The organism is Acidipila rosea, assembly GCF_004339725.1.
GTDB classification, from domain to species: domain Bacteria; phylum Acidobacteriota; class Terriglobia; order Terriglobales; family Acidobacteriaceae; genus Acidipila; species Acidipila rosea.
The window spans coordinates 172,420-230,090 of the sequence record NZ_SMGK01000002.1 but is presented as its reverse complement, the minus strand read 5'-3'; the positions used below and the strand labels follow the sequence as shown (position 1 = coordinate 230,090).

Genomic DNA, 57,671 nt, shown 5'->3' with positions numbered 1-57,671 from the left:
AGGAAACTCCATACGCGGCCCTTCGTCGCATAACGATCTGGTGGGTATTCGCCCCACGATCGGGCTCACGAGCAGAGCAGGCATCATCCCGCTCTTCAGTGGAAACGATGTCGGCGGCCCGATGGCGAGAACAGTTGCCGATGCTGCAGCGGTGTTGAGCGTGGTTGCCGGATACGATCCGCAGGATCCTATTACGGCGCTCTCTGAAGGAAAGGCACAGAAGGACTACACGAAGTTTCTGGATAAGAATGGCCTCAAGGGGGCGCGGATTGCGGTTTTCAGGCGATACATCGATACACCTACTGCCGATCCTGAAATAAAAGCGCTCACAGAAAAAGCTATTGCCGATTTGAAAGCGCAAGGCGCTGAAATCGTAGATCCGTTCAGTCTTCCGGACTATGACAAGTTGACGAAAGGTTTGTGGTGCGGTGATTTCCAGTCGGATCTTAATACCTATCTTGCGCAGCATGGACGGAATGCCACCTATCACACGCTCGCTGAAATCGTAGCCTCGGGCCTCTACTTGCCCTATATTCAGGACGAGATTGAAGGAGCAGTGAAGCCTCCGAAAAGCGCGGATGATCGGCGCGCCCCGTGTCCCGACGTCTATCATGATCCGCCAAAGATCGCATTTCGCGATGCGCTGCTCAAAGCCATGCAGGAGCAGCATATTGATGCGATCGTGTATCCGACATGGAGTAATCCACCGCGAAAGGTCGGGGACATGAAGAGCCCGGCAGGAGATAACAGCCAGGTTCTTTCGCCGCAGACCGGCTTCCCGGCTATCACCGTGCCTATGGGTTTCACTCACGGCACGCTGCCGGCAGGGCTCACCTTTCTAGGAAAGCAGTTCAGTGAGCCTATGCTCATCAAGTTCGCGTACGCATATGAGCAGGCGACGGGGCACCACAAACCCCCGGACGGCTTCGGTCCCGTTATGTAAACAGGCGCACTGAAGGTACACACAGCTGCAGCCAGCAAAACATCACGATCCAATAGAGGGTACATGGAGAATTCGCGCAGGAAGTTTCTAACCAACACATCCCTTGGCGTCCTGGCCGCCATGACAGGCTGCCACAAGGACACTGCAAAGACAGACAACGCATTGCCTGCCACCTCAGCTACTGCCCCTCCTGGTGCACCTTCAGCATTTGCCACCTCTCCTGCTGCAGGGCCTGAGGTTTCCGCCGCTACGTTTGCAGAGGCGGAGAAGCTGGTGCGAGTGGAGCTGACTGAAGCCGAGCGGGCAGAGGCTGCTGGCAGCTGGCGTGTGGCGATGGCCCCGCTCTATGAGCGACGGACAGGGCCCAGAAAAGTGGCGTTGGAGGAAACGCTCGCCCCTGCTTCCCGGTGGGATCCGCGGTTGCCGGGCCAGAAAGAGATCGACCTGCAGCAACGCTTCATGCGTAGCGCTCTTGCTGCAGTGCCGTTACCTGCGAAGGACGAGGACATTGCCTTTGCACCGGTAACGCAGCTCTCGCAGTGGATCGAGAAGCGGCAGCTCACTTCGGACAGGCTTACCCGCATCTACCTTGATCGGTTGGGGCGCTACAACTCCAAACTGCGGTGTGTCATCACGCTCACACGTGATCTGGCGCTCGCCCAGGCGAAGCAGGCGGATGCCGAGATTGCAGCGGGAAAATACCGCGGCCCACTGCATGGAATCCCCTGGGGAGCCAAGGACCTGCTCGATACTGCCGGTATCGCTACGACCTACGGAGCGGAGCCCTTCAGAAATCGCATTCCATCTGCGAACGCGGTGGTAGTGCAACGACTGCACGACGCAGGCGCCGTGCTGGTTGCCAAGCTCAGTATGGGCGCTCTGGCGCTGAACGACGTGTGGTTTGGCGGGCAGACGATGAACCCCTGGCTGCTCGAGGAGGGTTCCTCCGGCTCAAGCGCCGGACCAGGAGCGGCCACGGCTGCAGGGCTGGTAGGCTTTGCGATTGGCAGTGAAACCGGGGGCAGCATCGTAAGCCCGAGCATGCGCTGCGGTGTTGCCGGTCTGCGTCCCACCTACGGCCGCGTTGCGCGAACGGGCGCAATGACACTCTGCTGGTCACTCGACAAGCTGGGGCCGATGACGCGCGGGGTGGAGGATACGATGCTGGTTTTGAATGCAATCTCGGGGCCTGATACCGGAGATGTAGACAGCATTCCCAGCAAGCTCGACTATGACGCAAAGACGCCAGTGGAAGGGCTTCGCGTTGGCTATTTTCCAGCATGGATGCGCGAAGCGACAGACGTGGATCGCGCTGCACTCGAAGCTGTAAAGAAGATCGGTATGGTTCCTGTTGAGGTCTCCATTCCTGATTGGCCCTATGATGCTTTGAACATGATTCTTTTTTCAGAGGCGGCGGCGGCCTTTGAGGAGCTCACGCTCAGCGGTGGTGTGGACGAGTTGAAGATGCAGGTGCCGGATGCGTGGCCCAATATCTTCAGGCAGGCCAGGTTCCTTTCGGCAGTTGACTTCGTGCAGGCAGACCGGTTTCGGCGGAAAGTTGCGGTAGAGATGGCGCGGGTGCTTTCACAGGTCGATCTGCTGCTGGTGCCGTCACTTCGAGACGAAATGCTCACGATCACTAACTTCACCGGCCACCCATCTCTGACTCTCAGAGCAGGCTTTGTTGAAGTATCTGAAGCTCGCAGTGACTGGGCTCCCGACCCGCACCATCCGTTGCCGAAATTCAATCCTCCACGGCGTGTTCCGCATGGGGTCACGCTGATTGGAAGACTCTTTGACGAGGGTACGCTTGGGCGTGCGGGCCTCGCTATGGAACGCTCCTTCGCTGTAGACTCACAACGCCCGCCCGGATTTTAGCCTGGGCGCACGCAGCCTGCGCCGGGGCAGAGTGATCATTGCCCCAGCGCAACCTCCGGCCATCCGTTCTTCCATGAGATGGTGGAAATCTGCATGGCAGGCTTCCCAGTGTGCGCGTCATAGGCATGAAACACGATCAGGTCGCCGCCGTGAGGGTTATTGGCAATCGACTCGCCGCCGGGGCCGAGCCATTTTGCATTGGCAGTCAGCAAGGCTGATCCACCACCTTCCGTCATCGGCTTCCCGCTCTTATCGAGGTAGGGGCCCGTGATTCGCGATGCTCTTCCAACCATGGTGCGATAGGTGCTCCTGGTTCCGCGGCAGCAGAGATCCCAGGAGACGAAGAGGTAGTAGTACTTGCCGTGACGCGTGATGAACGGCGCCTCAACAGCCTCCCAATCTGGCGGTAGATTCGGTGGGGCAGGCGCTGCATCGGCGGGCTTGGCCCTCCTGGCGAGTGAGTAGAGGGTAGTGTCTTGTTTTGAGGGCATCCCCGCGGCATCAAGTCTCCGCATCTTGATGCCGCTCCAGAAGCTGCCGAACGTCAGCCATTCGTGGCCCGTCGCGTCCTTAATGAAGTTTGGATCGATGGCGTTGTAGTCATCCTCCAGCGTCGACTTCAGAACGAGACCGTGGTCTATCCATTTGTAGTCTGGACTGTGTGCATCGAGCGTCTTGTTCGTGGCTAGCGCAATTCCGGAAGTATTCTTTCCAAAGACAGAGTAGGCGTAGTAGAGACGATATTCCCCGTGCTCGTGAGATATGTCCGGTGCCCACAGGTCTTTGGTGTCGGGGCTGATTTGCCTGATCCATTGCGGAATCTGCTCGAAGACGTGCCCGCAGAGCGTCCAGGCATGCAGGTCCTTCGAGCAGCGCACCTGGAACTGGCCGCCATCTTTGGCTCGTCCTGTTGCGAAGACATACCAGGTGTCTCCAGCCTTGATCATGGACGGGTCGTGGGTGCCCCAGTAATCACCGCTGAGGGAGATAGCTTTCGGCTGCTGGCTGAAACACATACCCGACGACACTGCAATTATGAACACTGCCAGAGCCGTTATGAGCCGCTTCATCGATATAACTGTTCTTCGCATGCGAGATAATTTCATTTCTTCAAGAAAGCACTTATCGGAACTATTCCGATAAGTGCTTGATCGCTATGCTACCTGTTTGTCGGATAGCTATGAAGTTGCGGCCCAATCACGTTGGAGAACTTGTAGTTAGCAAGCCGGTCGTCATCGATTGTCCAGAACATGGCTCCTATCATCCCGGGGTAGCCGCCCGGCTTGAGCAGTTTGTAACTGGCGCCTGCAGGAGCCTTGCCGGTGATGATGTAATCCATTGCGTGGCTGACGACTGCAGGTGTTGCGTCTCCGGTTAAGAAGCCGACCGCGACCTTGTCAGCAGGCACCGGCGGGAAGAACTGCTTGGGATCGCCGCCAACATTGAAGCCATGGAGTACAAGCTCCGTCATCGCTGCATGGTAGTCAACGGAGCCAGCCTGATAAATCTCTCCATCAAGACCTTCAAGTGGTGGTGTGTTGTAGTCCTGCACATCAATGAAGGAAAGAATGTCACGAATTGCGTATGTTATCGGCAGGTACGATCCGAACTGACCGCCGTAGCTTGGGTATCCGGAAGGAATCTGCGTTCCTTCCGGAACCAGGCTGATCATGAAACCTGGCCCAAAATGATCGTGCAACTGTCGCAGCCCTGCTATCAGATTGACGATGGACGGTGTGGTCGGATGCGTGAAGTCCGTGTCACCGGCGGCGATGGTGAGAGATGGGCTTTCAAAGTCGATATCGATCCCGTCAAAGCCATACTCGCTCACAATGCTCGAGACTGAAGAGGTGAAGTTCGGGATGCTGCTCGCATGCGCGAGGGTGAAATATTCCCCACCGCCGCCGAGTGAGATCATGACCTTCTTTCCCTGTTTCCTCAGCAGCGCAATATCGGCTTTGAACTGTGCAGCGTCCAGTCCAGCGGGTAGCTGGAAGCGCAAAGTGCCTTCCGGCGCGTTCTTGACTGGCGAGGCGAAGGCGACAATGATGACATCCCATTGCGGTGAAATTTCATGGAGCGGAAAAGGCGCGCCGGCGGCTCCGTGGCCGGTCCAGTAGCCAATCAGCTTGTGGCCATTAGGCGCACCGGTTAAAGGGAGCGCTGCGGCTGTGGGCATGCCCGCAGAGGCGTCTGTCTGTCGGCCGCGTGCGGAGCAGGGCCTGGCTGGTTCGTTCAGCGCCTTTGCGTCTGGAAAGCTGTAAGTGCTTCCGAGCCCATCGCCGTTGCCCGTGTACCAGGGCAGCAGGGCGACGTTCTGCAGATGATAAGTCGCGTCGTCTGACTGTACGAGGTAGGCTTTCGATGCAGGGAAGTTGTTCTTGCGATTAGTATCCGTAGGTTCGAGCTGGAAGTATGTAGAGGCTACGCCCGTACCTCCGCAGCGCCCTTGGTCTCCCGGACGCATCGTGGCAGGACGCATCCAGCGTGGGAAGGCATTCCCTGGAAAGTGAACGCCCCGATTCTGCAGCGCCGGATCCAGAAGGGGATCGTGGAGCGGGTCGTTGATGAACTCCGCGAGTTGTTGCGTGAGCGGCTGCACGTCGCGATCCTCAACAATCCCGGGTGCATGCTTGAGATAGGAAGCGAGCACAAATGAGTTACCTGTAGAGGAATCGACACCATGTGCTCCCCATGAGCAGCAGACCGTTGCATCGTTGACCGCGTAATAGGTGGTGTTGTGGGTCATCGCGATGATAAGCTTGCCGTCCTGCTTCGGTACCTGCTGGAAGAGAGCTTTCTGCAGATAATTCACATCAACGACGGCGAAAGAGCTGCCATCTTTTCTCGAAGTAAGAACATAACCATAGCCGACGGGAATGGTGATAGTGACGGGCTTTACCTCCGGTTTGGCAAGCAACGTGTGCCATTCGCTGGCGGCGGGAAAGGTAGTGCGCAGCATCGCGTCGGCATACTGGGTTGTGCCGCCGGAGGTGAAGGCGAACCTGGAGAAGACGGGCGAGCGCAGCACGCTCTCTACATCTGGACCAGCACCCATCTGGTATGGTTTGCCGTCCAGCTTCTTCGCATCGAAAGAAAGCGTGATGGGAACGAGCACAGTGGGGATAGTGGTCGTGGCTCCCTTCGCAGGATCGCTGCCTACGAGAGTGTAGGACCTGTGACCCACGGAGTGCTCGAACGTAGGTACTGTGCCCTGCGCGCGCGCAATCTGCATTGTGAGGGCGAGGAAGAGGAGCTGGCAGAGGAACTTAAATCTCATATCTGGCTTCACGAACCTATAATACGGGTGATGGGTGGCGATGCCGAACGATCCTCTGCAACTCCCGCATAGCGGTAAGGTCAACAGCTCGTATCGCCGGGTCGGCGCGCCATTGACGCGAGTCAAAATACCATGTTTCGATGAAACTCAGTGACCCGCAAACCCTCGCTTCCTGTAGACACAATTCTTCCGGAGATTATCGCTTCGTTAAGACGTAGTCCTGCTCTTGTGATTGAAGCCGCACCTGGCGCGGGCAAAACGACTCGCGTGCCACCCGCTCTCATGGAGATCGTCAGTGGGGAAGTGGTCGTCCTGGAGCCGCGAAGGATCGCGGCGCGCCTTGCCGCGCGGCGAGTGGCTTGGGAATGCGGTGAAGAGGTTGGAGAGACAGTCGGCTACCAGGTTCGTTTTGAAGAAGTTGCCGGACCCCGCACCCGGTTGAAATTTGTCACCGAAGGCGTGTTGACGCGACGCCTGCTCTCCGATCCGTTGCTGAAGGGCGTCTCTGCTGTGGTGCTTGATGAGTTCCATGAGCGTCACCTTGACAGCGATCTTGCGCTCGCGCTTTTGAAGCGCCTGCAACGCCAGCGCTCCGACCTGCTCATCGTGGTCATGTCGGCCACGCTGGATGCCGCTCCCGTAGCGAGATACTTGGACGACTGCCCGGTTGTGCGGTCTGAGGGGAGATTATTCGAGCTATTCATCAAGCATCTCCCTTACTCGTCGAAGACTCTCGAAGCACAGGTGCGGGAAGCAGTGGAGTCGCTCCTCGACGAGAAACATGCAGGGGACATTCTGGTCTTTCTACCCGGAGCTGCCGAGATTCGTCGCGCCATGCGGGAGTGCGAGCCGACTGCGCGTCGGTCTGGTTTGCTCATGCTGCCGCTGCACGGCGATTTGCCGGCTATCGAGCAGGATCGCGCCGTCGCGCCCGCCTCTCAGAGGAAATTGATCCTGGCCACTAATGTTGCGGAGAGTTCTGTAACTGTGGAGGGGGTAACGGCAGTCATCGACAGCGGTCTCGCACGCATCGCAAGCTACTCTCCGTGGACCGGCTTGCCTACCCTCCACGTCGGGCGGGTGAGCAAGGCATCTGCGACGCAGAGAGCGGGGCGCGCAGGTCGTACTGGTCCCGGTCGCGTCCTGCGTCTCTATCCGGCCGAGGACTACCTGCATCGTCCGGACCACGACACACCGCAGATCATGCGCAGTGACCTCTCCCAGCTTTACCTCGCATTGCGAGCTATGAGGGTCGAGGATGCAGAATGCATCGACTGGCTCGATGCCCCGCCTGCGGTTGCGGTCAAAAGAGCTGAGTCATTGCTCGACCGGCTTGGCGCCACAGGAGCGATGGCGCAGCGACTGGCTCGATACCCGTTACCGCCGCGGGTGTCGCGCATCCTTGTCGAGTCCGCCGCGCGCGGCGTAGGAGAGCAGGGTTGTATCGCAGCGGCGCTGCTGGGGTCGGGCGCCAATGCGGGAAAGAACGACATCCTCGCCGCAATGGAGCTTCCTCCGGAGCCGCGCACGCGGCAGCATCTTGAGCAACTTCGCAGAATTGCGCGGCCGCCGCGGCAGGCGCGCCATGACGATGACGCACTGCTCATGTCGTTGCTTGCAGGCTTTCCGGATCGCGTCGCTCGTCGCCGTTCAGGAAGCCAGGTGCTGCTGTCCACAGGCGCGTCGGCGGAGATTGCGGGTGAGCCTCCGAGGTATGAATTCATGATCGCGGTCGATGCCGAGGACCGCAAGGATAAGCCGTTGCCGCTCATTCGCATGACCGCGCGCATTGAGCCGGAGTGGCTCATCGAGCTTTTTCCCGAGCATGTGCATGAGCAGTCCGGCGTTCTCTGGAATCGCACCTCCGAACGGGTAGAAGCGGTGAGTGCGCTGCGCTACGACGAACTGGTGATTCAGGAGACGCGAGGGGCGGCGCCCGATGCCGATGCGGCAGCTGAACTGCTGGCACAGAAGGCGCTCGAAGCTGGCATCGAACGTTTTGTGGATGCAGCAGAGCTGCAGGAATTCATGGCGCGCGTTGCCTTTGCGGGATCGGAGCCGCCGGATCTCGACCAGGCACTCCGCGAGTTGTGCTCAGGGCTGCGCAGCTTCGCTGAGCTAAGAAATGCCGCAAGCAGCTTTCTGCCCATGCTTGAACAGCGTGAGGGAGCGCGAAGGCTCAATGAAATTGCCCCTGTACGCATCCGCCTGCAGAATGGCCGCCAGACGAAGGTCCACTACGAGGGCGGCAAGCCGCCGTGGATAGCCTCTCGTCTACAGGACTTTTTCGGCATGCGGGATACACCACGGATTGGACCTGATCGAACACCTGTTGTGGTCCACCTGCTCGCTCCCAATCAGCGGCCGGTACAGACAACAACAGATCTGGCAGGGTTCTGGGAGCGGCTCTATCCGCAGGTGCGGCGAGAGTTGATGCGCCGTTACCCGAGGCATTCGTGGCCGGAACGTCCGTGAGGCACTCGCCGGTCGTGTGTAGATTGGTTCAAGAGAAAGGACAGATTCATGCCGCTACACCTGCTTTCAAGAGTAATGCTGACGGGGCTTGCGGGAACGCAGGGTCTTGCGTCACTGTTGATTGACCTGAACCGAACGCATGCTACCAATCCACGCTGGCCCGGGCATGCGCGGTTTCACGTCGTGTGGCAGGTGTTCAATCACGCACTCGGCGCAGTTCTGGCCCTGATGCTTCTCTGGTGGACCGGCGCGTTTATGAGCCAGCGCTTCTATCTGGCAACGGTCATCACGAGTCTGCCCATGATCGCTTTTCTAGTCGCACGTACTCTCCGAAGATTGTACGGCGGCACTCTGCACGACGAAAATGGAATCGCTCCGCTCCGCATTTATAGAAAGGGGCGAACGATTGAGTTCGACATGAACGGGGTTATGGTTAACGTTGCAGTGGTTTTGCTGCTGCTGGCAGTAGCTCTTTTTCACCAAGGCTTGTAGGAGTTGTATGGGCAGGAATGGAGCGCCCTTCCCCCTCCTGCAGGACCAGAATAGGGCGGGAGGGAATGCTGCGATTGAGAGCGGCGTCCAGTCGCTCCGAGGGCTCATTCAGTCCATCGTCCGCCAGAGGAAATGTGCCGAAGTGGATTGCAACTGCCGTAGATGCGCCCAGGACTTCATGGGCCGCAACTGCTTCCTCCGGAGTCATGTGGATAGGACCCATGAACCATTCCGGCTTGTAGGCCCCGATGGGAAGCAGCGCAAGCCTCATCGGTTCAAATCGCTCTTTGATCGCGCTGAAATGATCCCCGAAACCAGTGTCGCCCGCAAAGTAGATATTTCCTGTTGCATCCTCAACCACCCACCCGCACCATAGCGCCTTGTTTCGATCAAAGGGAGTGCGAGCAGAAAAATGCTGAGCGGGTACACAGTGAATGCGTAGACCTTCCCACGGTTGATGGCCCCACCAGTCAAGCTCATGAATGTGGCGCAAACCTGCCTGCCTGAGTAGCTTGCTGGTGCCGAGAGGGCAAAAGACTACAGGCTGGTTTCTTGCCGCGAGCTTTTTCAGCGTAGGTAGATCAAGATGGTCGTAATGATTATGGCTGATGAGTATGCAGTGAATCTCAGGAAGGTCTTCAAAGACGATGCCCGGGTGGCGATGCCGCCTCGGGCCAAGAAAAGAAACTGGGCTTACCCGTTTCGACCAGACCGGATCCGTGAGAAAGTTAATTCCCTTGGTCTGAAGGAGCACAGTAGAGTGGTTGACGAAGGTAGCGACCAACTCTTCACCTTCTACCTTGGCGGCAGGGCGGGGGCCCGGAGCTGAGTCTACGTACGGTGGCCAATAGCCGATCTTGCGCCGGATGATCCATTTCATGAAGTGGGAGAAGCGCTGCGGCTGCGTTCCGGGATTGAAGAATCGTCCGCGCCTGAAGTGGTCAGAAGAAGACGGAGTTTGCGTCATTTTGTACCCTTCATTACATATAGCCGAAAATGCAGGCTGGTTGGCTAGCTTTTCCCTCGCATGGCGACAACCCATTTTGCAATAGCTTCAATCTGCGCATCCGGCAGGTATTCATGCCCGGGCATGTTCGTTCCAGGCAGTCCAAACTTGATGATCGTGGCAATGCGCGCACGGAGTTGAGCAGAGCCTTCATTCGTAGGAATGTACAGCAGGTGATCGGTTGCCAGGTTCGGCGGCAGACGCGTAAAGCTCGCCGCCCATCTGGTCCGCGCTTCGCCTCCGGCTTCGTGACAGGTGGCGCAATGCTCCTTGAAAAGCTTGCTGCCATCGAGGCGATCTGCCCCAGCAATAGAGGCTGCCGAGGGCTGCCAATTATTCATTACGCCGCGCAAATGCTGCCCGCTTTGCGGGCTCTTGAGACTGCCCAGATAGGCAACCAGCGCATCTCCGCGGCCGCTTTTGAAGAGATAGGAATAGTTCGGCATCACCGATTCATAGCTGACGGCTCTCGGATCCATCAGGTGAATACGCAGCCACAGCGGTGAGCGTCGGCTGCCGACTTCGCTCAGGTCTGGCCCCTGGCGTCGGTTGCCGATCAACGGGGGCTTTTCTCTCCGAATGGCCTCGAGGTCACCCACCGGACCCCACATCTGGACGTCAGGAGAGTGAGGGCGAACATATTGGGAATGGCAATTGATGCAGCCCTCGGAGATGTAAACCCGACGGCCAGCCTGCACAGCTGTGACTCTGTTGACAGGTTTCCTGCTCGCGTCCTTCGGTGAAAGCACGTGCTGGATTCCGAAAGAAATCGCGACCACGGCAACGATAGCAACGGCCTCTCGCCGAAAGTGGTGAACCGCCCACCAAATCCATGGTAGGAAGAACAGAGTTGCGGCTGCCGCTATGAAAGCGGGTGGAACACGATGCAGGTTCTGCGCCATGCCGATGCCCATCGCCGAGCCGATCCATCCCGCAACAGCGTAGATCCAGCCGGCTCTGCGTACTCTCTCTCTGTCCGCAAAGCCCGGCATTAGAAAAGAGGGGTAAGCGACCAGAGCCACTGAATAGAGCGAAACCCCTGCGGGATAGAGGAAGGCCGCGGCGCCCGCGTGCGCGGGGTGCAGCAACAACAGGCAGGCTCCAGCCAGGGAAGCGAAGGCAATGGAGAGTGTAGCCGGCAGTCCACGCCACCTGAGCAGTCCTGCACTGGCTATAGCGGCTGCCAGGTGAATGCCTCCCGTGCGCCATAGATGGCCGGTACCCTCCCAGGTGCCGGCTTTGAGCGCGGGAGAGTTTTGAATGATGAAGAACGCCGCCGAATCAAACCAGACCAACGCTGTGAACCACACGAGGACAAGTGCGAAGGCGGGTGCGCCGCGTTGTCGAATAGCCGTGTTGCTGTGCGTAGAGGGCGTGACGGCAACGGGATTCGCGAAGAGGATACCCAGAAGAGCGGCGGAGGCGGCAGTGATCGCAATCGCCGCAGGCGTCGCTGTAAATAGAGGCGGATAGTTGCAGAGAAAGTAGCCAATGCCTGTACCCAGACCAACCTTGAGCAGTGGCTGTTTCACGCCAATCCATAAAGGCAGATTGGCCACGAGCGTCACGGTGAGCAGTCCGAGCGAAATGCCGATCAGGAACGAGACGGCGATACAGCTCGCGGAATTGAGGCGCAGGAGCGTGAGGGCGGCAGCTGCTCCGGCGCCGAACAACGCCGCCTGCAGACGGCGTCCTGAACTCTTTAAGAAGGGTAGAAACGGAGCCAGCAGGCTGGCAAGAATGCCTCCCGCCGCCATGGCGCCCATCACTGCTTTGAGATGAGTTCCTTCGAGGCCTAGTTCCTGCAGCCGCTTGAGAAATCCAAACTGCGCAAAGATAAGGAAATAGACATAAGTGATCGCAACGAGGGCGACCCCTCGCCACCCATCGAAGCGCCCTTTATGCAGCATCGTTGATGCTGTCGGCTTACTTTCCAAAGTTGAGCCAGCCTCTGCGAAGTCCGATCCACTGGATCATCGCAAATGTTCCATCAGTCAGGGCTACTCCGGCCCATGCACTTTCCAGTCTTCCGGTTGCGATCTCAGCCACGATGAAGAGCGCCACGAGTGTTCGGAAGAGAGCAGTGATGAACCACTGTGTCTGCCAGCGAGGAGCACTGCCCGCTCCGGCCGCGGCGGTCACCGCGACCCACAGATAAGTAAGCCCCACAGACAAAACAAATACGCCTATGTAGCTGACGAAGACGATGGGGTGCGGGATTACCTTGATGCCCATCAGTCCAAGTGTCCATGCCGGTGCGAGGAGAAGAAACAACCCAGTGCCGGCATCACAAAGACCAGCAGCATATTGATAAAGCACGATCCAGAATCGGCGATCTCGTCTCATACGCTGGCCGCCTCCCGCAGCGACCGCGTGGTGGATGAGGAGCGGTGTGAGCGAATTGTCGTTGTTCTCATGCGCATAGTAAGTCGTAGAAGCCAGTTGCAGGATGCTGCCGTCATTGCAACGCCAAGCACAAGGCGCAATCCATAAATCGCATTCCGCATCGCGCTGGGCACCATTGTGAAGGTGGGGTCATTTCCCTCGATCCATCCCGCGAGCAGCATGATGACGACATACGCAAAGGTAGCGCTCTGCCAGGCGAAGAAGGCCCATCGTGAATCGAATACATCGCCGTCGTCGCCCAGCAGCACTACCAGCAGCAGAATCAGAAGGCTCGTAACAAAGCCCGCCATTGCCATCAAGGAATGGCCCACCAGCCCATCCGTAAACTTGAGATGATCGAGCACGCCGGGAAGAAAAAGGCACCAGCCCGTCGGGATCAAAAGCGCCCACCAGGCCAACACAGCTATCCGCCACTGCCTTGTGTTTCTGTGCCAGCAGAAGCCGCTGTAGTACGCGGGGATGAGCGGCACCCAGACTAGCAGACTTCCCAGGCTGATGAACTGCGTCGGTCTGTGGTGGCTCACATCCCTGCGGCCGAGACCGAGGCAAAGCAGACACTCCAGCACAAAGAGAATCCACGCGGCCGTAATCCACTGCTTACCTCTTGGACCTCGCCTGGTGATGCCATAGGGCAGTAGAAAGAGAATGAGGACAATCACCAGCACAGACTCGAGCTGGCTCGCACCTGTTGGGCCGCCGCTGTCCGGGTTCACCGGCGGATAGATAGAAGGATCTGCCGCCATGTAAATGGCGACAGGAACCAGAGCGAGTAAGGCCAGACCCAGCAGCTTTGCCCCGCGAATCGCAGCCGAGGCATTCTCCGGCGACCGGAAATGCTGTAGGAAGGCTCCTGCCAGTACGAGCCAGAGGAAGAAGATAGACGCAGGGAAGAAGACGCGGCTGTATCCTGTCCAATCCAGAAAGAGCTTGCCGCTGGAGTGACCATTCAGCCATGAGTAGGCCCCGACGGTAAGGGCAAGAGACCAGAGCCACAGTGCGCCGCGACTCCAGTGGGCTGCAAAGCCGCGTTCTGCCTGGTAAACCTTGAGCAGCCATGCGACCAGCGGCAGGCTTATCCAGCCATAGAGCTGAAAGTTGAGATGGACCGGCATCCATCGCCCATAGCTCCATTCGCCGAGCCAGCTACCGGCTGCCGGGTAGAGAAGAAGGAGCGCGAGCCAGACGCCGATTACGTTTGCCACGACAAGCCACGCGAGACTGTGCCACGCCGCCGCCGCGAGGACGGAAGTCTCGCGTGCTTCCGGCTGGATGGGTCTCACTGCATCGTGATCATGTGAGGCTCGACTCACAGATCCTCCCATCGCGCATCTCTACAAGCCGGTCGCATTTCTGAGCAAGGCCGTGATCGTGCGTTGCCATGATCAGGGTGATGCCCTCGGTTGCAACCAACTCCAGCAGCAGGTCGAAGATTTGCCTGCTGGTGCGCTCGTCCAGCGAACCTGTAGGTTCATCCGCAAGCAGGATGCGGGGCCGGTTCATCAGCGCACGACACAGCGCAGTTCGTTGACGCTCACCGCCGGAGAGTTTCTGAATGCGATGCTTGAGTCGATGCGTGAGGCCGGTGCGCTCTGTCAGTTGCCGCAGTCGCTCCAGAGCAACGCTGCGGGACGTACCGGCTGCGACCGTTGGGATCAGGCAGTTCTCTTCAAGCGTAAGGTCAGCGATCAGGTTGTGAAGCTGAAACACAAATCCAACTTCGTGTCGCAGGAGATGAAGTGAGCCCTGGCCATCTCCAACCGGCTTTCCGTTCACCGTCACGCGGCCACGCGTAGGATGATCAAGGCCGCCAAGTAGGTGCAGGAGTGTGCTTTTGCCACACCCTGAAGGGCCGCATAGCGCCACCGTCTGACCTGCACGCGCCTCGAAGTCCACTCCATTCAAGACCTGAATCGTCTCATCGTCATAGCTCTTCCATACATCTTCGGCACTGACGACGACGGCTGTCTTCTTAAGGGCAGGAGTTAGAACACAATTACTCAAAGCGAAGCGCCTCCACTGCGCGGATACGCATGGCGTAAAAGGCGGGATAGAGTCCGCCGGCAATTCCCGTGAGACATGCGAGGAAGACGACCGCCACGACTACCAGCGGCTGAATGTCTGCATCTACGTAGCCGTGCAACGCGGGAATCAGCTTGAGAGCTACAATTGCAGCCGCACCAATCAGTAGCCCGGCGACTGTGCCTATGAGCGAGACCACGCCAGACTCGCCAAAGATCATTGCGGCTATCTGGCCATTCGAAAACCCATTCACGCGGAGAATCGCGATCTCACGAATGCGGGTAAAAACAGACATGATCATCGTATTCGCGACGCCCAGGCCACCCAGCAGCAGACCGCACGCACCTACCGCCCAGGCTGTGGCCTTGAGAATTCTGAACTGCGAGTATGAGCGATCAAATTCCTGATCCTGAAGCGCGATCAGGGCTGGATATCGCTGCTTGACCTGGCTCTTAAAGGCGGCCTGATCGTTTCTGCTCTTCAGTTTCACTGTCAAGACAGATGAGGTTCCTTCTTTGTGGAAGAAGTTCTGGGCACTGCGTAGGGGCATGAACACGCCGCCATCTTCAAAGCCATTTTTAGTTCTGATGATGCCGATTACAGAAAAGACTCCGTGGCCAATCGAGACCTTGCTGCCAACCTTAGCGTTCAGGAATTCCGCAGCCCGTTCTCCAAGTACAACTTGATTTGCACCGGTTCCAAATTCACTTCTCGTGCCCGCAAGCCACGCCGCGTCGTGGATGCGCGCATCTTCGGGCGTCACTCCGAAGCAGGTAATGATTGGATGATCGAGGCTCGATACAACCCCGAACAGAACCGGGTTGGCATGCTGCACCATGCTCCAGCCCTGGATGTCCTTCACCGCGGCATCGGGTACGCTGCTGAAAAACAGATCCGAGACATTCCTCTCAAAAACAAGGATCTGGCTGTCTGCCGAGAGCAACCCTGAGAACATGCCAACTGCGCCTTGGAGGATAGTCACTACTGTCAGCATTGCCGCCACACTGAATGCAATGCCGGCTACGCTGATCAACGTGCGAATGCGATGACGACCTAGGTTTGTGAGTATCAACTTCAAAAAAATCATAGGAATAATGCCAGCTCTTACTTAGGATAATGTCGAAAGTTCTTTGTCGAACTGCTCGCGGATACCGTTGAGAAAGCCGAACGAGGGCTGCCGCTGACTCAGCTTTGAGATGATCCGATCACTGATGCGCATTAAGCGATCGACCTTGCGAAAGGATTCGTGGATGCCAATCGTAAGTGCCAGGTTTGGACGGTCAAGGTCCGCATCTCTGGCCGTTGTCTTCCCACCCTGTTCTGCCGTGTGCAGGATATCCTTCAGGTCATCGACTATCTGATAGCTCAGGCCCCACGATACGGCCAGCCGCTTGAGCAGATGAATCTCTTTAGGAGGAGCGCCTCCTAGCATGGCAGGGAGAACCAGGGCCAGCCTGATCAGCGAGACGGTCTTGCCCAATGCTATCTGTTGAGGCACGCGAGAGTCAGCGGTCAGCTTTGAATAATTAATATCCTGGCTCTGACCGTTCAATAACCCGGCCACGCCAAGATTCTGTTCGACGTAATCAAGACACGCCGACTGAAGGCCGACAGGGAACCCGGCAACCGCTTTCCATAGAAGGGCATAGGCACGATTGATGAGAGCAAGCGCTGCCAAGATGGCTGCGCCCTCTCCGAAGAGGTGATGCACGCAGGGTGCTCCCCGGCGATGGCTGGCATTGTCCATACACGGAAGATCGTCGAAGACCAAGGACGCGGTATGGAAATATTCGATCGCAATCGCGAGCTTTTCTGCGCTTCCTTCCGGCAATCCGTAGGTTCGCCCTGTACGCAAAGCCAGATCAGCGCGTATCATGCTGCCGGGACGCTCGAGCGTCTCCCGCAGGGCCCCAGAGAGGTGATGTTCTATATCAGAAGCGAGATGAAAACTTGATAGAAACGCATCCTCCAGCAGTTTTCTGGTTGATGCGCTCTGTACGACTGAAAGCATACTTTGGACTCCGCCTCGATTAACTCGTGCTCCTTAGACGACTGGCCTGTTAAAAGTGTAGGTCGGACCGCTCTTTGATCGCTTGCGGTGAGCAACGCACGCCAGCGTCAAGAGTCTCCAGCGGAAGTAAAAGCGCTCCACTTGTTTCTAGTAGAGCACGGCTGTCACGCCGGAGATGACGAAAAGATGACGCAGCGGTGACGAAAGCCGAAGGTTTCATTCATGCAGCAAGGGCCTCAAAAAAGTTTGATCGCCAAAGAACAGTCCATCGGAACGATCATAGATGCGGAAGTTTGCTGCTATCCCATCCGCCACCGAGCGCCTTGATGAGCAGAACGCTGGCGTCCAGCCGCCGCTGCAGGATCACAAGATCATTGCGCTGATTGTTGAGCGCCGCCGTCTGCCAGGTCACCACCTGCAGATAGGTATCGACTCCGCCCTCGTAGCGGGTTTGAAACAAGTCGAGCGATTGCTCGGCCGATGCTGTGGCCTCATGCTGCTGGCGTTCTTCATTTGAGAGCACACGAAGAGCAGCCAGGTTATCTTCCACCTGTTGAAAGGCCGCCAGCACAGTCTGACGATAGTTTGCGACGGTGGAGTCATACTGCGCCACGGTAATCTGCTTTGTAGAGCGCCGGCGTCCAGCATCGAAGAGCGTCTCAGAAAACGTCGGCCCGACTGCCCAGAATCGGCTTGGCCAGGTGAACCAGTTGAGTGCTGATGTTCCGAGCAGCCCGGTGCTTCCGCTCAACGAGAGGGTAGGGAAGTACGCGGCCTCCGCGATTCCAATCTGCTCGTTCGCAGAAGCCATTCTGCGCTCGTCTGCTGCGATGTCCGGACGGCGTTCAAGCAGGGTTGCAGGCACGACTGCCGGTATCTGCGGGATGGCAGGAGCATGCAGGTTAAGCGGAAGGGGCGGCAAAGAGAATTGCGCCGGCGGCTTACCGATAAGCACCGCGATAGCGTGCTCGTACTGCGTACGCTGCACCTCGAGGTCGGTCCGCTCCACGAGCGCCTGATTCAACTGGGTCCGAGCCTGCGCTACATCCGATTGCGGCGCAGCCCCGCCATCAAAGCGGTCCTGCGTAAGCTGCAATGCGCTTTCATAGGCCTTAACCGTGTCGTCGAGCAACTTCGTTTGTGCATCCGTCCCGCGGAGGCCGAAATAGTCCAGCGCAAGCTCGGCGTGCAGGCTCAGGCGCGCATTTTCAAGATCGGCAGCGCTGGCCTGTGCCTGCTCACGGGCAGAGGTTACGCCGCGCCTGATCCGCCCCCATAGATCAATCTCGTAGTTCAGATCGAAGGGCAAGCTGAAATCGCCGGTGCCATTGTTGGCCAGGTTTGACGGAAAGTACGGCTGGTTTGCTGAATATCGTATGGTGCCTACACTGGGTCCTACGGCGATCGTGGGAGCTTCGTTAGACCGTGCATAGCCGATCTGCGCCCGCGCTGCCCGGAAATTTGCTTCCGCTGCTTTGATCGTCTGGTTTGCAACATCCACTTGAGGTTCAAGTGCATCAAGTTGCGGATCGCTAAAGATAGTCCACCAGTCGCCCTTCAGGGCATTATCACTGGGCCGACTTTGCTTCCAGCCATCCTGGCCAGAAGCTGTCGCGGGAGAGGCCTCTTTATAAGTCGGAGCAATGATTGGCTGAGGCTTTTTGTAGTTCGGCCCCACCATGCAGCCAGCGAGCGACAGTAGCCCTGCTGCGATCAGCGCCATCGCGGCTGACTTCATTCTCCATCTCCCTTTTCGATTCTTACCCGCTCTCCTTCTGCAAGCGAATCAGAGGGATTGAGTATCACCTTGTCTTGCGGTGTGAGGCCCGAGATTACCTCTACCTTATCGCCATAGTCATGACCAATCTGCACGGGTACAAGCTGCACCCTGCCGTCATGAACTACGCCTACCCGCAGGCCTTCCGCGCGGAAGAGCAGGACATTCGCAGGAACGGTTAAAGATGACGCTGAAGGCGGAATGGGAAGGTGAACGAAAGCATACTGTCCGGGCAGGAGCCGGTGATCTTGATTGGGAACATCAACCTCGACATTCAGTGTTCGGCTCGAGATGTCAATTGCGTTTGAATTGCGAACTATGCTGCCTATGAATTTCTGGTTTGGCGCTGCATCCGAGGTAACGACAATGCGGTCGCCGGTATGAACGGAATTTGCGTAAACCTCGGGGACGGGAACGAAAAGGCGCAGCTTGTCCGTCGACGAGATATGAAAAAGTTCTGATTTGGGAGAGTTGTTATCTCCTGCCTGGATCAGGGAGCCGATATCGATATTGCGCGCAGTGATTACGCCGTCAAATGGCGCTGTCACCTTTTCAAAGCCTTGCAGTTGTTCCAGGCGGCGCAGGTTAGCCTCAGCGGACGAAAGGGCAGACTGGCGCGCGCTGTAATCACTGGTCGCCTGGTCTGCTTCCTGATGGGAGACAGCATTTTTGGCCAGCAGCTTCTTCCATCGCTCGGCTGTTATCTGGGCGATCTGCAGGTTTGCCTTTGCGGTTGCCAGATCCGATTGTGCCTGCTGGACCTGCTGGTCTAGTTCCGGAGTCTGGATCTCTGCGAGCACATCACCGCGATGCACATGTTTGCCGATATCGGTATACCAGCGTTTGATGTAGCCGCTGGTGCGGGCGTAGATAGGAGTGTCGATGTAGGCCTGGGTGTTCGCTGGAAGAGTGATCTCGAGGGCGTTGGCACCCTGGCTTGGATTGGTGATGGCCACAGTCATCACTGCGTTCTGCGCGGTATTTTTGGTTAGCGTCTCTTCCGCGTGAACTCGCGTGCGGATTCCAGTGATAATAAACACTCCAATTACGAGCAGCACAGCAGCAACGACGAGGATGGGACCGCGCCCGATTTTCCCATTGCTGTCCAGCACAATGGGCGGATCGGTCTGGGTCTGGTGCGCTGCAGGCTTGCCCTCCTCTGCAGGTATTCCTCCCTCACGCGTGTCTTTCATTGCTTCCTCGTGTTGCATGGTTCCTCTCACCTTGCTTGTTCGTCCATCTTTTTCATCCACGACCGCGTCTCCGTATTTGTCCCTTGCTTATGCGTGCTGCGGATGATGATCCGCTCCCGGAATACCCGCGGCAGGCTCTTTTTTGTGACTGCCATGGAGCATGCCGAATACCGCAGGCACAAACGCGAGCGTAGCAATGGTTGCGCAGAGCAGTCCGCCAATTACTGCACGACCAAGCGGGGCATTCTGTTCACCGCCGTCGCCCAGGCCCAGGGCCATAGGCACCATGCCGATAATCATTGCCAGCGCGGTCATGCAGACCGGACGAAAACGAGTCGCCCCTGCTTCAATAGCCGCCAGAACGGCATCTCCATGTTCTGCGAAGCGGATCTTCGCGAAGGACACCACAAGAATGCTGTTTGCCGTTGCGACTCCCATGCACATAATGGCGCCCATTAATGCGGGCACGCTTAGCGATGTATGCGTCAAGAACAGCAAGATCACAATGCCGGCGAGAGCCGCTGGCAGGGCTGTGATGATGATGAAGGGATCAAGCCAGGACTGGAAGTTCACGACGATCAACATGTAAACCAGCAGGATTGCGAAGACGAGACCACCCAGCAGCGAGATGTAGGAGCTGCGCATCGTCTGCACCTGTCCGCGCAGCGAAACGAACATGCCGCGTGGCAGAGACTTTTCGTGGCGATGAACGATCCTCTGTACGTCCTTGGCTACTGCGCCTAGATCCCGATCCTGTACGGCTCCGTAAATGTCAATGACTCTGCGAATGTTGTAGTGCGAGACAACGGCCATCTCGTGGCCGCGCTGGATCGACGTCAGATCACCTAATACTTCCGGAGTTGCATGGGGCGCGGCCGAGCCGGTTGAGTTGATAGGGATATTCTGAATGTCCTGCAGCGTGTTCATGTGGTACTGCGGAGTCTGCGCTACGAGCTCATAATCAACACCATTCTTGTAGTTCAAATAGAACATTGGTGTGATTTGAAAGCTGCTGCTGAGGCTATTCAGCATGCTTTGCGCCACATCGCGGGTTGTATATCCACCTTGCTGCGCTTTGGTCCTGTCCAGGCTTACATCGAATGTGGGATAGTCCATCGGCTGCTGAATGCGAAGGTCGGTCAACCCCGGCACCTGGCGTAGTTCCTGGATCATCGCCGTTGCTTGCTGCGTGCTTGCAGCCAGATCGTTACTCTGCAGCTGTATATCGATGGGTGCGGGTAAGCCGAAGTTAAGTATCTGCGTGGTGATGTCAGCCGGCAGAAAATAGAAGAGCGTTCCTGGAAATTCCTTCGGGAGATCCCGGCGCAGCTCACGAACATAAGCCGCTGTTGGATGATGCTCACGATTCAACGTCACCATGATGTCGCCGTCTGATGCGCCTATGATGCCCGACGTGCTGTGCATGGTGTTCATCGGACTGTAGGGCAGGCCAAGGTTGTCCAGAATATTATTCATCTCCCGAGGGGGAATCTTGGTCCGGATCGAAGCCTCTACGAGATCAGCAAGCCGGGCAGTTTCTTCGATCCTCATGCCGGTTCTGCCTCGAATATGCAGGATGAATTCTCCGGAATCGGTATTCGGGAAAAAGTCCTGGCCAAGAAAAGGAAGCAATAGAAAGGCACAGAGGCAGGCCAGCAGAAAGGCGGGCACAAATGCCTTTCGTGACAAGACAAGCCGCGTCAGCATGACCTGATAGGCGGCACGAACCCGCTCGAAGATATTCTCGAAGCCGCGTTGAAAGCGGATGAATGGATTGCTTGTAGGACCATGATCTTTCACCCGCAGAAGGTACATGGCGAGCGTTGGCACCAGCGTTCGAGAAAGAATATAAGACGCGATCATCGCGAACATGACCGCCTCGGCCAATGGCACGAAGAGATAGCGTGATACACCTTCGAGGAAGAACATCGGCAGGAAGACAATACAGATGCAGAAAGTAGAGACGAGGGCTGGTACCGCGATTTGCGCAGCGCCCTCCAGGATCGCTTCGCGCAATTCGTATCCGTTCTCAAGAAACCGCTCAATGTTCTCGATCGTAACGGTGGCGTCGTCCACCAGGATGCCGACGGCAAGTGCCAGGCCGCCAAGGGTCATCGTGTTGATGGTTTCGCCGATCAGGCTCAGGACAATGACCGAGGTGAGAATGGAAAGCGGAATGGAGATGGCGATGATGACGGTTGAGCGCCAGCTGCCGAGGAAGAGCAGAATCATCAGACCGGTGAGCGCAGCGGCAATGATCGCCTCGCGGATGACACCGGAGACCGCGGCTCGCACAAAGATGCTCTGATCGCTCAGCGGAATCATCTTCAGATCAGGCGGCACTGTCTGCGCCACACGCGGGAGTAAGTTCAGGACTCCCTGAACAACGCTCAAGGTCGAGGCATTCCCAGCCTTGAGCACACTGATCAGGACGCCGCGATGTCCGTCCTGCCGTACGATATTGGTCTGGAAGGCTGAGCCGCTGCTGACCGTTGCGACATCACGCAGATAGACGATCGCGCCATTTACCTGCTTGATGGGCATCATGCTGAGTTCAGCAAGAGAGCGCGGAGCAGCGTTCGTGCGGATGTCGTATTCTTCTGAGCCTATCTTTGCTGTACCAGAAGGCATGACGACGTTCTGTGCGTTCATCGCGCTCAGGATATCCCCAGGTGAGACGCCTTTGGACTGCATCTCCTCCTGATCCATGCTGACGGTAATCTGTGGCTGCTTGCCTCCATAGGGAAGCGGGAGTACAGCTCCGGGTACGGTCACAAGAGACGGGCGGACCGCATTCACGCTCAGGTCGGCGAGTTGTTGTTCGCTAAGTCCTTTCCCGGATACTCCCAGTTGAAGAATCGGTACGCTGGAGGCGCTGAAATTGATGATCTCCGGCGGGAGTGTTCCAGGAGGAAGCTGGCGCAGGAGGTACTGCGAGGCAGCGGTTATTTGCGCATTCGCGGTCTCAAGGCTGGCGCCCGGCTGCAGAAATACCTTCACCACGGATACGCCGTTATAGGTCGTGGATTCCGTGTGCTGAATATTATCGACGAGAGTTGTGAGCGCCTTCTCGTAGGGTGTGGTGAGCCGACCTTCCATTTCCTCCGGATTGAGACCCGTGTACTGCCATGCGATCGCCACGACTGGGATATTGATGTTGGGGAAGATATCGGTGGGCGTGCGCAGGATTATCACTGGGCTCATGATCAGGATGAGCAAGGCCAGGATGATAAAGGTATACGGACGATCCAGTGCTACTTTAACGATCCACACTCTAGGAAAGGACCCCCTGTCGATGGCAATTGAAACAGCCATCGAAACTACTGCTACCTAACAATTGACTCAAATCGAGCAGCCTGGACTCGTAATTTTACGGATAGAACGAAGAGAGAGCGAGATAGCCTGCACTTGGAATGCGTTAGTATCTGATGCCCAGCCGCTAACATTGTTGTAGTTAGTACGAGTTAGTATCAATGCCGCAAATGTTCAGCTGCTGTTGCGAGCAAAATAGAAGATGCATATGTTAGTAAGCTCTTGCATGGAGCTATGCAGCTATCTCGACGACACAGCTGCATAACTCCGCTGTTCAATGAGTGCTAAGCCATTCCTTCGCGCGCCTCTTTCCATAAGTCGATGGACCCTTCCTGCGCGTGGCTGTCAATATCGCGAAGCTCGGCAGCAGAGAACTGCAGGTTCTTTAATGCATCGAGCGAGTTATCGAGCTGTTCCACATTGCGCGCTCCGATCAACGCTGAAGTAACTCGCTGATCTCGAAGTACCCAGGCGATTGCCATTTGTGCCAGCGTCTGCCCGCGTCCTTGCGCAATTTCGTTGAGGGCCCTCACCCGGCCGAGATTTTCCTCACTCAGAAAGTCTTTTAAGAAGGAACCTTCTGCCTTTGCGCGAGAGTTCTCTGGAACGCCCCTTAAATACTTGTTCGTCAGCAGGCCTTGAGCCAGAGGAGAAAATGCAATGCAGCCTGCGCCAAGCTCATCGAGCGTCGCAAACAACTCCTCTTCGATCCAGCGATTCAGCATGGAGTATGACGGCTGATGAATCAGCAGAGGCACACCTTCACTCTTCAAAAGTCTTGCCGCTTCTCGTGTTCGCTCCGGACTGTAGGACGAGATGCCTACATACAGAGCCTTACCTTGTCGCACAGCCTGCACCAGCGCACCCATCGTTTCCTCTAGCGGCACATCCATCCAGGGCCGGTGAGAGTAGAAGATATCGACGTACTCCAACCCCATGCGCTGCAGGCTTTCATCCAGGGACGCAAGCAGGTATTTGCGTGAACCGCCTATGCCGTAGGGCCCGGGCCACATATCCCATCCCGCCTTCGACGAAATCAGCAACTCATTGCGATAGCTGCGAAAGTCCTTCCGCAGAATCTCGCCGAAGTTTTCCTCAGCTGATCCATAAGGAGGGCCATAATTATTTGCCAGGTCGAAGTGGGTCACGCCCCTATCGAACGCGCGCCGGATCACTGCGCGGCCCGTCTCAAAGACGTCTGTGCCGCCAAAGTTCTGCCATAGGCCGAGGGAAACCGGCGGAAGCACGATTCCGGATCGTCCGCAACGCCGGAATGTTGCCTGGTCATACCTCTTCGCGTCTGCTACATAGCTCATTTATCTTGATATCCTTTGTCGTCACTGCCAACAGGTTCGAGTCGTCCATCCCCACTTTTGCTGGGGACATTGAAATTATTTCATAATCAGTTCAGAAATTATTTCGAAAGTCGATTCTGCCTCGAGGTTCGGTGTGAATACGACACATTATCGGATTTGCTTATGGACGGTATAAGCGGAGTTGGAGGCAATAGTCAGATTGCCGCTGCCTGCTAGCCAGGGGCTGTGCCGGCTCCTTCAGGCTATTTTGCCGGGAAATATTGCGATTTAGGCGTAAAACCATGATAGGCAGGCGGTTAAGTCCCGGGAGCGCCAACCCCAGGCGGTCTTCCAGCGTAGGGAAATGAGCCGCTATTTCCGGCGACACGAGAGACCACGCTAGAGGATATCCGCGCCCGGCGAGGGGAAGCGATCTAAGGTTGCCCCGCCCCGCCTAATACCAGTACGCACTATAATGACCGCACGGAAGAGACGATGACGATACTAGAGGATACCCGCCAACTCATTCAGGATTTTTTAGCCTCGGAACTGCGCGCCATTGGCGCGCAGCTTACAGCAATTGACGTGAGACTGGACGCCATAGACAAGCGGCTCGACCATATGGAGGCACGCCTTGACCGCATGGACGCACGCTTTGACAAGTTAGACGAGCAGCTAAAGAGCGATGCCTTGCGCGCCGAGGCGAGAATAAATGACCGCTTCGACCGTGCCGAGCGAGACGCGGAGGCGAGACAGGCGACACTGATAAAAATTTTCCGGCTCGATGAGCGGATGCAGCGCCTAGAGCAGAGAGAGCTGAGGGCTAGTTAAAATGCGCAGGATACCGATGCAATCGGCCATTGCTCCGACACAGTAAAAGCAGCGGGGACAACCCTCGGATACCGCACTCTTGGTCTCCCTGGCTAGCTAGTGTCCGACCACCTCGATCAGTCCCTGTTCACTGCCACTCCAGGCTTTGGCGCCCTCCTGGGTCAGTTTGCCCGCTGCGTCGTCCCAGCGGAGAGTAGTGATCTGGTCCTCGCCCTTTTCGTAGTTATAGGTGGTGCCGTCGTCGTTATAGAGGGTAAATTCGGCATTTGCGCCGGGGTAGACCCTGATCTTCGCGAGTGGCTGCTTGTCATGCGTGCTTTCAACCGGCACACCAAGCGGCAGGATCGATCCGGCCTTCACGAACAGCGGGATCGTATCGATGGGTGCCTGAACCGTGATCGTCTGACCGCCGCGAATCTTTTCATTAGTCCAGTAGTTGTACCAGTCGGTGCCCGCTGGCAGGTAAACCTCACGAGTGGTCTGACCCTGCTCGACAACGGGCGCAACCAGCAGCGCTGGGCCGAACATGTACTCATCACGAAGATCAGTGACTTTCGGATCGGTGGGGAAATCCATGAAGAGAGCACGCATGAAGGGCGCGCCGGTCTGGTGCGTAAACCAGCCAAGCGAATAGATATACGGCATGAGCGTATAGCGCAGCTTCAGGTACTTCTCAAGAATTGGTTCAGCCTGCGGCCCGTAACTCCACACTTCGTTGTAGTTGCGAGTACCGTGCGTGCGCATGGTGGGGAGAAAGGTTCCCCACTCAAACCAGCGAACGTAAAGCTCGGGATAGTCGTCGTTCTGGTGGACGTTGGCGCGCGCACCTGTGGGATCGATGAGCGGCGGATGCGCTGGCACATGCTTGAACGGGAGCCACTGCCACCCGCCAATATCGTTGCCGGTGTAGGCGATGCCCGACGCCGCGACGTTGAGCATGGTCGGCACCTGACGGCGCAGCGTGTCCCATGTAGGCGAGATGTCCGATGACCAGAAAATAGCCCCGTTCCGCTGTGCGCCGAGGTAGGCATCGCGGGAGAGCGTCAGTGCGCGGTGCTGCTCATCTCTGCGTACGCCGTTGTAGATCGCTGCGGTGTGGAAGAGCGGATAAACGTTGAAGAACTCCGCCCCCGGTCCAACGTGGAAGTAGGCGCCATCGGGCGGAAGGTCGGGCTCGGTTTCATCGGCCCAGAAGTAGTCGAAGCCCTTTGAGGCGATATTGTTGTGGATCAGGTTCCACCACCACCTGGCCGCTGCCGGATTGGTGGTGTCGATGTCTGAGCCTGCCTTGTCATAGGGAAGGCCGTTGACGGGTTGGCCGGGATAGGGCTCATCGGCGGTGATTGGCTGGCCACTCGCATACTTTTCAAACCAGTCATTCTTGAGTATCTCGTCGTAGTAGCGCGAGCCTGGCGCGAAACGCGGCCATACGCTGATCATGGTCTCAATATTTTCTGCATGCAGCTGCTTGTTCATCGCCGCAGGGTCAGGCCATGCCACGGGATCAAAGTCGTATTGGCCCATCTTGGTGTAGTAGAACCAGTCGACGACGATCATATCGAGCGGCAGCTTGCGCTCACGGTAGCCCTTGGCGACAGCCAGGACTTCGGCCTGCGAACTGTAGCGCTGCTTGCACTGGATGAAGCCATAGGCGGCCTTGGGCAGCATGGGAGTCGCGCCCGTCAGCAGCCTGTAGCCTTCATAAATTTCATCAGTCGTCTTTCCTGCAATGACGAAAAAGCTAACCCGCTTACCTAGAGTCGAGGTCCATTTTGTCTGTCCATCAAAGCCAGGCGAGATAGTCGTGCTTGAGGGGTTGTCCCAGACAATTCCGTAGCCCTTGTTGGTCACCACAAAAGGCACGCAATAGGTGGGCGCAGCAGGCGCCAGGTAGTTGGCCGCGCAGGTGACTGGCCGCTGGCGATGATCCAGAAAGCCTTCCTGGTTCTCGCCGAGGCCGTAGTAGTGCTCGTCGTCGGGAGACTTGAAGCTTGCGCCGACGGTGTAGAGTGGCAGATCTGCCGGCAGGATGCCGCGAGCGTTTTTGAGCGTATCATCCTTCTGGTTCAGTTCGGCCATCTGCCAGCCGTCCATATCGACGAGGGAGGTTCCATCAGGCAGCGTCACTGTGATGTTGGCTCCAGGCACGGAGCCCGAAAAGAATTTCGCCGTATCGGGCAGCTTCGCTTTCGGGTCGCGTTTATAAGCCGGCGCCACCGTGACCGTCATCCGCGCACTCGTATAGGTATCAGCGCCATTCCCGCTGGTGGCATGTTTCCAACCGGCGTCATCCTGCCGGGCAACGAAACCGTAGCCGGGGCCGGCCTCGGCTTCCTTCGCAATTGTGCTCAGTGTGATGCGTACAACATTGGGCGCGTAGGGCTCAATCGTGATCGTCTGTCCATTGCGCGTAAGCGGAGCATTCTGGGCGAGGGCGGAGGTAGCAATAGCGAGCAGCAGGACTGCCGAACAGCGAAGCATGTGAGCCTCAACAGGGAAAAGAGATGAAAGCTGATGATACAGCACGCTCCAGTGGAAACAATGACGCAGCTCCCCATGTGACGCAGCTTTCGCTTAAGCTGGTTCCTTGAAAAATCTAAGACACAGCCTCGCCGTTCTGATGGCGCTCACACTTTCCTCGCCAGGCATCTTTGCCGCCCAGCCCCGTGCGTCCACTCTGCAGGCAGGCTTTGAGAGACCTCCTGCAGCGGCAAAGCTTCGCTGCTACTGGTGGTGGCTCAACGGCAACACCACCGCGGCTACGATCACCCGCGACCTGACAGCCATGAAGTCCAAAGGCTACGGCGGCGCCATTCTGGTGGATGCGAATGGCGCCAATCAGCAGGGAAATGCCGACGTGCCAGCAGGCCCGGAGTTTGGCAGTCCACAATGGACAGCACTTTACCTGCACGCCCTGAAGGTAGCGAAGCAGCTTGGCCTGGAGATCAGTCTCAATATTACGAGCGGCTGGAACCTCGGCGGCCCGAGTGTCCCACCTGAGGATGCTTCCAAAATGTTGACCTTCTCGCGGCATATTGTGAATGGTGGAGGGCGGAGATCGATAGCTCTCGCTTCACCACCCCTTACGAATGATTTTTATCGACAGATTGCGATTATTGCTTATCCCTTGCGGCGCGGCGCACAGCTGCCCGGCGAAGCCGCGAGCGGACGCCGAGCTATAGAGAATCTGCCTTACAAAGCGGCATTTAAGGAGACAGGATTCTCCATGCCTCCGTCCTCGGGTGTGCTGCGCAATCTACCACCCGCAGCGGGCGAAGCAGATACCCTCGCTGGCGATGTTATCAACGTTAGTGCTTTTGCCAATGCCAACGGCTTGTTGCAATGGACATTCCCGTCGGGCACATGGGAGGTGCTGCGCATCGGCTACACCGATTCCGGCGCGAAAGTTTCCACCAGCAGTGGTGCATGGCAAGGTCTGGCAATCGACTACATGAGCCGCAGGGCCTTCGATCATTATTGGCGCCAGACAGTCGCTCCTCTGCTCGATGCAGCACGGCCATATCTCGGCACAAGCCTGCGCTACCTGGTGACAGACAGCTGGGAGCTTGGCGGCACGAATTGGACGGAGGGCTTTCGCCGGGAGTTCCTTGCGCGGCGCGGATATGACCCACTGCCGTATCTTCCAGTTATCGCAGGCCGTATTGTCCAGGATCGCGCCACCAGCAACCGCTTTCTTGCTGACCTGCGCCGCACTGTAGGCGACCTGATCGTCAGCAATCACTACGACTACTTTGCTGAACACGCAGCCAAATATGGCCTGGGTATTCATCCGGAGTCCGGTGGCCCTCATGGCGCACCCATCGACGCGCTTGAGACCTTCCGCAACGCTGCCTTTGCGCAGACGGAGTTTTGGGCGGTTTCCGGTTGGCATCGCGTCAAGGACAACCAGCGGTTCTTCGTAAAGGAGGCATCGAGCGCCGCACATATCTATGGCAAGCCCTATGCAGCGGCGGAGGGCTTCACGAGCATGGGGCTGGCCTGGGCCGAGTCGCCTGGCGCCAACCTCAAGCCGACGTTTGACCAGGCCCTTACAGAGGGACTCAACCGCCTCATCTGGCATGAATTCACCTCGGTGCCGAAGGAGTTTGGAATGCCAGGCCGCGAGTATTTTGCCGGCACACATCTCAATCCGAATACGACCTGGTGGAATCAGGCTGGTCCGATCCTGCTGGCCATGAACAGGGCTCAGTTCCTGATGCAGCAGGGTCGCTCGATTTCCGATCTTCTTTACTATCGCGGCGATCAGGTGCCGGGCTTTGTCCGCGTCAAGGCGGACGATCCGGCTCATGTGCTGCCCGGATACGATTACGACGTGACCAATGAAGATGCGTTGTTGCACCGCATCACCTGGTCCGCGGGCAGACTCGCCACGCCGGAAGGATTGCGGTATCGTGCCCTGGCTCTGCCGCGCTCCGGTTCGCTGTCGCTGCCGGCCCTGCGTTGGATTGAGAGATATGTAAAGGCAGGCGGCCTGCTGATAGGCTCCCGGCCACAGGGTCCGCTAGGTTTGCTGGCTCCGCAGGAGCAGCGGGACTATGACGAAATTGCGAATCGCATGTGGCAGGGATGCGAGGGCAGGCAGTTGGCATCCTACGGTAAAGGACAAATTTACTGCACACTCGATTCGCATGCGGCGTTGCTCGCTTTCGGAGTGGCCGCCGACTTCAGCTACAGCGGCGAGGGTAGCTTCGACTACATCCATCGCCGCACTGCGTCAGCGGATATCTATTTCGTGCGCAACGAATCGAACAAGCCGGCGCGTGCAGTCCTGAGCTTTCGCATCCACGGGCGCACGCCTGAGTTGTGGCAGATGGATACAGGCGCCATCTCGCCTGCGCCTGTCTACATCGAACACGCAGGCCGCACAGAGGTGCCCTTGAGTTTTCCTGCGTCGGGCTCTGTTTTTGTAATCTTCCGCCAGCCTTCCACTCTGCATGCTGTTCAAGTGAAGCGCGATGGGGTGAGTGTCTTTCCCTCGGCGATACCAGGAAGCGGCTTGTACGCCACGCGTCGCGGAACCCTCGCCACAGCCGAGCCCGGCAATTATGTCGTTGACCGCTCTGATGGTTCGCAGAAGCATTTCAAGGTCGCGAGGCCGGTGGACGAGCCAAAGTTTGAGGCCGAATGGAAGCTGACTTTCCCGGCGGGCTGGGGTGCGCCGGCCTCGGTCTCGCTGACGAAGTTCGATTCATGGACAGCCTCTTCCAACCCCGGCATTCGCTATTTCTCAGGAACCGCCGTTTACCATGGCACGCTAGATGTTCCAGCAGATGCGGCTCTTAGCGGCAAGCAAGTATGGCTTGACCTGGGCGATGTGCATGAGGTCGCAACCGTCATGATCAACGGAAAGCAGATCGAGACTCTGTGGCATCCGCCATTCCGGGTGAGGATCGACCAGTCGCTTCACGCAGGGAGCAATCCGGTGGAAGTGCATGTAACCAATCTCTGGCCTAACCGGCTGATCGGAGACCTGCAGCCCGGCGCACATCGCTACACGCAGACCAATGTCAACGCCTATAAGAAGGACTCTCCCTTGATGCCATCAGGATTGCTTTCTCCATGGAGCTTGAGCGTTGCCACGCTGCAAGGCAGCAGATAAAGTCACGGCACACCTCAGGCAGATAGCCGACGTGCGAGCCTGGCGGTGAGTGGCTTATGGTTATCAAGGAACGATTCCAGAGGAAGAAAGGGAAGCGGCAGAGATGAGCGCACGTTGGAAAGAGATAACAGCAGCAGGTGTATTAGCGGCGCTCCTTGGCGCGTCACCTGTTTGGGCGGCAAGCACTGCTCCGCCGCAGGCACACAAGGAGCCCGTATCTGGCGATCAGCCGGATAATCCTGGCGCGCTGGCGAACACCCTCTCGCCCGCTCTGCGTAGCTCGGATATCCGCGCCGCAATGCGAAAAGTGGCAGACTGGCAGCTGGCGCGCGTTGTCGATGCGCCGAGTCAGGATTGGACCTATGCGACGCTCTACATCGGCTTCCTTGCGGCATCGCGTACGCTGCACGAGCCAAAGTTTCAGCAGGAGGTTGTTTCCGTTGGCGAACACTTCAACTGGAGTCTCGGGCCTCGCCGTACCCATGCTGACGATCAGGCCATTGGGCAGGCCTATCTTGAGCTGTATCGCGCTTCGCACCGTGCGAAGGAGATTGACCCACTTCGGGCGCAGTTCGATCAGATCATGTTGCAGCCTGACGACCCTGCGAAACCGTTGTGGTGGTGGTGCGATGCGCTCTTCATGGCGCCTCCCGTCTGGTCTGGATTAGCGGAGGCTACCTCCAACGATAAATACATCGCCTACATGAACCATGAGTGGTCTATCACCGAAGGACTGCTCTATGACAAGCAGGAGCACCTCTTCTCGCGGGACAGCAACTACCTGAACAAAACCGAGAAGAATGGGAAAAGGGTCTTCTGGTCGCGGGGAAACGGGTGGGTGATGGGAGGACTGGTGCGAGTGCTCTCGACGCTTCCGCCGAATGATCCTTCGCGGAAGCACTACATAGACCTCTACAGGCAAATGGCCGCGAAGGTAGCCTCCATTCAGGGTTCGGACGGACTCTGGCGGGCCGGACTGCTCGACCCTGACTCGTATGCTCTGCCCGAGGTTTCCGGCTCAGCCTTCTTCACCTATTCAATCGCCTGGGGGATCAATCACCACCTGCTCGATGCCGCTAAGTACCGCCCCGTAGTTGAGAAGGCCTGGCAAGGCATGCTGGCGCACATCTACAGCGATGGCCGCCTGGGCTGCATTCAGCCGGTCGGCGAAGCGCCGGGCCACTATAAGGCAAGCTCGAGCTACGTCTTCGGAGTAGGCGCTTTTCTATTAGCCGGCTCTGAACTGGACACGATGAGCCGCCGGCATTCGCATCCTTAGGTTGCAGGCGTTTCCTGCGACTTGATGACGAAGTAGAGTACGCTGCTGCCTTGATCGAGCTTCATCAGGTGCGGCACGCCAGCTGGAATGTGGACGATGTCGCCTGCATGGAGCGGTGTTCCGGAGCTGCCCTTGAGCGCTGCGCCCCGCGTTTCGCCAGGGCCGCCGGCCTTGGGGTCAACAACCGTTCCTCCGGATTCCAGTGTGGCCGAACCTTCCACGATGATGAAGACGTCGGCGAATTTTTCGTGGACCTCGGCTGTTCCGCTCTGGTTGCGATAGGCCAGCATCGTGTAGTGCTGCGGATATCGCTTGAGCACCTCACTCGCCGCGCCGCCCGGTGAAGCACTCGCCTGGGTGCGCAGTTCTGCGCTCATCTGCTTGAGCTGAGCCGGGGTGTAGGCATCGACCGCAGCTGTCTGCGCCCGCATCACGCAGGGTTGAGGCAGCAACATCGCTGCGATTGCAAGCACCGGCCAGACGACTTTTCCCTTGTGCATAAATTCTCCTATCTTCCGAGCCATCCGCCATCCACCGCCAGAATGTGCCCGTTGATGTAATTGCTTGCCGCCGAGGCAAGAAATACCGCAGCACCTGCAACATCCTGCGGTGATCCCCAGCGGCCTGCTGGAATACGCTCCAGTATCTGCCGCGAGCGGGTCTGGTCTTCACGTAGCGCCTTGGTGTTGTCGGTCTCCATGTAGCCGGGCGCGATTGCGTTCACCTGCACGCCTTTGCTGGCCCACTCATTCGCAAGCGCCTTGGTCAGCTGCGCAACTCCGCCCTTGGCCGCCGCATACGACGGCACCGTGACTCCGCCCTGAAAACTGAGAAGCGATGCGATGTTAATGATCTTGCCCGATCCCTGCTTGAGCATATGACGCCCTGCGGCCTGGCTGAGCTGAAATACGCTGGTCAGATTGGTCTGCAGCACCTCCATCCAGTCCGTCATGGAAAAGTCCACCGCCGGAGAACGGCGAATGGTGCCTGCATTGTTCACGAGGATGTCAATGCCGCCCAGGCCTGCAATCGTTTGCTCCACCAGGACAGGGCAAAGCTCCTGTTGACGGAGGTCGCCAGTCAGCACAAGGTGTCTTGCGCCGGTCTTCGTGATGCTCTCGACCAGCCGCGCTGGAACGCTGCTCGAGCCATGGAGTGCAACATTGGCGCCTGCCTCGGCAAGAGCGAGTGCGATGGCAGCGCCGAGGCCTCGCGATGAGCCTGTGACCAGCGCATTTTTACCCTTCAACTGAAATGTTTCGAGGATCATGCCTTCTCCGTATGGTTTACTTCAGGTCCGGTATGCCCAGCGCATCCATGTCCGAATAGACCTGGTTTTCCCCGCCCATCCCCCAGCAGAAGGTATAAGGACTGGTGCCTACCCCGGCATGGATCGACCAGCCGGGCGATATCACCACCTGCCTGCTCGCAACCACCAGGTGGCGAGTCTCCTCAGCGGGTCCCATCAGGTGAATCACCCGCTGGTTCTCCGGCAGGTCGAAGTAAAGATAGACTTCAGAGCGGCGCATGTGCGTGTGAGGAGGCATCGTATTCCATACGCTGCCGCTCTGCAGCTCAGTAAATCCCATCACCAGCTGACAGCTTCGCGCGCCCTCCAGGTGGATGAGCTTGGTGATCGTGCGCAGGTTGGCTGTCTCCTGGGCGCCGATGGTGAGGGGTGCTTCCTTTCCGCGCTGGATGAGTGTGGTTGGATACTCCGCATGCGCCGGATAGCTCAACAGATAGAACTCCGCAGGCGAGGAACTATCTGAACTGGAGAAGGTTATCGAATGATCGCCTCTTCCCACGTAGAGTGCGTCGAGCTTGCCGAGCGTGTGTTTCTCTCCATCCACTTCGACTTCGCCGGGAGCCCCAATGTTGAGGATGCCAAGCTCGCGACGTTCGGTGAAAGAATGGGCGCGCAACTCATCCGGGCAGGGCAGTGTCAGGCCATCTTTGAGCGGAACGGCGGACCCGATTACCGTGCGATCCAGATCAACGTAGGCGAGCTGTACCTTACCCGCCGCGAAAAGATCCGAGAGAAGAAAGGTTTCGCGGAGCTCTGCGGTCGACATTCGCGGATATCGAATGCGATCCGCCATTTGAAGTATCTTCATAGGTCCCTCATTATAGGGAACCTTTGCACCATCGTCCGGGAAGAGTCGGCGGTCAGACCTCGCATCGGATTCACGAACCGGCATCTGGCAGCCCGGAGTTCCAAAGACAGAAACCTCGCTGTCGCGTCCAAAAGGATTACGAAGCTGTAAATTTTCCAATCATTTCGCATCTCACCAAAACGAGAGCATTGGCGGATCTGTGAGCGCGGATGTAAACTTATCTCGCAAACGCTACTGTCCTGTCCTGTTCACATCTCACTTGCTGATACGAAAGGCTGCTCGTATGGCAGACGCCCCGAAAATGGAATTTTCCCGCCGCGGATTTCTGAAGGGCGCTGGCATCACTGCCGCGTCCACTGTAATAGAGTCCGCAAATGCGCTCGCCCGTGATGCAAAAGATGGGCTCAGCGGCCCGCAAGCGGTCGGACCAGATGCCATCCCCATCAAACTGCGGATCAACGGTCAGGAGCACGCCGTTACCGTCGAGCCGCGCTACACGCTCGCGCAGACACTCCGCGACAATCTTGAAATGACCGGCACCAAGGTCGTTTGCGATCGAGGTTCGTGTTCGGCCTGCACGGTATGGATCGACAAGACTCCCGCACTCGCCTGCATGACGCTCGCTGTCGATGCGGTGGGACGTGAGATCACGACGATCGAGGGCCTGTCGCATGGGGAAACCATGCACCCTGTACAGGCTGCTTTCGTTAAGCATGACGCGATGCAGTGCGGTTTCTGCACTCCCGGTATGGTGATGAGTTGCGCCGCCCTGCTGGAGCGTAATCCCAATCCGAAACTCAGCGATGTAAAGCATGCTGTCAGCGGTAACCTCTGCCGCTGCGGGACCTATCCCAAGGTTTTTGCGGCAACTCTGGACGCTGCACAGCAGCGTGGACAGATAGCCGATCTGGTGACCCTGAACACGGGTACGGAGAGATACGATGGCGCCTGAAACAATGCTTCAAGAGGCACAGGACAAGTCAACCACCAAGGGCGCACAGACTGTTGCGCGGCCTAAGGGCGATGGCGTCAAGAGAGATTCTCAAACGCCCTCCACACCCTCGAAGCCGGGGCCGGGCATGCGTTCCGATAGTTTTGTTTTCGGCATTCCGCAGAATGGCCTCGAGCATATAGAGCGGGAAGTACCCGTCAGTGAACCTCCGCCGCTGCCGCAGAACTCAGAATTGACGTATGTTGGCAAGCCGACGGTTCGTTATGACGGACCCGCGAAGGCGACAGGGAAGGGCAAGTACACCGCCGACGTTCATTTGCCCGGCATGCTCTACGCGCGGATGGTGGACGCGACGATTCCGCACGGACGAATCGTCTCGATCGACACGAGTGCTGCGGAGAAGCTCCCGGGCGTTCGCGCCGTGCATGTCATCGAGCATGTTTACGGCGTCTCCGAACTTCGCGACCCAAAGCTTGAGACCCCGTCGCGCTATCCAATTGTTCGCTACGCGGGCCAGCCCATTGCCGGTATCGCGGCGACCACGCAGCAGATCGCGGATGACGCCGCGAAGCTCGTGAAGGTTCAGTACGACACCATGCCCTTTGTTGTGGAGCGCAACGCGGCCCGATCTCCTGATGCTCCCGTCGTCTTTCCCGGGCCTGCGGATGCGGCAGGCAGCGCAGGTGGCGGCGGTGGCCCCAAGGACGTGCCGCAGAAGGGCAACGTGCATGGCCCACAGCGCCGCCTGAAGGGCGATCCCGAGAAAGGATTTGCAGACGCCGACGCAGTGGTTGAAGCCGAATACTTCACCCAGGTGCAGACTCACTCCGCGCTTGAAACTCACGGGTTCGTCGTTGACTGGAAGCCTGAAGAGGTCACAGTCTACGCCTCAACGCAGGGCACATCCAGCGTACGTAATGAATTCGCGGATGTCTTCAAGCTGCCCAAGAGCAAGGTGCGCGTCATCACTGAATACATGGGTGGAGGCTTCGGGGCGAAATTTGGCGCAGGGAATGAAGGTGTTGTTGCCGCGAATCTCTCCCGCAAGGCGAATGCGCCTGTCAGGCTCATGCTCGACCGGCGGCAGGAACACATTGTCAGCAACCGCCCTGATTCGCACCAGAAGCTGAAGATCGGCGCCAAGCGCGACGGCACCCTTACAGCGATTCAGCTCACCAGCTACGGCACAGCAGGTGTCGGCACCGGAGCGGGCACAGCAGGGCCAGCAACCAATCTCTACAAGTGCGATAACCTCCTCACCGAGGAGTACGACGTTTTCATCAATGCGGGTCCCGGCGCTGCCTTCCGTGCGCCTGGCCACCCTCAGGGATGTTTTGCTTTCGAGCAGGCGATCGATGAGCTCGCGGTCAAGCTCAAAATGGACCCTCTTGTTCTTCGCGATAAGATCGACGAGAGCCCGGCGCGCAGGGTAGAGCGGCAGGTCATCCTGGAACGCACAAACTGGCGGAACCGCAGGGAGGCTGGCGCCGACTCCGGACCGATCAAGCGCGGCATGGGCATCGCGCAGTCGGTGTGGTATCGCTTCGTGAACATGAACTCCTCCTGCGAGGTTCGTGTTTCCCGCGATGGCTCTGTCGAGCTGATGTCTGCCGTACAGGATCTCGGTACGGGCACCAAGACAATCCTTGCTCAAATCGTGGGAGAAGAATTCGGAATACCGCCAGCCCAGGTCGTAGTCCGCATCGGCGACACACGCTATCCGATCGGGCCGGACTCAGGCGGCAGCATCACTGCCGGCTCCATCACTCCTGCAGTGCGCAATGCTGCCTACCAGGCCAGGCAGCAGCTTTTTGCTGCTGTAGCCCCGGCTCTCGGCACCACGGCTGACAATCTAGCGATGCAGGGCGGTCGCGTCGTGCTCAAGAACGATGCAGGCAAATCCTACACACTGAAACAGGTCACCGCGAAGCTGCCGACGGACGAGATTTCTGCCCGGGCGACTCGCGCTCCTGAATACTCCAAGGATCGGCTGACCTACGGCGGCGTCGACTATGTTGAGCTGGCTGTCGATACGGAAACGGGCCGCGTTCACATCGAGAAGGTCTTCGGAGCGCACGACTGCGGCCGTCCAATCAACCCAACCGGCGTAATCAGCCAGATCAACGGGGGCATCCTCCAGGGCATCTCGTATGCGCTCTTTGAGCAGCGCATCATGGATCCCAAGGCGGGCTACATGTTGAATGCAAACCTCGAAAATTACAAGATACTGGGCGCGCGCGAGGTTCCGGAGATTGAGATTGCGCTGGTTGAAAACTACATCGCACAGAGTTCGACCGATGCCGCAGGTATCGGGGAGTCCGCAGGAATCATTACCCTGGCCGCGGCCATCGGCAATGCCTTCTATAACGCCACCGGAGTTCGTATACGCAAGATTCCCATGACCCCGGCCAACGTACTCGCCGCGCTTGGCAAGGCGCAGCCAGAGGTGGAAGCATGAACAAGTTCTCCTTCGTCGATTGCAAGACAGTGGACGAGGCTCTCGGCCAGCTGAACAACGGCGCAACGGTTAAAGCTGGTGGCATCGATCTGCTCGATCTGATGAAAGAAGGTATCGTGGCTCCGCCGAAGCTGGTCAACATCCGCAATGTTGACAGCTTGCGCGGCATCACCGTGTCGAAGGACGGCCTGCACCTTGGTCCGCTCGTCACGCTCAGCGAGATTGCTGCGCACCCCGATATCCAGCGCACTTACTCTGGCTTGTCCGATGCAGCAGGCCATGCAGCGACCCCTCAGGTGCGCAACATGGCGACCGTTGGCGGCAACATCATGCAGCGTCCGCGCTGCTGGTATTTCCGCTCTACCGACTTCGACTGCAGAAAGAAGGGCACCAGCGATGTGTGCCATGCGCTGACAGGCGAGAACCAATATCACGCCGTCATCAACAACAGCACCTGCGCCATGGTTCATCCATCTTCGACAGCGGTGCCACTGCTTGGCATGAATGCCACAGTTGAGTTGACTTCCAAGCGCGGCAAGCGAACCGTTGCGATGAGCGACTTCTATGTTCCGCCGGAAAAAAGCCTGATCAACGAGACCGTTGTTCAACCCGGTGAACTCATCACAGGCATCTTCGTTCCAGCCCCCGAACCCGGCACACGCTCCGCGTACCAGAAATACGGCGAGAAGGAGAGCTTCGACTGGCCCATCGCTGACGCGGGCATCGTCCTGGTCATGGATGGAAACCGCTGCCGTAAAGCTGCAGTGGTTATGGGTGTGGCAGCGCCTACGCCTATCCGCTCCGCGGCGGCAGAGGCAGTGCTCACCGGCAAAACGATTGACGAAGCGACCGCACGCGCAGCCGCCAAGGCAGCCATGCAAGGCGCCACTCCGCTTTCTCAGAACGGCTATAAAACGCAGTTATTCCAGACAGCCATCTACCGCACCGTGTTGCTCGCGGCCGGGCAGATGCAGCGCGATCCCAGCGCCATAGGCTAAGGAGGACAACTTGAATACTCCACTCGTGCAAATCCGGTGCGCTTCTCTTCGTAGCAAGTCTTCCTACGGAGCCTATGGCGACTTTCATGAAGAGCTTGTTGACCTGATGGGAGCCACCACGACCTACTGGTGTCTCAAGACCATGGGCAAAGCGGGGCCGGACGAGCATTACGTTCATCGCTCCGTTTGCCGCGAGGGCCGCTCCTGCTGGGAGAGTTGCGAAAACGAAGCATAACGCCATAAAGCTTATTAAACTTGGAACAGCAAAAAGCCCAGATGACACATCTGGGCTTTTTGCTGTCGGCACGGCTGCATGTAGTGCCAATGCGGAACTACTTATCGTCCGGGCAGAGAAATTTGAACGTGAATGCCGCGACCGCTCCCCCTGCGAAATTAGCGACAAGGTAGATCCAGAGTCTGCTCCACGCCACCAGTCCCATCGTTGAAACGCCTACGGCGACCGCTGGATTGAAGGCTGCACTGGCAATGCCGCCGACGGCAAATGCGCCAACCAGCACTGTGAAGCCAATGGCCAATCCGTAAAAGGAGTTGCCCGTGTTGTCCTTGGAGGTGGCGCTGTTCAACACTACAAAGACCAGCGCAAAGGTGAACAGAAACTCGACCAGGAGCTCTGGTACGACGGCGAGATTGCGCGTGTGCACCTCGATGCCTGGAGTCAGATACCTGACGACGAAGGCGGCCAGCAGCGCCCCTATCACCTGGAACACCATGTAGGGGATCACATCCTTCGTGCTGCAGCGCCCTCGAATCCAGACGCCGAGCGTGACTGCCGGGTTATAGTGGCCGCCCGAGATGTGGCCTCCTGCATAGATCATCACCATCAGAATCGAGCCTATGGCAAGGGGTGGAATCACGCCCTCGCCGCCGGCGATCACCGTCATTCCGATAGTAAGCACGAGGAAGAAAGTTCCGATAAGTTCCGTTACATACTTGTTCATGGCGACCTCTGGTTTGCGTGTCGATTTATGGGGAACAGCTATACAGTGGCTCTCACAGGCTTATACCGCTTTTCTTGAGCGCAGCAGCTCCGATTTCTGTGATCACGTAGTTCTGATCCTGTTCGGCAGCCAGCCCCGCCTCTACCAGCTCCCGTACTGCACCACGTATCCGGTAGAGGGGGACATCAGTCTTGGCAGCTATCTCCGGCAGGGAAGCGCTCTCGCTCATTGCCGTGAGTATCTTCCGGGCCATCTCAGTGATTTCGCCGTTGTTGTTCATGCAGGGCATGGTAGTGAAGACCTCTCAGTCCATCTGGTAGTTTGCGTCACTGGTATGCGCAGATGCCGTAACCAGGAATTACAAGGTCTTTTTTGAGAAGTACCAGTCGGCGGTCTCATAGCCTGCCCGCATCCGCTCTTCTGCGTCTTCGGTAGTTCTCGGCGGAGGAACAATTACCTTATCTCCCGGCTTCCAGTTGGCAGGTGTTGCAATGCCGTGCTTATCTGTGGCCTGCAGTGCATCGATCAGCCGCAGTATCTCCTGCGTATTGCGACCTGTCGTGAGCGGGTAATAGATCATCGCGCGCAGAATTCCCTTGGGGTCGATGACGAAGACACAGCGGCTGGTCTCAGTTTTGCTTTCGCCCGGCATCACCATTCCATAGAGGGTCGCGACATCCTTGTTCAAGTCCGCGATGATCGGGAACGGAATCTTGACTCCGAAGATCTGCTCGATATTCCTTACCCATGCGATATGCGAGTATGTGCTGTCAATGCTCAGGCCGCACAACTCAACGCCGCGCTTCTTCAGCTCAGGGGCCAGCTCGGCAAAGGCGACGAACTCAGTCGTGCAGACAGGCGTGAAGTCTGCAGGGTGCGAAAAGAGAATGACCCAGCTTCCCTGAAAGTCTTCGAGCCTCAGGGTGCCGTGAGTCGTCTCTGCTTCAAAGGCGGGAGCTGGCTGGTTGAGACGCGGGAAGCCTGGGTTGACTGCAATTGCCGTATCCATGATTATGCCCTTTCGACCTGTTGATCTCTCGAGGCAGGCAAAGGCGTTCTTGCAGCAGCCTTGCTCAACCTACACAGGTAGTCTGGCGAGGAATCAGGGATACGGTCTGTGATACGTGTCACCTTACCGCAAAATTAAAATTGCGCCGGAATAAACGGCTGCTGAAGGTCAGGCATTCCCACCCTCACCATGAATGCCAGAACCCATCCCGCTCGGTGAGATCTACCTCCACTCCGAAAAGCTTCTGAAGCTGCGATGCGGTAATCAACGCCTCCCGCGTGTCATCGGCGATGATGCGCCCGTCGCGCATCATCAGCACGCGATTTATTTCAGGCAGGATGTCCGCAAGGTGGTGCGTGACCATGATGATGCCGGTGCCCTGTTGCGCGACGCGACGCAGAGCCTCCCGCAGTTCGCGCTGGGCGGCCATATCCAGTGCGTTCGAGGGCTCATCGAGCAGCAGCATCTCCGGCCGGTGGACAAGCGCACGCGCAATCATGATGCGACGCTGTTCCCCTGCCGACATTTCTCCTACAAGCTTGTTCGCGAGATGCGTCGCCTGCATCAGTTCAAGCGCCTCGGCCGCGCGCTGCCGCATCTCCGGTGAGATATGCAGATTTGGCCAGATGGTCGAAGCGGAGAAAAATCCTGCAACAACGGCATCGGCTCCGCGCGTGACTGGCGTACGCTCTCCGGGCAAGTCTGCCGACACCACACCGAGGTGCTGCCGCAGTTGAGAGATATCCCATCGTTCACGCCCGAGCAGTCGCAGCCGCATCTCCGGCGAGTAGATCGGGTAGCACTCGCAGGTGATCGTCTTGATCAGGGTAGATTTGCCGCAGCCGTTCGGCCCCAGAATGGCCACATGCTCGCCCCGCTCGATACGCAGGCGGATGTCATGCAACACCACGGAATCCCCCCGTGCGACATTTACGTTGGCCATCTCAAGAAATTGCGTCGTCTCGCTCAAAAGTTTCGTCTCCTTCTCGCTAGAATAAGGGCAGCGATGACTTCCACAATTTCTCTTCCTCGCGGTTTTCGTTTTGCCGCTGTCAAGGCTGCCATTAAACCGAGCGGCAATGCCGATTTCGCCTGTGCCGTGGCCGATAGTGTTGCCAGCGCAGCCGCCATGTTCACCAGCAACCGCGTAGTGGCTGCGCCAGTCATAGTAGGCCGCCGGCAACTGGTGAGCAGTGGTGGCCTGGTGCGCGTCGTAGCGGTCAATGCCGGTAACGCCAACTGCGCGACAGGTGAGCAGGGAATCGAAGCTTGCCAACAAGTGACTGCGGCTGCAGCCGTCCAGTTCGGTTGTGAGCAGACGCAGGTCTTTCCTTCGTCCACCGGAATCATCGGTGTCCCTCTTCCCGCTGCCAAACTGGTCGCCGCGCTTCCTGCCGTGCAGGTCGCACTCGGCGATACCGCTGAACACTTCATGCAGTTCGCGCGGGCCATCATGACGACGGACACGAAGCCGAAGACAGCTTTTGCCTCCATCGAAGTTGACGGCACACAGGTGCGGATTGCGGGTGTGGCGAAGGGCGCCGGCATGATTCACCCGCAACTCGTGCCGCACGCCACCATGCTCGTCTATCTCTTCACGGACGCGAAGATTACACCGACGGACCTCGCAAAGCTGCTGCCCGCCTCGGTAGAGTCCAGCTTTAACCGTATCTCCATTGACGGCGATACGTCCACGAATGACACCGTACTCCTGCTTGCTTCAGGCGCGAGCGGCGCTGCTGTTGGCGCGGATCATGCGGAGTTCAGGTCTGCACTCGATCAGGTCTGCCTGTCGCTCGCCAGGCAGATCATCGACGACGGTGAAGGTGTAACGCATGTAGTTGAGCTGCAGATCCACGGAGCTGCGTCCGATGCCGACGCCCTGCGGGTGGCACGAGCCATCGCGCACTCACCTCTGGTCAAGACAGCATGGGCCGGATGCGATCCGAACTGGGGTCGCCTTATCGCCGCCATCGGCTATTCGGGAGCGGAGATTGATCCTGCGCGTATTGATATCTGGCTTGGCGCCCAGCAGATATGCTCTGCCGGTGGACGCGCCCAGGACTTCAATCAGCAGGCAGCGCACGAGGTGATGCTGCAGCGCGAGTTTACCATCCGCATTGAGCTCGGCGTGGGATCCGGCAGGTGCAATTTCTGGACGACCGACCTTACCGCCGAATACGTACGGATCAATGCAGAGTATTCCACCTAAGGCCAGGACCACAATCTCGCTTCAGGTTGTGGTGCTTTCACAGCTTTGCATCGGAAGCAGTGCAGAATGCTAAAGTGTGCGTCCCTGTTGGACTTCAGTTTCCTTAAGCAGTGAATTTCACAGAGTTATTCACAATTGTGTTGAAAAATACTACCGAGTCACACACGTAAGATTCGGTCAAGGGTACTACTTCAGCAAGCTACAATTCAGTCCTTACCTTATGACACCAAAAACTAAAGCACCTGCTGTCCTCGCGCAGAAATTCGGCAAGCCCCTCATCACCACGCAGACGTTGAGGCAGATCTACACGACGCTGCTGGAGTGCAGAATGCTGGCGCAGCATGCAGGGGTGCGGATCGAGCGCAGCATAACCGGCCTGGCTGCCGTGGCAGCGGTTCTGCGCGCGGAAGATATGGCTGCGCCTGCGAGTGAGAGCCTGACCACGCTCTATGCGCTGGGAGCCCCGCTTGAAGTATTGGCGAGCACCTCCGTCGACAAGGCCGCATGGAAGGGCATTCTCCCTCCAGGGCCATCCTCGGCGCATTTGCTTCTCGCTACTGGCGCCGCCGCTGCACTGCAAAGGAAGCGTCCGGGCAACATCGTGGCGGCGTTCGTTACCGGCAGCAGGATCCATCCGGAAGCGCTGCATTACTCCGGCCAGAACAAGCTGCCGATCCTCTACGTGTGCCACGCACGCAGATCATCCAGCGAACTGGATGATCTTGATTTCCCGGTTATCCCCGTGGATGAGGACGACGCGGTGGCGATCTATCGAGTCGCTTTTGAATCTATCGCACGAGCGCGCAGCGGTGGCGGCCCGACAGTCATCGACTGCCAGCCGTATCCCGGTAGAGCAGAAGATGCAGTGCTCAAAATGGAGCGCTACCTTACCGGCAGATCGCTGTTTCGCGAAGAGTGGAAGCAGCAGGTGGCGTCGCGCTTTGCTGAGCGACTGGAAGCAATGAAGCGCGAGCGCCACATTGCTTCCCTTGGCGGATCAGCACTGAGACGAAAAAAGAATGAGGCAGGCAGGTAGCGCCTTAGCGCGCTACCTTTTCCTGCAGGGTGTGGCTCAGCGCCAGTTCAATCAACGTGCGCTGTTCCATCTCATGAGCCTTGGCTGAGCCCGTTGCAGGGCTCGCTGCTGCTGAGCGTTTGACGCTGAGCACCTGGCGCGTCCTCGCGAGCCTGCGCAGCCGGGGCATCACAAAGGAGTGTGCGCCCATATTCTCCGGCTCCTCCTGCACCCAGACAATTTCATGTGCCTCAGGATGCGCCTCAATGGCTGCGCGCAGTTCTGTCTCCGGCCACGGATAGAGCTGTTCGAGGAAGATGATTCCCGTAGTCTCGTCCTTGCGCTTGTGGCGTTCGACGCGCAGCTCGTGGCCGATCTTGCCAGTGCACAGCAACAGTCGTTTCGCGTTCGAGATCTCAGTCTCAGGCAGCACATTCTGGAAGTGCGGCCGCGCAAACTCCGCCAGCGGTGAAATAGCGTCGGGATGGCGCAGCATGCTCTTGGGCGTGAAAACAATCAGCGGCTTCCGCCACTGCCGCATAGCCTGGCGCCGCAGCAGGTGGAAGTACTGCGCAGCTGTCGAAGGCTGGCAGACCTGGATGTTGTCATGCGCCGTGAGTTGCAGATAGCGCTCGATGCGCGCGCTGGAGTGCTCCGGGCCTTGTCCTTCATAGCCGTGCGGCAGCAGCAGTACAACTCCGCTCAACAGTCCCCACTTATCTTCGCCAGAGGAGATGAACTGATCAATGATGATCTGAGCTCCGTTCGCAAAATCGCCGAACTGAGCCTCCCACATCACCAGCGCCTCAGGAAAGTCGCGGCTGTAGCCATATTCAAAGCCCAGCACGCCAGCCTCGGAGAGCAGGGAATTGTAGACATCAAAGATCGCCTGGTTCTGACCCAGGTGGTTCAGCGGCACATAGTGCTGCTCATTCTCGATATCGATCAGCACACTGTGCCGCTGGTTGAATGTGCCGCGCTGGCTGTCCTGCCCGCTCAGGCGGACCGGGGTGCCCTGTATGAGCAGCGAGCCCATCGCGACTGCCTCGGCCATGCCGTAGTCGAATGGACGCTCGCCGCGACCCATCTCCGCGCGCTGCTCGAGGAGTTTCTTGATCTTCGGGTGAATGTGAAATTCCGCAGGGTAGCGTGTGAGCCCTTCTGCGATCCGTCCCACTTCTTCAGCCGTCAGGCCAGTCTCTACCTCGTACTCAGCCTTGTAGGGGCCGTTCCTGTAATTTGCCCAGTAGTCAGGAAGCGTGGCCAGCAACGGCATCTTCTGCATCTGCTGCGCCTTCTTCTGCTCCTCCGTCAGCTCGGCCTGCAGTTCGCGAACGCGCTGTGTCTGGTCGACGCCAAGCTGCTTCGCATAAATTTCATAGAGCGGCGGATGGTCCTTGATCTTCGCGTAGCGCAGCGGCTGCGTGATCGTGGGATCGTCCACCTCGCTGTGGCCGTGACGCCGGTAGCCGATCAGGTCAATCACGACATCGGTGCGGAAGCGGTAGCGATATTCCACCGCCAGTGCCGCGATGCGCATCACCGCGTTGATATCTTCCGCGTTGACATGGAAGATTGGCACGGGCAGCCGTCGCGCCAGGTCCGACGAGAAGCGTGAGGAGTTTGACTCTTCCGGCTCGGCTGTGAAGCCGATCAGGTTGTTCACGATGATCTGGATCGTGCCGCCGACGTTATAGCCTTCGATGCCGCCCAGGTTCATCGTCTCGGCCCAGATGCCCTGACCGGCAAATGCAGCATCGCCATGGATGATGATGGGCAATACGCGATCAAAGCCGTCGGCGCCGTAGCGCACCTGCTTGGCGCGCGTGCGGCCCATGGCTACTGGATCCACCGCTTCCAGGTGGCTGGGGTTGGAGACAAGGTGCAGTGCCAGGCTCTTGCCTTCGCGGCTGATGAAGTCGCCAGTTGCGCCAACGTGATACTTCACATCGCCGCCGCCAAGAATGCTGCGCGGATCAACATCTTCAAACTTTGAAAAAATATCCGCTGCGGACTTGCCGAAGGTATTCACCATGACGCTGAGGCGTCCGCGATGGCTCATGGCCATCACCGCCTTGGCCGCGCCTGCTTCGGCACCCCGGTGGAGCGTTTCATCAAGGAAGGGGATCAGCGCCGTAACGCCTTCGAGCGAGAAGCGCTTGGTTCCGAGGTAGCGCGATTGAATGACCTGCTCGAAGATATCTGCCCGTGTTAGCTGCTCGAGCGTCCGCTGCTGGTCAAATCCCGGCGCAGGCGACTCAAGCTTCGCAGCGATCCATTCGCGGCGCACAGGATCTGCTATGTGCATGAATTCGGCGCCGATGGTGCTGCAGTAAATAGCGCGAGCACGCTCCGCCGTCTCGCCTTCTACCGCCAGCTCCGCAATCGGCTGCGGCGGCAGATATTGTCCTAATGGGTCAAGCTTTGCCTCGAGGTATCCCCAGCGGCGAAAGGAATCGTAAACCTGTTGTTGAGAAGGAGTGGAGGAGGGAAGTTCTTCGTTTACCGGTGCCAGCTTAGTAGCGCTCATAGATAGTTTTCGATCGCCAGAATCACAAATACCACTGTTGCCGTTGCCCCGGTCCTGCTAAGTCCTCACACCAGCGACAGAAGAAGCTGGACTGCGAAGCACGGCTGTATGGCTGGATCTGCATCGTCTTCTATATTTTACTCGTCCGCAGCCCTCCCGGCAGGGCTGCGCGCGCCAGTGAATAAAATTAAGTACTACGAAATCCCGCACTTTGAGGGTTAACCCTTGACCTTGTGCATCTCGCCCCGCCCCGAGGGCAGCCGGTGAATGACAAAGCCTTCACGCAACGTGGCTTGTCAGCTTCTACCTCATCAACTAGCCTTAGGAGTGCAGCGCATTAGGTTGCGCCAGCCACTCTAACTGAGGTGCTAGTGAAACCGCTCCCCTCTCTCTGTGCGGTGCTCGCAGTGGGCATTGCCCTTCAGCCCGCACTCGCAGAACCAGCTTCTCCTAATACCGCCGCTCCTGCGCAGCAGACCATCAGCCCCAACTACAAGCCTGTGCCACCGGTCACTTACACCAGCACACTCGGTTCCACCTATGTGCCCATCGATAGCTGGATTTACCCCGCGCTCGATCGACTGCAGGCGCTAGGCTACCTGGATACCGCTTTTCTAGGTATTCGGCCCTGGACCCGGCTGAGCATCGTTCACATGCTGGAGCAGACCTCCAACAGCATTGACGAAGGCGCGGATACCAGCGGCAATCAGGAGGCGAGATCCATCTACCTCGCCGTCAGAAAAGAGCTGCAGCCGGATATCGAAGGACCGACAGGCGCACATGACATTCATGTAGAGTTCGAGAGCGCCTACACGCGCGCGCTGGGTATCTCCGGTACACCTCTCCATGACAGCTTCCATCTCGGCCAATCCATCATCAACGATTACGGCCGGCCCTATGAGCAGGGCTTCAACAACGTAACGGGAGCCAGCGCCCGGGCCGAAGCAGGCCGCTTTACTCTCTACTTCCGCGGCGAGTACCAGCACGCGCCCAGCGCCGCTGGCTACAATCCGCTTCTGGTTTCAGAGCTTTCGGCGCTGGATTATGTTCCTCTCGCATCGAACCCCAACCAGGCGACGATCCCCGGCGGACCCATCGCCTCTGCCAACTATTTCCGTATCCTAGAGGCCAATCTCTCCTACCACCTTCTGGGGCATGAGATTTCCTTCGGTAAGTCCGATCACTGGATGGGCCCCGATCAGGGCGGATCGTTCGCCTGGAGCAACAATGCGCAGAACATCTATGCCTTCCAGATTGACCGGGTCGAACCTCTCCACGTGCCACTGCTTTCTGATCTTCTCGGACCATTCCGTTACGACTTCTTTGTAGGCAGCCTCAAGGGCCACACGGACCCGAACGCTCCCTGGGAACACACCGAGAAGATCAACTTCAAGCCGACGAAGAATCTTGAAATGGGCTTCGAGCGGACGGTCATCTGGGGTGGCAAGGATCACGTACCCATTACTCTGCACAGCTTCCTGAAGAGTTTTTTCAGCTTCCAGAACGTTTCAGGAGCAGAGAAGTTTTCGCGCAACGATCCCGGCGCGCGCTTCAGCACCTTTGACTTCTCCTATCGGCTGCCGTTTCTGCGGAACTGGCTAACGCTCTACACGGATTCGCTTGCGCATGACGACGTAACCCCGGTGAGCGCGCCACGTCGGGCTGGAATTGCCCCGGGCATTTATCTGTCCCATGTGCCCGGCGTTCCCAAGCTCGATTTCCGGGTGGAGGCGGCCTCGACCGATCCCGACCATGTCAGGAGTCAACGGGGTGCGTTTCTCTACGCTGAAGGCGTCCAACTGCAGGGCTATACCAACGCAGGCAATATCTTCGGGCACTGGATCGGGCGTGAGTCCAAGGGCGGCCAGGCATGGCTCACCTATCACCTCTCGCCCGACGAACAGTTCCAGTTTCAGTATCGCAACGCCAAGGCGGCCAAGGACTTCATCGCTGGAGGCACGACGCAGAACGATTTCCAGTTCAACGTAATCAAGCGTGTGATGACTGACTATGAGGTTCGCGGCTGGGTGCAGTACGAGCGCTGGAAAGCGCCCATTTATAAACCCGGGGCGCAAAGCGATACCAGCATTGCTGTCCAGCTCACCTGGTTTCCCAAGGACAAGCGGAAAGACTTCTAAACACGGAAAGGCCCGCATCTCTCAGAGGTGCGGGCCTTAAGTCTTTAGTTAAACTCCGTAAGCTCTTCATCCGAAGAGCAGGGAATTGCAAGCCTATTAGTTCGAAATCGAGTGAGCCGCGGCCAGCGTGTTCGCATCGGCGGAGGGTGCAACCGGCGCCGGGGTCTCAATTGTCATGGCCGGCTGTGAGGCCGTCTGCAAGCCGCTGGGGCTGGATGGTCCAAGGCCAAGTTTGATCAGCGCGCGTGAATCGGGGGTGAGCTTGGTCTGCCAGCCGTTATCGGCCTGGAACTTCTGCATGGCTGCCTGCGTCTGAGCATCCCATTCGCCCGTGGGCTCACCGGTAAGATAATTTTGTTTGATCAGGGCCTGCTGAATCTGGGTCGCGCGAGCAGGATCGATCTGGCGCTGTCCTTTAATCTCGTGCTTCTTTGCCCGCCTTGCCTTAGCGTGTCCTGCGGTAGGTGCGCGATGGGTTCGGCTTGCAGAGGCTGGCACTGCTGCCATCGTCAAACAGAGTGCGACGGCCGGCAATGCGCAAAGAGTCCTGGGGAAGACTCGCAATAGATTCATTTAGATTCCTCGTTAAACTTCGATCAATCTTTCCAAAAGATTAAGGGTTTACAACTGGAAATACAAGAAAAACAAGGGCTCGCCGGCCAGTTTCTGCTGGCCGGCGAGCCCTTCTGGTTACTGTAAAGTACCGCCGAAAAAGTTACTTCCGTCATGCGGATGTTGCGGATCGACTACCTCGAAGACCACATCCTGGCCTGACTTCAGCTCAGAGACGATCGCGTTGTAGTCGGCCTTATTCCGCACCGGCTGCTTGTTAACGGCGATGATTACGCCCCGCTCCGGTAGCTGGATTGAATCGGCAAACGATCCGGGCTTGACGGTTTGGACCAGCACGCCGTGCAGATCGGCCGGCGCGCCCTGGGGCAGATCGCGGACCGTGATGCCCAGCTTGGACTGGGAAGCATCAGCGCCACTTCCGCTGCCCGGACCCTGCTGATTCCCGGCCACGTTGCCCGCTTCGATCACCTTGGTACGGTCGCCGATGGTGACCGTAGTCGTCATTGGCTTGCCGTTCCGCAGGTAGCCGATGCTCACCGAAGTGCCTGGCTTGCGTGCCGAAATGTTGTTGACCAACTCATCGCCATCCTTGATCGTCTTGCCATCGATCGCGGTGATGATGTCGCCTGTCTTCAGTCCCGCCTTATCGGCTGGCTGACCCGGAGTGACGCTTGAGATCAGCACGCCATTCTTGAAGCCATAGACCCGGCTGACGGCTGGCGGCAGGTTCGGACGGAAGGATATTCCGATCGATCCGCGCACCACCTTATGTTCGGGTCCGATCAGGTCGTTGTAATCGCTGATGACCGTGTTGGCCGGCATGGCAAAACCGATGCCCTGGTAGCCACCGGATTCCGTGTAGATGGCCGTGTTGACGCCGATGACCTCACCCGCCATGTTGATCAGCGGACCACCGGAATTGCCGGGGTTGATCGCCGCGTCCGTCTGGATGAAGTGCTGGAACTGACCGGCTGGGGTCGGATCGATCGTACGGTTCTTGGCGGAGACAATACCGGCAGTCACGGTCTGGCTCAGGTTGAAGGGAATGCCGATGGCCATGACCCAGTCGCCTACCTGTGCCGAGTCGGAATTTCCCATCTTCACCGTCGGCAGCGGGTGATCGACATTGATCTTGATGACCGCAATATCGGTATCCTTATCGACGCCTACGACGGTTGCCGGGTGTCCACGTTCGCCTTCAGGATCCGTCGTGAGCTTCACGTAGATCTTGTCGGCTTTGTCGACGACGTGATTGTTGGTGATGATGTAGCCGCGCGAGTCTACGATAAAGCCAGAGCCGAGTGATTCGCGCTCGCCACCGCCACCGCCGTCATCGGGGCCGCCTTGTTCGGGACCCTGGGGGCCCATTCCGAAAAAGCGGTTGAAGAAGTCCTGCATCCCGCCCTGGTCATTTCCCTGACCAGGACCCTGATCGTCATCCGGGGAGTTGTCATCAGGTCCCTGTTGCTGCGGCGCCTGACGCATCCGCCCGCGTCGATTGTGTTCCTTGGGCAGAGTCTCCGAGTTGATATTGACGACCGCCGGCCCCACTTCCTTCGCAATCCGGGTAAAGGTCGTCGAAAGGTCGCGAGGGTTGGGAATCTTCAGCGGTGTAGCATCGCTGCTGTCAACGGTCTTTTCCTGGCCCTTAACGCCATGTGCTACTACAGAGCCAATCAGGATTCCTGCCGAGAGTGTCGCCAGGACCGTAAAAGTGGAAGCGAGACGGCGTACACGTAGCCGTTCAAGCAGGGATTTCATTCGGGTCTAACCTCGTGTCTTCTTTTAGAAGCAATAGATACAGTTTTGCGGCGCATGCGCCAGTCCCTTGTTTCAGTATACCGAGTGGGATCAACCAGATAACCTTACAACCAGATGTGTTTCTTTTCTCTACACAAGCTTTTAGACGTGCAAAATTAAAAAATCGTCACAACTGCAGGCCCGAACACCACAACTTTACTTCTCACTCAGTGAGACACCTTCGTGGGCCGTAGGTTGTATGCGGGCCGGAAGAATTTCCGTCAGTGCTATGCCTCCAAGGATAAAAATGGCCCCGGAGGAGGAGCGCAGATTGAGCCGCTCTCCCATCACGGCGAACGACGTGAGCCACGCGAAGACCGGCTCCAGTGCCAGGATCAGCGCCGTATGGGTTGCCGGCAGAAACTGCTGCGCCCAGCTTTGGATCGTGAAGGCTGCAGCCGTGGCAAGAAGCGCAGCGATGCCCAGTGCGATCAGCAATCGGCCTGTCCAGTGGATGTAAGGGTGCTCAAAGATATGCAGGCTTACAGCCATGTAGACGGTGCAGAAGCCGATCTGCAGCAGCGCAAGCTGCTCGTAGTCCATGCGCGGCGAAGTATGCGCGAGCGCAATCACATGGAGCGCAAACCCGAGCGCGCAACCGAGCGTCAACAGGTCGCCGCGATTCATCGCTCTGAAATCGAAGGTCGCTCCGGCCGGAGTCGTCAACAGCACGATCCCGTCGAACGCCAGCAGCGCGCCGAGATAAGCATTCCACCGCGGAGGATGGGCGCCGTGCGGACGCAAGCCCGGCACAGCCGACAGCAGAGGCACCAGCACCACGACCAGGCCGGTGAGGAACGCCGACTTGGAGGGCGTAGTCATCCGCAGCCCCGCTGTCTGGAACTGGTAGCCCATCGCCAGGCATGCGCCGACCACTGCACCGCTTATCACAGCGCGCCGTGTCATCCTCCTCCAATGGCTCCTGTAGAAGATGGCAAGCGCAACAAAGGCAATCGTCATGCGCAGCAGGTTGAAGAGCAGCGGTGACACGTCCGTCAGGGCGCCCTTCACCAGCACAAACGTCGAGCCCCACACGACTACAACGGCAAGCAGCAAAACGTGAGCTCGCAGGGATTGGGACATGCTCTAGAGTTTAGCCGGACAGGAATACGATCCAGGACCCGCTGCGTAGGCAGCGGAGAAAATGGTCTACTGACTGTGCGTGCAATAGAACCGGCGCATGCTTTCTTTGAAAATGGAACAGCACACAAACCGGAGCCAACCGAGATGAACGATCGTGTTTTCCGCGCCTCACAGGCGCACAAGCTTGAAGATCCTCAACGCAGGATATGGCTGCCTCCCGGCCAGATTGTCGAAGCGCTTGCTCTTCGTCCGTCCATGGTCGTTGCAGACATTGGTGCAGGCACGGGTTATTTCTCCATCCCCATGGCCGAGTCAACGGAGGCTCCCCAGCGTATCTACGCAGTCGATCTTCAGCCGGAGATGCTGGCGTTGCTACGCGCCAAGCTTACTCCGGCCCTTGCCGACCGGATTGTGCTGCGCGAAGGCACAGCGATTGCCACAACTCTTCCAGATGCCTCCTGTGATTTGGTGCTGCTGGCGAACATCTGGCATGAGCTGGATAACACGGCCGACGTTCTCAGCGAGTGCCGCAGGATCCTGCGTCCTGACGGCAGCATTGCCATTCTGGACTGGCGCGACGATGTTAACCCCGAACCGGGACCGCCGCTTCACCACCGCATCTCTTCTGCTGTCGTCACCGATGAACTGCGCAGCCACGATTGGAAGGTCATATCGAACAGTCCGGTTGGGGAATACAGCTATCTGGTAATCGCAGAGGTCTAGCAATATTTCTCCCTGGAAGGGGATCGACGAGATCGCCTTGGGATGCGAGACTCAGAGGGACATGAAGCATGCACTCGCTGGCATCCTGATCCTTGCCTCACTAGTTACCACCGCTGGCTTCTCCCACTCTGCAGCAGCGCAGACATCGCACGCGGATGGCATTCGATACGATGTCGCGGGAGTCGTAGGCCGATCCGATATTGTGCTGCAGGTGCCAAACGCCAGCCCACGGCAGGCAATGCCCCTTGGAAACGGAAGACTTGGCGTCTCCGTCTGGGCTGCAGAGGGTTTTACGGCACAACTGAACAGGGGAGACACGCTGCCTGATCGCGTATCTCCGGGGCAGGTTGTTCTTCCCGGACTTCAGGCGATGACCGCTGCGCCTGATTACAGCGCCCGGCTTGATCTCTATAACGGCATCTTTGTGCAGAATGGCGGCGGAATAACCGCGACCACCTGGGTCGATCCCCACACTGACACCTTGGTGATAGATGTGGTGGGCGCCGATCCCGCGAAGGTGCAGACTGCGGAGTTGCGGCTCTGGCCGCCGCGCAACCCCCACGCCAGCGCCACCACTTCCATGGGCCTGCTTGCTGAGAGCTGGACTGACAACATAGACCCCGGCGCGTCGGGCCGCGTCTTTGGTTCTCTCGCCGCCATCAGCGCTCATGGCCGCAAGGCTTCGATTGCTGTCGAGGACGCGCGCACCATCCGCGTCTCCGTCACTCCTGAGCAGAATGGCCATTTTCAGATACTGGTGGCGTCACCCCATTTCAATGGAAGCCAGTCTGCCGCAGCGGTAGCGACGGCGGCCCTGCGCGAAGTCTCCCTGCGCCGGAACGAGCTCTGGTGGCATGCCTTCTGGCATCGCGCCGACCTCTTCAGGATCACTTCAGCAGATGGCAGCGGGGAGTACATGGAGAATCTGCGCGCACTCTATCTCTTTACTTCTGCAGCTGAGAGCGGCGGAGAATATCCAGGCTCACAGGCCGGCGTCGGAGATCTCTTCTCCTCGATCCGAGATACACACAACTGGGACCCAGCCGCCTTCTGGCATTGGAATCTGCGTATGCAGGTTGCTGCGAACCTCGGTGCTGGTGTGCCAGAGCTGAATGCTCCATACTTCAATCTTTATCGCGCCAACCTCCCGGCCATCCAGTCCTGGACCAGCACGCACATGTCAGGTCATCTGGGAATCTGTGTACCAGAGACAATGCGCTTCAACGGCGTCGGCATAGAGTACGAGAAATGGCACGGGCCGTCCCAGCCGACAGCCAAGCTCGACTGTGACGCATCTTCCGCGCCATATTACAACGCGCGAACCCTCTCCACCGGTGCGGAGGTCGCGCTCAACATCTGGCAGCAGTATCTTGCCACGCACGACCGCGTCTTCCTGCAGCAGAACTACCCGGTCATGCGAGCCGCCGCCCGCTTTCTCCTCGACTATGAGCAGCCCGGCGCCGATGGGATGGCCCATACCGAGCCATCCAACGCCCATGAAACGCAATGGGATACCGCCGATCCGACTACGGATATCGCCGCCCGGATGGCACTCTTTCCTGCAGTCCTCCAGGCGGCCTCGCTACTGCACACTGATCCGGACCTGGTTGCGCAGTTGCAGCGAGCCTCCGCGTTGATTCCACCGTTCCCGCGCACCCAGGAGAGCGGCGCGCGCACACTTTTGTCCGCTGCGGCTGATGCGGGGGGCCACGATGTCATCGCCGACTCCTATCGCCCCGATGCACAGCAGCACAATGTGGAGAATATTGGCCTCGAGCCCGTCTGGCCCTATGCTGTCATTGCGGACGACTCGCCCCTCTATCCGCTTGCCAAGCGCACCTATCTGCATCGCCCCTATCCCATCAATCAGGACTGGAGCTACGATCCGATCCAGGCGGCGAGACTGGGCCTTGGCGATGAGGTCGGGACGACCTTGGTCAAGCTGACCCGGAAATATCAGACCTTCATCAACGGTTTCGCGAACTGGGGCGGCTCCTCGGGCGAGTTTTACGTTGAGCAGTCCGGAGTTGTCGCAGATGCTCTGCAGGAGGCCCTTGTTCAGGACTACGACGGTCTCATCCGAATTGCCCCCGCCGTGCCGCCGGGCTGGGACATCGACGGGCGTGTCTCGATACGCGGAAGAACGAACGTGGATGTGCAGTTCAGGAGCGGGGCGGTCGTTGCTGTCGTCATCCACTCAGGAGAGGCGCAGCAGATACGCCTCAGAAATCCATGGAAAGATCAGCCGGTCAAAATCCTTGCATTGCCATCGGGAAGGGAAGTGCCGGTTGCTGTCTCCGGCGCCGCGATCTCATTCGAGGCGGCGGCAGGAGCTGCCTATGCGGTAGAGGAACCCGTTGCCGGAAAAGCTGCTCTGCCCTCTTCCATCGTGAGCGGAACGCCGGCCACAGCTCCTAAAGTCTTCGGCCCGGTGCAGATTGGCCTCACCCGCGGCAAGTAGGCGGGTTAAAGATCGTCCATCGCGATAATGCCTCGCGAAAGGGAATAAGCCACAGCCTCGGTTCGGTCAGAGACGTCGAGCTTCGAGATGATGTTGTTCACATGATTCTTGATGGTGCTGTCGGCGATCTGCAGCACTCCGGCTATCTCCCGGTTGGTCAGTCCGCGCACCAGCAGGCGCAGCACTTCAATCTCGCGGGCCGTCAGCGGCGGCCGTTGCGCCCGCTCCGCGATGCGGTTGGCGATTGTCGGCACAATCCATTTTTCACCCGCATGAATCCTGCGGAGGGCCTCGACCAGTTGGGTGCGGTCAATATCCTTCAGCGCATAGCCTCGCGCACCCGCCTGCAATATCTGGTAGATCTCCTCTTCCACTTCGTAGCTGGTCAGCACCAGGATCTTCGCTTCCGGCGCAAACTTTTTCACCTGCTGCACGACATGGATGCCGCCGCCCTGCGGCATGCGCAGGTCGAGCAGCAGAACATCGGGTGAGAGCTGGCGATAGAGTTCGATGGCGCGCTCGCCAGTCGCGGCCTCGCCCACCACGTCGATGCCGGGCTCGGCCTGCAGCAGGCTGCGAATCCCAAGCCGAAAAACAAGATGGTCGTCAGCGATGAGGATGCGAATCGGCGGTACTGTCTTCATGAACTCTTTCTATCTTTCGATGTGCGGGCCTCGGCACTTCCACGGTCAGGCATGTGCCGCTGCGGGAGGATTGAATGGCAAGCTTCCCCCGCAGAGCTTCGACGCGCTCCCGCATGCCAACCAGTCCGAAGTGCTGCATCTCGTCCAGCACACCTTCCGCATTGAATCCTATCCCATCGTCCTCCACTTCAAGAAGGATGGCCGTCTTCCGATACTCGATCCGCAGCCGGATGTGGCTCGCCTGCGCATGCCGAACGGCGTTGGCAACTGCCTCCTGTCCAATCCGGTAGAGCTGCGCCGTAATCTCATATGGCAGGCGAGACTCGGACCCCTGCACTGAGAGCGAGATCCTCAGATCGGTCCCCGTCGTCATCTGCGTAGCGCTCTGCCGCAGCAGATTCTGCAGGCTCTCACTGCGGGAGAGAGCGCGCAGCGTCTGGATCGCAAGGTGCGATTCTGAACGGCTATGGCGGACCATCTGCAATCCCAGTGCGAGGTGCTGTGCGGCCGAGGCAGCATCCCGTGTCAGTACCTGTTCTGCAGCCTGCAGTTGCAGTGCGATGCCGGCAAAGCCCTGCGCCATGGTGTCGTGAATGTCGCGCGCGATCCGCGATCGCTCTTCCATCACCGCGCGGAAGCGCAGCCGCAGATTGCGAATATGCAGGACCACGCCGGCAAACGCAATGACCGCAATTCCGGCGAAAATCCAGAGCAGATGCACTGGCGTCCACCACGGTGGACCCGAAAGCACCCGAATATCTTCCGCTGAGCGCAGCATGATGGCGAAGCTGCCATCGGACTTGCTGTCGAGGGTGCGCCGCGGCTCCAGGATGCCCGTAAATTCAAGCACAGTGCCGGGCTGCAGCGCCTTCCGCAGCGAATCGAGTGTTGGCCAGCGCATGCCGCTCGTAATCGCCGAAGGCATCAGCACCAGGTAGAACTGGTGTTCACCTTCTACCCTTAGTTCAATATGATTTCGATCCAGCTGACGCACTTCATTCAGGGTCCCTGTCACCTGTACCAGGTCCAGATCGAACTGTCCCTCAGCCGCACGATCCGGCGAGATGGCAATGGGCAATGGCGTGGAACCGCTCCACAGCCGCTTCACCTTTCCGTGCAGAATCGGCTCATTCTCGTAATCCATCCTGCCGGAGACCTCGACCTCGTCGCCGATCGCGGCCTGGGCTGCTTCAATCGGTTCCACCCGCAGCGCGCTGGTCTGGTCCTGGATGATCAGAATTCCCGGCGCCGAAAGGGTCACCGAACCGCGAACGACCACGTTCTGGTTTGACGTATCACCCGCAGGCGCGACAATGGAAGCGATGGACCGCAGCTGCGTGGTGTCTGCATAGGCACCTATTGCACACAGGCCAGTTATAGTAATAAGACTGAGGCGCAGCCAACGCGCCAGGGCTGAGCTTTGCCACCTCACGCGGCGCTTCTCAGGCACATCGGATACACTTGCGAGGTTGACTAGAAGCAACTTCATGCGCCGCCGACTTGGATTTCTTACTCTCATTGCAGCATCGGCCATTTTAACTGCTGGGGCCTACCTCGTTTACTCTTCGCAGAGTGTAAGGCATCTTCACGCAGGCCAGAGTGTGCGTTTTGAAGACCTGTCCTCCTTTCATTTCTTCGGTGGCGACTGGACAGCGCTCTCCGGTACCATCTCCGATGGCAGGAGTGGACGCGGCGACCTTGCCGTTACAACGGATAGCACCTGGGGCAGGGTTCACCTCTCCGGTGATGTGCGCTTCGACAACTTCTTTCCCGGCGTGCCCTACGGAGATGCAGGCTTTGTGCTACGTGTCACCCAGCCGGACGTTGGTGTGGATTCTTTTCACGGCTACTATGCCGGCATCCGCATCCAGAACCAGACTCTCGTCTTCGGCAAAGCAGAGGATCACTGGTCCGAGCTCAAGGAGCAGCCTCTGACCTTTGCTGTCACGCCCGGAGGGTGGTATCACCTGAGCGTCGATGCCGATAAGTGCCGCTTTGTGGTCCGCGCTCGCCCGGTTGCTGGTGGCCGGGAGGCTTCGTTCGTCTACGACGACCCCGATTGTTTTCCCTCGGGTGCCGTAGGCCTGCGCCTCTTCTATGTGCAGGCCTCCTGGCGGAATCTCATCGCCCGGGGCTGATGCTTCATTGCGTCGCGCGGATCGCCGGGTCGTCCAGCGTAGAT

Annotated in this window: 45 protein-coding genes (2 of these 45 only partly in view); 17 read left to right on the top strand and 28 right to left on the bottom strand. The window is 58.2% G+C overall.

Annotation, left to right across the window (positions count from 1 at the left end; genetic code table 11):
• Both C7378_RS06050 and C7378_RS06045 read left to right on the top strand, forming a co-directional pair.
• Positions 1-943 carry the 3' portion of an amidase gene (locus C7378_RS06050; RefSeq protein WP_243648101.1) on the top strand. Its footprint begins 623 nt before the window's first position, so the window shows 943 of its 1,566 coding nt (coding positions 624-1,566); its start codon lies beyond the left edge, outside the window; the stop codon is at positions 941-943.
• A 63-nt stretch (positions 944-1,006) separates the two neighbouring features.
• Positions 1,007-2,821 carry an amidase gene (locus C7378_RS06045; RefSeq protein ID WP_131993410.1) on the top strand — a complete coding sequence of 605 codons (1,815 nt, stop codon included), beginning with the start codon at positions 1,007-1,009 and terminating at the stop codon, positions 2,819-2,821.
• A gap of 35 nt (positions 2,822-2,856) precedes the next feature.
• Here C7378_RS06045 and C7378_RS06040 read toward each other — a convergent pair whose 3' ends face one another.
• Complete coding sequence (locus tag C7378_RS06040; RefSeq protein WP_131993407.1) at positions 2,857-3,891, bottom strand: arabinan endo-1,5-alpha-L-arabinosidase; 1,035 nt, start codon at positions 3,889-3,891, stop codon at positions 2,857-2,859.
• A gap of 89 nt (positions 3,892-3,980) precedes the next feature.
• Positions 3,981-6,101 (bottom strand): glycosyl hydrolase family 18 protein, encoded by a 2,121-nt coding sequence (locus tag C7378_RS06035; RefSeq protein WP_131993404.1) that lies wholly within the window; start codon positions 6,099-6,101, stop codon positions 3,981-3,983.
• A gap of 150 nt (positions 6,102-6,251) precedes the next feature.
• Between C7378_RS06035 and hrpB the strand changes: the two genes are divergently transcribed.
• Positions 6,252-8,576, top strand: a complete 2,325-nt coding sequence (gene hrpB, locus C7378_RS06030; RefSeq protein WP_131993401.1) for an ATP-dependent helicase HrpB — start codon at positions 6,252-6,254, stop codon at positions 8,574-8,576.
• 48 nt (positions 8,577-8,624) lie between these two features.
• Positions 8,625-9,068 carry a hypothetical protein gene (locus C7378_RS06025; RefSeq protein WP_131993398.1) on the top strand — a complete coding sequence of 148 codons (444 nt, stop codon included), beginning with the start codon at positions 8,625-8,627 and terminating at the stop codon, positions 9,066-9,068.
• Here C7378_RS06025 and C7378_RS06020 read toward each other — a convergent pair.
• The 11 genes from C7378_RS06020 to mgrA form a co-directional block, all read right to left on the bottom strand.
• Entirely contained in the window at positions 9,010-10,035 is a 1,026-nt protein-coding gene (locus tag C7378_RS06020) for an MBL fold metallo-hydrolase (protein ID WP_165876686.1), read from the bottom strand. The two genes, C7378_RS06025 and C7378_RS06020, sit on opposite strands and share 59 nt — an antisense overlap.
• Before the next feature lie 44 nt (positions 10,036-10,079).
• Positions 10,080-11,984 (bottom strand): cbb3-type cytochrome c oxidase subunit II, encoded by a 1,905-nt coding sequence (locus C7378_RS06015; protein WP_131993392.1) that lies wholly within the window; start codon positions 11,982-11,984, stop codon positions 10,080-10,082.
• Between the two features lie 16 nt (positions 11,985-12,000).
• Positions 12,001-12,420 (bottom strand): hypothetical protein, encoded by a 420-nt coding sequence (locus tag C7378_RS06010; RefSeq protein WP_131993389.1) that lies wholly within the window; start codon positions 12,418-12,420, stop codon positions 12,001-12,003.
• Positions 12,417-13,790, bottom strand: coding sequence for a heme-copper oxidase family protein (locus C7378_RS06005; protein WP_131993386.1), 1,374 nt, complete (start codon positions 13,788-13,790; stop codon positions 12,417-12,419). Before C7378_RS06005 ends, C7378_RS06010 begins: the two co-directional genes overlap by 4 nt.
• Entirely contained in the window at positions 13,771-14,481 is a 711-nt protein-coding gene (locus C7378_RS06000; protein WP_131993383.1) for an ABC transporter ATP-binding protein, read from the bottom strand. The genes C7378_RS06005 and C7378_RS06000 overlap by 20 nt, the downstream gene beginning before the upstream one ends.
• Positions 14,474-15,586 carry an ABC transporter permease gene (locus tag C7378_RS05995; protein WP_131993380.1) on the bottom strand — a complete coding sequence of 371 codons (1,113 nt, stop codon included), beginning with the start codon at positions 15,584-15,586 and terminating at the stop codon, positions 14,474-14,476. Before C7378_RS05995 ends, C7378_RS06000 begins: the two co-directional genes overlap by 8 nt.
• Positions 15,587-15,607: 21 nt before the next feature.
• Positions 15,608-16,510, bottom strand: a complete 903-nt coding sequence (locus C7378_RS05990) for a polyprenyl synthetase family protein (protein ID WP_131993377.1) — start codon at positions 16,508-16,510, stop codon at positions 15,608-15,610.
• Positions 16,511-16,787: 277 nt separating this feature from the next.
• Positions 16,788-18,248: an efflux transporter outer membrane subunit gene (locus tag C7378_RS05985; protein WP_131993374.1), complete on the bottom strand. Its 1,461-nt coding sequence runs from the start codon at positions 18,246-18,248 to the stop codon at positions 16,788-16,790.
• Entirely contained in the window at positions 18,245-19,498 is a 1,254-nt protein-coding gene (locus C7378_RS05980) for an efflux RND transporter periplasmic adaptor subunit (RefSeq protein WP_131993371.1), read from the bottom strand. The genes C7378_RS05985 and C7378_RS05980 overlap by 4 nt, the downstream gene beginning before the upstream one ends.
• Before the next feature lie 69 nt (positions 19,499-19,567).
• Positions 19,568-22,753, bottom strand: a complete 3,186-nt coding sequence (locus C7378_RS05975; protein ID WP_131995496.1) for an efflux RND transporter permease subunit — start codon at positions 22,751-22,753, stop codon at positions 19,568-19,570.
• A gap of 323 nt (positions 22,754-23,076) precedes the next feature.
• Positions 23,077-24,108 carry an L-glyceraldehyde 3-phosphate reductase gene (gene mgrA / locus C7378_RS05970; protein WP_131993368.1) on the bottom strand — a complete coding sequence of 344 codons (1,032 nt, stop codon included), beginning with the start codon at positions 24,106-24,108 and terminating at the stop codon, positions 23,077-23,079.
• 474 nt (positions 24,109-24,582) lie between these two features.
• Here mgrA and C7378_RS05965 point away from each other — a divergent pair, with 474 nt between their 5' ends.
• Positions 24,583-24,918, top strand: a complete 336-nt coding sequence (locus C7378_RS05965; RefSeq protein ID WP_131993365.1) for a hypothetical protein — start codon at positions 24,583-24,585, stop codon at positions 24,916-24,918.
• Positions 24,919-25,014: 96 nt separating this feature from the next.
• Here C7378_RS05965 and C7378_RS05960 read toward each other — a convergent pair whose 3' ends face one another.
• The gene (locus C7378_RS05960) at positions 25,015-27,399 is read right to left on the bottom strand and encodes a glycoside hydrolase family 31 protein (RefSeq protein ID WP_131993362.1); all 2,385 of its coding nucleotides are present in this window, start codon (positions 27,397-27,399) and stop codon (positions 25,015-25,017) included.
• 106 nt (positions 27,400-27,505) lie between these two features.
• On the opposite strand from C7378_RS05960, the gene C7378_RS05955 reads away from it, so the two are divergent.
• Both C7378_RS05955 and C7378_RS05950 read left to right on the top strand, forming a co-directional pair.
• Complete coding sequence (locus C7378_RS05955) at positions 27,506-30,538, top strand: glycosyl hydrolase (RefSeq protein WP_131993359.1); 3,033 nt, start codon at positions 27,506-27,508, stop codon at positions 30,536-30,538.
• A 103-nt stretch (positions 30,539-30,641) separates the two neighbouring features.
• Positions 30,642-31,817, top strand: a complete 1,176-nt coding sequence (locus C7378_RS05950) for a glycoside hydrolase family 88 protein (RefSeq protein WP_131993356.1) — start codon at positions 30,642-30,644, stop codon at positions 31,815-31,817.
• On the opposite strand, the gene C7378_RS05945 is transcribed toward C7378_RS05950, so the two are convergent.
• The 3 genes from C7378_RS05945 to kduI are packed head-to-tail and all read right to left on the bottom strand — an operon-like array spanning position 31,814 to position 33,934.
• Positions 31,814-32,317, bottom strand: coding sequence for a cupin domain-containing protein (locus C7378_RS05945; protein ID WP_131993351.1), 504 nt, complete (start codon positions 32,315-32,317; stop codon positions 31,814-31,816). The genes C7378_RS05950 and C7378_RS05945 overlap by 4 nt on opposite strands.
• Before the next feature lie 8 nt (positions 32,318-32,325).
• Positions 32,326-33,087, bottom strand: coding sequence for a 2-dehydro-3-deoxy-D-gluconate 5-dehydrogenase KduD (kduD, locus tag C7378_RS05940; RefSeq protein ID WP_207901358.1), 762 nt, complete (start codon positions 33,085-33,087; stop codon positions 32,326-32,328).
• 16 nt (positions 33,088-33,103) lie between these two features.
• Complete coding sequence (kduI, locus tag C7378_RS05935) at positions 33,104-33,934, bottom strand: 5-dehydro-4-deoxy-D-glucuronate isomerase (RefSeq protein ID WP_131993348.1); 831 nt, start codon at positions 33,932-33,934, stop codon at positions 33,104-33,106.
• 301 nt (positions 33,935-34,235) lie between these two features.
• Between kduI and C7378_RS05930 the strand changes: the two genes are divergently transcribed.
• Genes C7378_RS05930 through C7378_RS05915 form a run of 4 tightly spaced genes read left to right on the top strand, consistent with a single transcriptional unit; the run spans position 34,236 to position 38,577 of the window.
• Positions 34,236-34,886, top strand: coding sequence for a (2Fe-2S)-binding protein (locus C7378_RS05930; protein ID WP_243648100.1), 651 nt, complete (start codon positions 34,236-34,238; stop codon positions 34,884-34,886).
• The gene (locus C7378_RS05925) at positions 34,876-37,344 is read left to right on the top strand and encodes a xanthine dehydrogenase family protein molybdopterin-binding subunit (RefSeq protein ID WP_243648099.1); all 2,469 of its coding nucleotides are present in this window, start codon (positions 34,876-34,878) and stop codon (positions 37,342-37,344) included. Before C7378_RS05930 ends, C7378_RS05925 begins: the two co-directional genes overlap by 11 nt.
• Entirely contained in the window at positions 37,341-38,342 is a 1,002-nt protein-coding gene (locus C7378_RS05920; protein ID WP_131993342.1) for an FAD binding domain-containing protein, read from the top strand. The genes C7378_RS05925 and C7378_RS05920 overlap by 4 nt, the downstream gene beginning before the upstream one ends.
• A gap of 10 nt (positions 38,343-38,352) precedes the next feature.
• Positions 38,353-38,577 (top strand): hypothetical protein, encoded by a 225-nt coding sequence (locus C7378_RS05915; protein ID WP_131993339.1) that lies wholly within the window; start codon positions 38,353-38,355, stop codon positions 38,575-38,577.
• 97 nt (positions 38,578-38,674) lie between these two features.
• On the opposite strand, the gene C7378_RS05910 is transcribed toward C7378_RS05915, so the two are convergent.
• From C7378_RS05910 to C7378_RS05895, 4 genes are all read right to left on the bottom strand, one after another.
• Positions 38,675-39,301 (bottom strand): MIP/aquaporin family protein, encoded by a 627-nt coding sequence (locus C7378_RS05910; RefSeq protein ID WP_131993336.1) that lies wholly within the window; start codon positions 39,299-39,301, stop codon positions 38,675-38,677.
• Between the two features lie 52 nt (positions 39,302-39,353).
• The gene (locus C7378_RS05905) at positions 39,354-39,590 is read right to left on the bottom strand and encodes a hypothetical protein (RefSeq protein ID WP_131993333.1); all 237 of its coding nucleotides are present in this window, start codon (positions 39,588-39,590) and stop codon (positions 39,354-39,356) included.
• Between the two features lie 69 nt (positions 39,591-39,659).
• A complete protein-coding gene (locus C7378_RS05900) occupies positions 39,660-40,310 on the bottom strand; it encodes a peroxiredoxin (protein ID WP_131993331.1) in 651 nt (216 codons plus the stop codon).
• Positions 40,311-40,494: 184 nt separating this feature from the next.
• Positions 40,495-41,280, bottom strand: a complete 786-nt coding sequence (locus C7378_RS05895; RefSeq protein ID WP_243648098.1) for an ABC transporter ATP-binding protein — start codon at positions 41,278-41,280, stop codon at positions 40,495-40,497.
• A 36-nt stretch (positions 41,281-41,316) separates the two neighbouring features.
• On the opposite strand from C7378_RS05895, the gene argJ reads away from it, so the two are divergent.
• Entirely contained in the window at positions 41,317-42,522 is a 1,206-nt protein-coding gene (gene argJ, locus C7378_RS05890; RefSeq protein ID WP_131993328.1) for a bifunctional glutamate N-acetyltransferase/amino-acid acetyltransferase ArgJ, read from the top strand.
• A gap of 220 nt (positions 42,523-42,742) precedes the next feature.
• Positions 42,743-43,558 carry a thiamine pyrophosphate-dependent enzyme gene (locus C7378_RS05885; RefSeq protein ID WP_131993325.1) on the top strand — a complete coding sequence of 272 codons (816 nt, stop codon included), beginning with the start codon at positions 42,743-42,745 and terminating at the stop codon, positions 43,556-43,558.
• A gap of 4 nt (positions 43,559-43,562) precedes the next feature.
• On the opposite strand, the gene C7378_RS05880 is transcribed toward C7378_RS05885, so the two are convergent.
• Positions 43,563-46,067 carry a 2-oxoglutarate dehydrogenase E1 component gene (locus C7378_RS05880; RefSeq protein ID WP_131993323.1) on the bottom strand — a complete coding sequence of 835 codons (2,505 nt, stop codon included), beginning with the start codon at positions 46,065-46,067 and terminating at the stop codon, positions 43,563-43,565.
• A 371-nt stretch (positions 46,068-46,438) separates the two neighbouring features.
• Between C7378_RS05880 and C7378_RS05875 the strand changes: the two genes are divergently transcribed.
• Entirely contained in the window at positions 46,439-48,205 is a 1,767-nt protein-coding gene (locus C7378_RS05875; RefSeq protein ID WP_243648097.1) for a capsule assembly Wzi family protein, read from the top strand.
• A gap of 96 nt (positions 48,206-48,301) precedes the next feature.
• Here C7378_RS05875 and C7378_RS05870 read toward each other — a convergent pair whose 3' ends face one another.
• The 3 genes from C7378_RS05870 to C7378_RS05860 all read right to left on the bottom strand — a co-directional run bounded on the left by C7378_RS05870 (position 48,302) and on the right by C7378_RS05860 (position 51,634).
• The gene (locus C7378_RS05870) at positions 48,302-48,703 is read right to left on the bottom strand and encodes a peptidoglycan-binding domain-containing protein (RefSeq protein WP_424221204.1); all 402 of its coding nucleotides are present in this window, start codon (positions 48,701-48,703) and stop codon (positions 48,302-48,304) included.
• 192 nt (positions 48,704-48,895) lie between these two features.
• Positions 48,896-50,539, bottom strand: a complete 1,644-nt coding sequence (locus C7378_RS05865; RefSeq protein ID WP_131993317.1) for a trypsin-like peptidase domain-containing protein — start codon at positions 50,537-50,539, stop codon at positions 48,896-48,898.
• Between the two features lie 195 nt (positions 50,540-50,734).
• Complete coding sequence (locus tag C7378_RS05860) at positions 50,735-51,634, bottom strand: DMT family transporter (protein ID WP_243648096.1); 900 nt, start codon at positions 51,632-51,634, stop codon at positions 50,735-50,737.
• Between the two features lie 171 nt (positions 51,635-51,805).
• Here C7378_RS05860 and C7378_RS05855 point away from each other — a divergent pair, with 171 nt between their 5' ends.
• Both C7378_RS05855 and C7378_RS05850 read left to right on the top strand, forming a co-directional pair.
• The gene (locus C7378_RS05855) at positions 51,806-52,384 is read left to right on the top strand and encodes a class I SAM-dependent methyltransferase (RefSeq protein ID WP_131993311.1); all 579 of its coding nucleotides are present in this window, start codon (positions 51,806-51,808) and stop codon (positions 52,382-52,384) included.
• A gap of 61 nt (positions 52,385-52,445) precedes the next feature.
• Positions 52,446-54,845, top strand: coding sequence for a glycosyl hydrolase family 95 catalytic domain-containing protein (locus C7378_RS05850; RefSeq protein ID WP_131993308.1), 2,400 nt, complete (start codon positions 52,446-52,448; stop codon positions 54,843-54,845).
• Between the two features lie 5 nt (positions 54,846-54,850).
• Here C7378_RS05850 and C7378_RS05845 read toward each other — a convergent pair whose 3' ends face one another.
• Both C7378_RS05845 and C7378_RS05840 read right to left on the bottom strand, forming a co-directional pair.
• Positions 54,851-55,489, bottom strand: coding sequence for a response regulator (locus C7378_RS05845; protein ID WP_131993306.1), 639 nt, complete (start codon positions 55,487-55,489; stop codon positions 54,851-54,853).
• Positions 55,452-56,978 (bottom strand): sensor histidine kinase, encoded by a 1,527-nt coding sequence (locus C7378_RS05840; RefSeq protein ID WP_165876685.1) that lies wholly within the window; start codon positions 56,976-56,978, stop codon positions 55,452-55,454. The genes C7378_RS05845 and C7378_RS05840 overlap by 38 nt, the downstream gene beginning before the upstream one ends.
• Between C7378_RS05840 and C7378_RS05835 the strand changes: the two genes are divergently transcribed.
• The gene (locus C7378_RS05835; protein ID WP_165876684.1) at positions 56,977-57,627 is read left to right on the top strand and encodes a hypothetical protein; all 651 of its coding nucleotides are present in this window, start codon (positions 56,977-56,979) and stop codon (positions 57,625-57,627) included. The two genes, C7378_RS05840 and C7378_RS05835, sit on opposite strands and share 2 nt — an antisense overlap.
• A gap of 4 nt (positions 57,628-57,631) precedes the next feature.
• Here the strand turns inward: C7378_RS05835 and C7378_RS05830 are convergent, their stop codons facing one another.
• A protein-coding gene (locus C7378_RS05830) for a sugar ABC transporter substrate-binding protein (RefSeq protein ID WP_165876683.1) crosses the window boundary here: on the bottom strand, positions 57,632-57,671 show its 3' portion. Its footprint extends 902 nt past the window's final position; the window shows 40 of its 942 coding nt (coding positions 903-942); its start codon lies off the right edge, out of view — the gene reads right to left on this strand; its stop codon occupies positions 57,632-57,634.

Excerpts from the sequence above, each read along its gene's own strand:
- C7378_RS05850 (WP_131993308.1), top strand. The coding sequence starts at position 52,446 with ATGAAGCATGCACTCGCTGGCATCCTGATCCTTGCCTCACTAGTTACC.
- C7378_RS06025 (WP_131993398.1), top strand. The coding sequence starts at position 8,625 with ATGCCGCTACACCTGCTTTCAAGAGTAATGCTGACGGGGCTTGCGGGA.
- C7378_RS06040 (WP_131993407.1), bottom strand. The coding sequence starts at position 3,891 with ATGAAGCGGCTCATAACGGCTCTGGCAGTGTTCATAATTGCAGTGTCG.
- C7378_RS06020 (WP_165876686.1), bottom strand. The coding sequence starts at position 10,035 with ATGACGCAAACTCCGTCTTCTTCTGACCACTTCAGGCGCGGACGATTC.
- C7378_RS06010 (WP_131993389.1), bottom strand. The coding sequence starts at position 12,420 with ATGAGACGAGATCGCCGATTCTGGATCGTGCTTTATCAATATGCTGCT.
- C7378_RS05900 (WP_131993331.1), bottom strand. The coding sequence starts at position 40,310 with ATGGATACGGCAATTGCAGTCAACCCAGGCTTCCCGCGTCTCAACCAG.
- C7378_RS05960 (WP_131993362.1), bottom strand. The coding sequence starts at position 27,399 with ATGCTTCGCTGTTCGGCAGTCCTGCTGCTCGCTATTGCTACCTCCGCC.
- C7378_RS05880 (WP_131993323.1), bottom strand. The coding sequence starts at position 46,067 with ATGAGCGCTACTAAGCTGGCACCGGTAAACGAAGAACTTCCCTCCTCC.
- C7378_RS05930 (WP_243648100.1), top strand. The coding sequence starts at position 34,236 with ATGGAATTTTCCCGCCGCGGATTTCTGAAGGGCGCTGGCATCACTGCC.
- C7378_RS05910 (WP_131993336.1), bottom strand. The coding sequence starts at position 39,301 with ATGAACAAGTATGTAACGGAACTTATCGGAACTTTCTTCCTCGTGCTT.
- C7378_RS05835 (WP_165876684.1), top strand. The coding sequence starts at position 56,977 with ATGCGCCGCCGACTTGGATTTCTTACTCTCATTGCAGCATCGGCCATT.
- C7378_RS05855 (WP_131993311.1), top strand. The coding sequence starts at position 51,806 with ATGAACGATCGTGTTTTCCGCGCCTCACAGGCGCACAAGCTTGAAGAT.
- C7378_RS05995 (WP_131993380.1), bottom strand. The coding sequence starts at position 15,586 with ATGATTTTTTTGAAGTTGATACTCACAAACCTAGGTCGTCATCGCATT.
- kduD (WP_207901358.1), bottom strand. The coding sequence starts at position 33,087 with ATGATCCTCGAAACATTTCAGTTGAAGGGTAAAAATGCGCTGGTCACA.
- C7378_RS05980 (WP_131993371.1), bottom strand. The coding sequence starts at position 19,498 with ATGCAACACGAGGAAGCAATGAAAGACACGCGTGAGGGAGGAATACCT.
- C7378_RS05990 (WP_131993377.1), bottom strand. The coding sequence starts at position 16,510 with ATGCTTTCAGTCGTACAGAGCGCATCAACCAGAAAACTGCTGGAGGAT.
- C7378_RS06015 (WP_131993392.1), bottom strand. The coding sequence starts at position 11,984 with ATGCTGCATAAAGGGCGCTTCGATGGGTGGCGAGGGGTCGCCCTCGTT.
- C7378_RS05905 (WP_131993333.1), bottom strand. The coding sequence starts at position 39,590 with ATGCCCTGCATGAACAACAACGGCGAAATCACTGAGATGGCCCGGAAG.
- C7378_RS05845 (WP_131993306.1), bottom strand. The coding sequence starts at position 55,489 with ATGAAGACAGTACCGCCGATTCGCATCCTCATCGCTGACGACCATCTT.
- C7378_RS05920 (WP_131993342.1), top strand. The coding sequence starts at position 37,341 with ATGAACAAGTTCTCCTTCGTCGATTGCAAGACAGTGGACGAGGCTCTC.
- argJ (WP_131993328.1), top strand. The coding sequence starts at position 41,317 with ATGACTTCCACAATTTCTCTTCCTCGCGGTTTTCGTTTTGCCGCTGTC.
- C7378_RS05925 (WP_243648099.1), top strand. The coding sequence starts at position 34,876 with ATGGCGCCTGAAACAATGCTTCAAGAGGCACAGGACAAGTCAACCACC.
- C7378_RS05865 (WP_131993317.1), bottom strand. The coding sequence starts at position 50,539 with ATGAAATCCCTGCTTGAACGGCTACGTGTACGCCGTCTCGCTTCCACT.
- C7378_RS05965 (WP_131993365.1), top strand. The coding sequence starts at position 24,583 with ATGACGATACTAGAGGATACCCGCCAACTCATTCAGGATTTTTTAGCC.
- C7378_RS05985 (WP_131993374.1), bottom strand. The coding sequence starts at position 18,248 with ATGAAGTCAGCCGCGATGGCGCTGATCGCAGCAGGGCTACTGTCGCTC.
- C7378_RS05950 (WP_131993356.1), top strand. The coding sequence starts at position 30,642 with ATGAGCGCACGTTGGAAAGAGATAACAGCAGCAGGTGTATTAGCGGCG.
- mgrA (WP_131993368.1), bottom strand. The coding sequence starts at position 24,108 with ATGAGCTATGTAGCAGACGCGAAGAGGTATGACCAGGCAACATTCCGG.
- C7378_RS05840 (WP_165876685.1), bottom strand. The coding sequence starts at position 56,978 with ATGAAGTTGCTTCTAGTCAACCTCGCAAGTGTATCCGATGTGCCTGAG.
- C7378_RS05885 (WP_131993325.1), top strand. The coding sequence starts at position 42,743 with ATGACACCAAAAACTAAAGCACCTGCTGTCCTCGCGCAGAAATTCGGC.
- kduI (WP_131993348.1), bottom strand. The coding sequence starts at position 33,934 with ATGAAGATACTTCAAATGGCGGATCGCATTCGATATCCGCGAATGTCG.
- C7378_RS06045 (WP_131993410.1), top strand. The coding sequence starts at position 1,007 with ATGGAGAATTCGCGCAGGAAGTTTCTAACCAACACATCCCTTGGCGTC.
- C7378_RS06035 (WP_131993404.1), bottom strand. The coding sequence starts at position 6,101 with ATGAGATTTAAGTTCCTCTGCCAGCTCCTCTTCCTCGCCCTCACAATG.
- C7378_RS05945 (WP_131993351.1), bottom strand. The coding sequence starts at position 32,317 with ATGCACAAGGGAAAAGTCGTCTGGCCGGTGCTTGCAATCGCAGCGATG.